This is a genomic window from Lysobacter sp. TAB13 (genome assembly GCF_052113885.1).
Classification (GTDB): Bacteria; Pseudomonadota; Gammaproteobacteria; order Xanthomonadales; family Xanthomonadaceae; genus Lysobacter; species Lysobacter gummosus.
The window spans coordinates 1-57,671 of record NZ_JBFRDR010000024.1 but is presented as its reverse complement, the minus strand read 5'-3'; the positions used below and the strand labels follow the sequence as shown (position 1 = coordinate 57,671).

Genomic DNA, 57,671 nt, shown 5'->3' with positions numbered 1-57,671 from the left:
CGCTTCATTGAAACAATCAGGTCCGCGCACTCCCTCCTACCGTCATTCCCGCGAACGCGGGAATCCAGGGCCTTTCGTGCGAGAACGCTTGAAGTCGCTGGATTCCCGCTTTCGCGGGAATGACGAGCAAAAGAAGCCTCAAGCAAGAGCGAGAGCTAGAGCTAGAGCTAGAGCTAGAGCAGAGCAAGATCAAACGCCTAAAGCTTCCGCCATGGAGCGGCGGGTCACTTTCTTTGTCCAAAGCGACAAAGAAAGTAACCAAAGAAAACGCTTTGGCTGTTTCGAGTCAAAAGCCACGAGTGCGTAGCTGTCGCGGGCAGGTGCCACATTGGGCATCCTGCCCAAGGTGGCACCCGGCGCACGTCCATGTGCGCCGCCCTCCGGGTGTCCCTGGTCTCGCGAGTTACTAGCCGCGCCCAGCAACAGCAAAGACAAAGCCGAGGCGAAGCAAAATCTTGGCAACGGCAACGGCAACGGCAACGGCAACGGCAACGGCAACGGCAACCGCAACGGCAACGGCAACGGCAACCGCAACCGCAACCGCAACGGCAACCGCAACCGCAATAAGAGCTCCTAGCTGCCTGTTTGGCATCTCCCGAAACGAAGAAGCCGCGCAATGCGCGGCTTCTTCTTTTGCATGAACCCTGCGACGCTTACTTGCGCAAAGCCGGCGAATCCCAGCCCTGCCGAGGCGCAAACCGATCCCCATAACGCGCCTGCAACTGCTTCAGACGGGTCAGCACATTGTCCACCCCGGTTTCGCGCACGTACTGGATCGGACCACCGCGGAACGGAGCGAAACCGGTGCCGAAGATCACGCCGGCATCGAGCAGATCGCCGTCGCTGACCACACCGTCGTGCAAGCACGCCACTGCCTCGTTGATCAACGGCAGGATCAGACGATCTTCGAGATCGTTCGGTGCCTTGTAGTCCTTCGGCAACTCCGGCTTCTGCGCGCGGCCGTTTTCCCACTTGTACAAGCCCTGACCATCCTTCTTGCCGCGCTTGTTAGGCTCGACGTTGGCCAAGGCGGCCGGGACGGTCAGGCCGAGGAAGGGCGCGAGTTCGGCGCCGACGCCGGCGGCGACGTCCAGGCCTACGGTGTCGATCAGTTCGATCGGACCCATCGGCATGCCGAACTTGACCGCGGCCTTGTCGATCGCCGGACCCGGAATGCCCTCGGCGAAGGCGGTGCCGGCTTCGAGCATGTACGGGAACAGCACGCGGTTGACCAGGAAGCCCGGCGTGCCCGCGACCGGCACCGGCAGCTTGTCGATGGCCTTGCAGAACGCCGCCAGGCGCTGCTCGGTCTCCGGCGCCATCGCGTCGTGACGGATGATTTCCACCAGCGGCATCAACGCCACCGGATTGAAATAGTGCAGGCCGCCGAACTGGGCCGGGCGCTGGATGTGTTCGCGCAATTCGTCGAGCGGAATCGACGAGGTGTTGGTGGTCAACAACGCATCGGGCTTCAGCCGCGGCTCGACCTGCGCGTACAGATCGCGCTTGGCCTCGGGCTTTTCGATGATCGCTTCGATGACCAGATCGGCGATGTCGGCGCCGTCGCCGCCCAGATCGCCTTTCAGCCGCGCCGCCACCGCCGGACGCTTGGCCTCGTCCTTGACCTTCTTGGCGAACAGTTCCTGCGCGCGCTCCAGCGCGGCGTCGATGAAGCGCTGCTCGCGATCGCTCAGGGTGACTTCGAAGCCCTTGTAGGCCGACCACGCGGCGATGTCGCCGCCCATCACGCCGGCGCCGACCACGTGCACGTTCTTGATCCGGTGGTCCTTGCCGCCCTGGCCCTTGAGGCGCTCTTGCAGGAAGAACACGCGAATGAGATTGCGCGCGGTCGGCGTGCCCGACAGCTTCACCACCGACTTGCGCTCGGCCGCGAGCTTGGCCTGGATGCCGCCGCCGGTGCGCTCCCAGGTCGAGATCAGCACGTACGGCGCGGGGTAGTGGTCCTTCTTGGCCTTGCGCGCGACCTGCTTGACCAGCATCGGCGCGAGGATCTTGCGCGCGATCCAGGTGTTGGTCGCCCAACCCATGAAGCGCTGCTTGAACGGACGCTCGTCGCCGCGCAAAGCCAACGCGGCGGCGGTATCGACCAGCACGGCCGCCTCGGCGGTCTTATCGACCAAGCCGATCGCGCGCGCGGCCGAGGCCGACAGGGCGCGGCCGGTCAGCATCATGTCGAACGCGGCCGGCGCGCCGACCAGGCGCGGCAGGCGCACGCTGCCGCCCCAGCCGGGGTAGATGCCCAGCTTCACTTCCGGCAGGCCGATGCGGGTGGACGGATCGGTGCTGGCGACGCGGTAGCGGCAGGCCAGCGAGATCTCGGTGCCGCCGCCCATGCAGAAGCCGTGGATGGCCGCGACCGTGGGGCAGGGCAGCTCGGCCAGGCGCTGGAACACCTGCTGGCCGCGACGGATCGCGTCGCCGACCGTGCCTTTCTCGTCGAAGGCCTGGAATTCCTTGATGTCGGCGCCGGCGATGAAGCCGCTGGCCTTGGCCGAGCGCAGCACCAGGCCCTTGGGCGGGTCCAGCGCCAGGCGCTCGAGCAGGCCGTCGAGTTCGATCAGCACTTCCTGTGCGAAGGTGTTGACCGGCGATCCTTCGCGGTCGAAGGACAGCACCAATACGCCGTCCTCGCGCAATTCGGTGTGCCAGTGCCGGGCGCGTAAGCCGTCAAACGCGGGGAGGCCGTCGAGGGCTGCAGTCATGCCGCACCATCCGTTCAGGTATGGAATAGACCGCTATCATCCCGATCTTGTTTCGCTGCCGTCAAATCGGCCGCCGCCGGAGCCGGTTTGGGGCCCGTCCGGCCGGTCCGTCGCGGCATGTGTGACACTTGGCGGTTGCGAGCAGTCGCCGGTGGCCCCATTAATCCTGCGATTGAACTTTTTCCCCGACAGGGTTGTCCCATTGTTCGGCCATGGCCGAGCTGACAGGAGTGCCGGCGCGGTATGGCCGATAACGAGTTGTTGGACCAGGAGCTGGTCAGGCGTGTCCAGCGCGGCGACAGCACGGCCTTCGATGCCTTGGTACGCAAGTACCAGCATCGGATCACCGCGCTGATCGGGCGCTACATCCCCGACTGGAGCGAATGCCAGGACGTGGCCCAGGAAACCTTCATCCGCGCTTACCGCGCGATGGCGAATTTCCGCGGCGACGCCCAGTTCTATACGTGGTTGCACCGGATCGCCGTGAATACCGCCAAAAACTATCTGGTAGCGCAGAACCGCCGCCCGCCGACCGACGATATCGACGCCGGCGACGCCGAGCAGTTCGAGACCGGCATGCGCCTGCGCGATACCGATACGCCCGAACATGAGCTGCTGCGGCAGGAAATCGAACGCACCGTGATGCGCGTGGTCGAATCCCTGCCGGAGGAGTTGAGGTCCGCGATCACCCTGCGCGAGGTGGACGGCCTGAGCTACGAAGAAATCGCGCAGAAGATGGCCTGCCCGATCGGCACCGTGCGTTCGCGGATCTTCCGCGCCCGCGAGGCGATCGATACGGAACTTCGGCCCCTCTTGGACAATCAAGATCCAGGTACCCAACGCAGCCGGGAGCGCGCTCACTGATGGCATCGACCTCTTTCCATAGCGATGATCGCGAAAACTTGAGCGCGCTGTTCGACGGCGAGCTCGACGACGATGCCGCGCGCTTCGCGCACAAGCGGCTCGGTCACGATGCGCAGTGGCGCGAGACCTGCGGCCGCTGGCAGCTGTGCGGCGACGTGCTGCGCGGCCACGCCCGCGGCAGCGCCGCGCCGGGCTTCGCCGGCACCGGCTTCGCCGACCGCGTGGCCGCGGCCATCGCCGCCGACGCGGCGCTGCAGGCCTCGCGCGATGCGCTGCCGCAAGCCGACGCCGGCCTGAAGCCGCGCCGCGCGGCGGGTTCGCGTCGTGGCTGGATCGGCGGCGCGGCCCTGGCCGCATCGGTCGCGGTCGCGGCCTTGTTCGTGGCGCGGCCGTTCTCCGACGATGCCGCCGGCGGTGCGAGCGATCCGGCGCAGGTGGCGGCGCAGTCCGCGACTGTCGCGCAGACGCCGCAGCCCAATCCCATTCCCGCGCCGGTTCCGGCTCCGGCCGAAGCGCTGGCCGCCGCGCCTGCGCAAGGCGAGCCTTCGCTGACCTCGGCCGATGCCTCGGGCATCGCCGCCGGCGCGATCGCGGTCGCAGAAATCCCGCGCCGCCTCAACGAACGCCGTTCGCGCGGCCAGAGCCAGCGCGCCGCGGTGCGCGCCTCCGAGCGCCAGAGCCTGCAACCGCCGCTGCAGATCGCGGCCGCCGCCGGCGCCGCGACGCCGGTCGTGGTGGCCGATGCCGCGGCGCACGCCAATCCGTTCCGTCCGCAGCAGAGCGAAGCGCCGGCCTCGCGCCCGTGGCCGCGCGCAGCGCTGCCTAATTACCAGTCCGCCGGCAGCGGTTACGCCGCCAGCTACGGCAACGGCGGGTTGAGTTCGCCTTCGTTCTACCCGTTCGAGCCGGCCGTTTCGGCCGAAGACGCGCGAACCCGGCCATCGGTCCAGGAACGGCCGCAGCCGCAGCCCTAAGCTGCCTGTGCCGCGCCGGCCTTAGCCGCTTGCGCAACGCCCGCGCCGTCCACGACGGCCGGGCGCTTCCGAAACAATCAACGTCAAACCCCGCTCGATGCGCGCCATACCCGCGCAATGGACCCGTGTTGCCTTCTGCTTGTCCCTTTCCCCGGAAAAACTACGTCGTAATCGAGGTCGCAGCCTAATGAATCGCCTGACGATGAACCGCCTTTCCACGAGTCTTTCCGCCGACCGCCGCCTGCGCAGTCGCCCTCTGCATTCGCTGATGCTGGTCGGCGCGATCGTCGCCGCCCTGCCGGTCGCGTGCACCGCGCAGCCGCCGGCTACGCCGATCGCGCCGCCGCCCGCGGCCACGCCGGCGGCGCCGCTGGTCGCCGGTCTTCCGGACTTCACCAACCTGGTGCAACGGGTCGGGCCGGCGGTGGTCAACATCAGCGCCGAGGTCACGCCCAAGCGCGAGCGCACCGCGCGCGGCCAGCAGCAGATCCCCGATGAGGACCAGATTCCGGAGTTCTTCCGCCGCTTCTTCGGCCCGGACGGCATCCCCGGCGGTCCCGGCGGCGGTGGGCAGAACCCGCGCCAGCCGCGCGGCGGCGCGCGTTCGATCGGCAGCGGCTTCCTGATTTCGCAGGACGGTTACGTGCTGACCAATCACCACGTCGTCGATGGCGCCGACACGGTCACCGTCAAGCTCACCGACCGCCGCGAGTTCAAGGCCAAGGTGATCGGCAGCGATGAGCAGTCCGACGTGGCTCTGCTCAAGATCGACGCCAAGGACCTGCCGTTCCTGCGCACCGCCAACGCCAGCCTGACCAAGGCCGGGCAGTGGGTGGTCGCGATCGGCTCGCCCTTCGGCCTGGATCACTCGGTCACCGCCGGCATCGTCAGCGCGGTCGGCCGCAGCAACCCGTATGCGCCCGATCAGCGCTACGTGCCCTTCATCCAGACCGACGTGGCGATCAACCAGGGCAACTCCGGCGGCCCGCTGCTCAACACCAGCGGCGAGGTGGTCGGCATCAACTCGCAGATCTTCTCCAACTCCGGCGGCTACATGGGCGTGAGCTTCGCCATTCCGATCGACGTGGCGATGAACTCGGCCGAGCAGTTGCGGGCCAAGGGCAAGGTCAGCCGCGGCCAGCTCGGCGTGGTGGTCGAACCGCTGACCGCCGAGAAGGTGGCCGGCTTCAAGCTGCCCGACAGCGCCGGCGCGCTGATCAACCAGGTTCTGCCGGGCGGCCCGGCGGACAAGGCCGGGCTGGTGCCGGGCGATGTCATCCGCTCGGTCAACGGCACGAAGATTTACGAATCCAGCGATCTGCCGCCGCTGATCGGCAACATCGCGCCCGGGTCCAAGGCCAGGCTGACGGTGCTGCGCGACGGCAAGAGCGTCGAGCTGACCGTGGCCGTCAACGAACTCGACGGCGCCTCCGCTGCCGGGCTGACCGGGGGCGATGCTCCGAACCGTTCCGGCGACTCCGCCGCGCCCGAGTCCAAGAGCAACGCCCTGGGCATCGTCGCCCAGGACGTCGATCCGGCCGCGCGCCAGCGCCTGGGCCTGAAGCCGGGCGAGGGCGTGGTGGTGCGCGATCCGGGCGACTCGGCCGGCGAGGCCGGGGTGCGCCAGGGCGACGTGATCCTGTCGGTCGGCCGCACCCAGGTCGGCAGCGCCGCGGCGTTGAACCGGGCCCTGGCCGGGACCCAGTCCGGGCAGACGGTGATGCTGCTGGTCCGGCGCGGCACCCAGACCCAGTTCATCGCCGTCCAGGCCGGCGGCGCGCAGAAGTGATTCCGGCTCGCCCGCCGCGACGGCCGGGGTCCGCCAGGACCTGCGGGCTCGCGGCGGCGGGTCCGGGCGTGCCATCGGGCGCCCGCCGGGCTTCGGCGGGCGCTTTCGCATCCGCCGCCGGGTTCTGCCGAGCCCGGCCGGTGTCGCGGTGTGTGAACCCGGCCCGGCGGATTTCCGACCGGCGCCGCCTCGCCGGCGCGAAGAACCGCCGGCTGCGGCGGGGGCTGTGCGATAATCTCCCGTTAATTTTCCTGTCCGTTCACTCTTTGGAGTCGGCGAGTCTTACGTCGCCCTGCATGCAACTGATCAGAAACTTCTCCATCATCGCCCACGTCGATCACGGCAAATCGACGCTCGCCGATCGCATCATCCAGCTGTGCGGAGGTCTCGAAGCGCGCGAGATGGAAGCGCAGGTGCTCGACTCGAACCCGATCGAGCGCGAACGCGGCATCACCATCAAGGCCCAGTCCGTCTCGCTGCCGTACAAGGCGAAGGACGGCAAGACCTATCAACTCAACTTCATCGACACCCCCGGCCACGTCGATTTCAGCTACGAGGTCAGCCGCTCGCTGGCCGCCTGCGAAGGCGCGCTGCTGGTGGTGGACGCGGCCCAGGGCGTGGAAGCGCAGTCGGTCGCCAACTGCTACACCGCGGTCGAGCAGGGCCTGGAAGTGGTGCCGGTGCTCAACAAGATCGACCTGCCCACCGCCGACATCGAGCGCGCCAAGGCCGAGATCGAAGCGGTCATCGGCATCGACGCCGAGGACGCGGTCGCGATCAGCGCCAAGACCGGCCTCAACGTCGATCTGGTGCTCGAAGCCATCGTCCAGCGCATTCCGCCGCCCAAGCCGCGCGACACCGACAAGCTGCAGGCGCTGATCATCGACTCGTGGTTCGATAACTACCTGGGCGTGGTCTCGCTGGTGCGGGTCATGCAGGGCGAAATCACCCCGGGCACGAAGATCCTGGTCATGTCCACCGGCCGCACCCATCTGGTGGACAAGGTCGGCGTGTTCACGCCCAAGCGCAAGGACCTGGCCAAGCTCGGCGCGGGCGAGGTGGGCTGGATCAACGCCTCGATCAAGGACGTGCACGGCGCGCCGGTCGGCGACACCCTGACCCTGGCCAGCGATCCGGCCGCCAAGCCGCTGCCGGGCTTCCAGGAAATGCAGCCGCGCGTGTTCGCCGGCCTGTTCCCGGTGGACGCCGAGGACTATCCGGCGCTGCGCGAGGCTCTGGAAAAACTGCGCCTCAACGACGCCGCGCTGCGCTTCGAGCCGGAAAGCTCCGAGGCCATGGGCTTCGGTTTCCGCTGCGGCTTCCTGGGCATGCTGCACATGGAGATCGTGCAGGAACGCCTGGAGCGCGAGTACGACCTCAACCTGATTTCCACCGCGCCGACGGTGATCTACGAAGTCCTCAAGACCGACGGCACGATCATCCCCATGGACAACCCGGCCAAGCTGCCGCCGGTCAACATGGTGCAGGAAATCCGCGAGCCGGTGATCCGCGCCAACATCCTCACGCCGCCCGACTACATCGGCAGCGTGATCAAGTTGTGCGAGGAAAAGCGCGGCGTGCAGATCGGCATCACCTACATGGCCAGCCAGGTGCAGATCAGCTATGAGCTGCCGATGGCCGAGGTGGTGCTGGACTTCTTCGACAAGCTCAAGTCGGTCTCGCGCGGCTACGCCTCGCTGGACTATCACTTCCTGCGTTTCCAGGAAGGTCCGTTCGTGCGCGTGGACACGCTGATCAACGGCGACAAGGTCGATGCGCTGTCGATCATCGTCCACCGCAGCCACGCCGACCGGCGCGGCCGCGACCTGTGCGAGAAGATGAAGGACCTGATCCCGCGGCAGATGTTCGACGTCGCCATCCAGGCCGCGGTCGGCTCGCAGATCATCGCCCGCAGCACGGTCAAGGCGATGCGCAAGAACGTTTTGGCCAAATGTTATGGTGGCGACATCAGCCGCAAGAAGAAGCTCCTCGAGAAGCAGAAAGAGGGCAAGAAGCGGATGAAGCAGGTCGGCCGGGTCGAGATTCCGCAGGAAGCCTTCCTCGCGGTGCTGTCCACCGACAATAAGTAAAGCGGACGGGAATAGGGAAAGGGGAATCGGGAATCGTCGACAAGTCGGCCGGCATCCGGTTTTTCTGAAGTTTTCGTCTCCATCAACTAGCGCGGGAGGCGGGTAAGACAGGTTCGAGGATGGGGGTGACGGCTTTGGCCGATTCCCGATTCCCGATTCCCGATTCCCGGCCATTCCCGCCCAAAGGATTAAGCATGCGTTGGTTCGAAATCGCTCTGGTGTCGCTGACTTTGTTCACCGGCCTGGTCTGGTTGCTCGACAAGGCGGTGCTGGCCAAGCGCCGCGCCGCGCGCGAAGGCCTGCTCGACGACGGCAAGGAGCCGGTCGTCGTCGACTACTCCAAAGCCTTTTTCCCGGTGCTGTTCGTGGTGCTGATCCTGCGCAGCTTCATCGCCGAGCCGTTCCGCATTCCGTCGAACTCGATGATGCCGACCCTGCTGACCGGCGACTTCATCCTGGTCAACAAGTTCACCTACGGCCTGCGCCTGCCGATCACCAATCAGAAGATTCTCGCGATGGGCGAGCCCGAGCGCGGCGACGTGGTCGTGTTCCGTCCGCCGCACCATCCCGAGCAGGACTGGATCAAGCGCATCATCGGCCTGCCGGGCGACAAGGTCAGCTATCGCGACGGCCGCCTGACGGTTAACGGCGAGCCGATCATTTATGCGCCTATCGGCACTTATCAGGGTCGCGGCAACGGTACGGAAATGACCGGTGCGCAAGAATTGCGCGAACAGATCGGCAAACATGTGCACCGGATCCTGCTGCGCACCGAATCGCCGTTGCTCGACCAGGGCGAGGGCGACTGGGTCGTCCCGGAAGGCGAGTATTTTGTGATGGGCGACAATCGCGACAACAGCGAGGACAGCCGATACTGGGGCTACCTGCCGGAGCAGAATCTGCGCGGCCGGGCTTTCCTGATCTGGATGAATTTCGACGGGGGCGTGGATTTTTCCCGGATCGGTAATAGCATTCCGTAACCGCGCCCGCCGTCGCGCGGTCGTCAGGAGCGGGGCCGCCCTGGATCGGCGAACGTGATCGGCAATGGGATCAAATGGGGATTGAAGGTATGAAGCGTAATCAGAGCGGCATCACCCTGATCGGGTTCATCATCGTGCTGGGCCTGGCCGGGGTGTTCGTCTATGTCGGTATGAAGCTGGTGCCGATGTACACCGAGTTCTATTCGGTCAAGCGTTCGCTGGCCGACCTGGCCAAGGAGCCGGGCGCGGGTCACATGGACGCCGCCAAGGCGCGCGACCTGTTTTTCCGCCGCATGGACATGAGCTATGTCGATAGCGTGAAGCAGGAAAACTTTAAGATCCTGCGCAACGACCGAGGCATGCAGATCACCGTCGACTACGAAGTGCGCCGTCCGTTGATCGCCAACCTCGACGTGGTCGGACATTTCAACGCGGTCCAGCAACTGACTTCGAAAGAAGGTGATTGATCGCCTCGGCCACGGCTTCGCCAACCCGGCATTGCTGCAGCAGGCGTTGACTCACCGCAGCGCCGGGGCGCCGCATAACGAACGCCTGGAATTTCTGGGCGATGCGCTGGTGAATCTGTTCATGGCCGAGGCGCTGTACCAGCGTTGGCCGCAGGCCGATGAGGGCGCGCTGACCCGCGCCCGCGCCGAACTGGTGCGCGAGTCGGCGCTGGCGCCGATCGCCCGCGCGCTGGAACTCGGCGGCCGGCTTACGCTCGGCCCCGGCGAAATGAAGTCCGGTGGCCATCGCCGCGATTCGATCCTGGCCGACGCTCTGGAAGCGGTGGTCGCGGCGATCTACCTCGATGCCGGCTTCGAAACCTGCCGCGAACGGGTACTGCCCTGGTTCGTGCAGGCGATGGACGCGTTGCCGCCGGCGCACAAGGTCGGCAAGGACGCCAAGACCCGCCTGCAGGAATGGCTGCAGGGGCGGCAGAAACCGCTGCCGGTCTACGCCCTGTTGTCGGAAAGCGGCGAAGACCACGCCAAGAGCTTCCGCGTCAGCTGCACCCTGAGCCAGCCGCCGCTCACCTCCGAGGGCGAGGCCGGCTCGCGCCGCGCCGCCGAACAACTGGCGGCGGAAGAGGCCTTGCGCCTGCTCAAGGCCGACGACTGAGCCGCACGGGCCTGCCCGGTATCAGCGCAGCCGGCGGGCATGCGGAGCCTGTCGGCTGAAGCCGGCGAACGTCGCGCGCCGCGCATTACGTCCCATCCCCGACCGTCCAGCCTCACCCCACCGGCCTCGCCGGCAGCCCCCGCGGCCGCCGCCAGCGCCGATTTCCTCCTTTCCAGCCGCCATTCGTGAACGCGCCCGCTGCCCGCGTTTGCCCTGGCCGCGCCGCACGCGGACAATTCGCCAATGAACCCCACTCCTTATCGCGCCGGCCACGTCGCCGTCATCGGCCGTCCCAACGTCGGCAAATCCACCCTGGTCAACGCTCTGGTCGGGGCCAAGATCAGCATCGTCTCGCCGCGTCCGCAGACCACCCGCCACCGCCTGCTCGGCATCGCCACCTTTCCCGAGGGCCAGTTGCTGCTGGTGGACACGCCCGGCATCCACCGCGAACAGAAGCGCGCGATGAACCGGATGATGAATCGCGCCGCGCGCGGTTCGCTGGAAGGCGTCGATGCGGCTTTGCTGGTCGTGCGCGCGGGCAAGTGGGAAGACGAAGACAGCCTGGCGTTCGACGCGCTGCGCGGCGCCGGCCTGCCGGTGGTGCTGGTGGTCAATCAGGTCGATCGCATTGCGGACAAGACCGCGCTGTTGCCGTATCTGGCCCAGGTCAGCGAAGGCCGCGAATTCGCCGGCGTGCACCCGATCTCCGCGCTCAAGCGCAGCGGCCTGGAAGCGCTGGTCAAGACCGTGATGGCGCTGCTGCCCGAGCAGGAAGCGCTGTACGGCGAGGACGAGATCACCGACAAGAGCCAGCGTTTCCTCGCCGGCGAGATGGTGCGCGAGCAAGTCATGCGCCAGCTCGGCGAAGAACTGCCGTATGCGACCACGGTCGAGATCGAGCGTTTCGAAGTCGATGGCGCGCTGCTGCGCATCGGCGCGGTGATCTGGGTCGAGCGCGACGGCCAGAAGGCGATCGTGATCGGCAAGGGCGGCACGCGCCTGCGCGAGATCGGCGCCAAGGCCCGCGTGCAGATGGAGCATCTGTTCGGCGCGAAAGTGTTCCTGGAAACCTGGGTGCGCGTGCGCGAGGGCTGGTCGGACGACGAGGCGGCGTTGCGGCAGTTGGGGTACGAATAAGGCTGGGAACGAGGGAGTAGGGAATGGGGAACGGAGGGAGCGGTCGTGTTGGGTTACGGCCGCTTGAGCCGGATGTCGCTTCGCCATCGCCATCGCTCATCGTTGCATCCATTCCCCAATCCCTGTCCCCCATTCCCCGCTCCTGACCCATGCGCCTGTCCGCCGAACCCGCCTATGTCCTGCACACGCGCCCTTGGCGCGAGACCAGCCTGCTGGTCGAGGCGCTCAGCGAACAGCACGGCCGCATCGGCCTGATCGCGCGCGGCGTGCAAGGGCCCAAGCGGCAGGTGCTGCGCGCGGCGCTGCAACCGTTCCAGTACATCCGCGTGGACGCGTTGCTGCGCGGCGAACTTGCGCGCCTGATCGCGGCCGAGGCCGTGGACGCGGCGCCGCGCCTGCACGGCGAAGCCGCGCTGGCCGGGTTCTACATCAACGAACTGCTGCTGCGGCTGGTGCCGCGCGGCGATCCGTTCCCGGAGCTGTTCGACCTCTACGGCCGCACCCGCGCCGAGCTGGACGGCGACAATCTGGCCTGGACCTTGCGCCGGTTCGAGCGCGATCTGCTCGAAGCCTTGGGTTCGGGTTTCGATTGGCGCGTGGACGCCGACGGCGTCGCCATCGATCCGGCCGCGCGTTACCGCCTCGACGCCGAGCAGGGGCCGCGGCGCCTGCTCAGCGATCGCGGACACGGCGAACGCAACGCCGCCGCGACCGGCCGCGCCTTGCTCGCGCTGGCCGACGACGTGGTGCCGCAGGCCTCGGATCTGCCCGGCCTGCGCCACGTCATGCGCAGCGTGCTGGTGCACCACCTGGGGCCGCGCGGATTGAAGTCGTGGGAGATGCTGGCCGAGTTGTCGCGGGTATCGGTCAAGCGCGAACCGGGCCCGATCGCCGAGTGATGCGGCTGAGACTGTAGGAGGGAGCTTCAGCCCCGATGCTTTTCGATCTGATCGCCATGCCCTGACCGAAAAGCATCGGGGCTAAAGCTCCCTCCCACAAAGCGCTGACGCGCGCTGCTCAGGTCGCTTGCTTGATCGTGTCTTGCGCAGAGTGCTTGTGCACCACCTGGGGCCGCGCGGATTGAAGTCGTGGGAGATGCTGGCCGAGTTGTCGCGGGTATCGGTCAAGCGCGAACCGGGCCCGATCGCCGAGTGATGCGGCTGAGACTGTAGGAGGGAGCTTTAGCCCCGATTGCTTTTCGATCCGATCACAGTGACCTGACCGAAAAGCATCGGGGCTGAAGCTCCCTCCTACAAAGCAAAGCAATTGGCGCGCCGCTCAGCCCGCTTGCTCGATCGTGTCCTGCGCAGCCAGGTCGAACTGATTCAGCAGCGCCCGCGAATCGGGCTGGGCCTGCAGCGCCTGCACCGCCTCGCCCAGGCGCGCGGCGCCGACGAAACCGCAGCTGGCGCGCAGCTTGTGCAATTCCCCGCGCATGGCTTCGAGATTGCCCAACTGCGAGGCCGCCAGAATCGAGCGGCGCGCGTTCGGCAGTTCCTGCGTGAACAAGCCGCGCAAGGTGGCGATGTGGGCGCGGTTGCCGTTGAGCGCGCGCGCGGCGCCGTCGTCGTCCCAGACCGCGGACTGGCCGGCGGCGAAGGCGGGCGCGGCGGGTTGATCGTGTTCCGGCAAGCCGAGCAGGCGCCGGATCGCGCAGCGGATCGCCGCCGCCGGCAGCGGCTTGACCAGGACTTCGGAGAAGCCCGAGGCGATCAGGCGATCGCGCACTTCGCTCTCGCCGGTGGCGGTATGCGCCAACGCCGGCGTGCGCGGATGGTGGCGGCGCAGACGTTCGAGCAGATCGATGCCGCTGCCGTCGGGCAGGTGCGCATCGAACAGCCACAGCTGGTAATCCTGGGATGCGCTCAGCGCCATCGCCGAGGCGAGGCTGTCGGCGCCGTCGACGTAGGCGGGCACCGCTTCCACGGCGGCGGTCAGAAAAGCGCGGCTGGTCGGATCGTCCTCGACCAGCAATACGCGTGGGACTTGGGGATTCTTCATTGCCGGTTCGCTTCCGCCCGCTATCCTGCATCCATGCTGCGGACCATGTTACGCCTCCTGATGGGTTTGTCGCTGCCCGCTTTATGGGCGGCGACGACCGATGCTGAGGCGCGCACGCTGAACGCCAGGATGGCGCGGGTCGCGACCGCTGTTGCAACTTTGGAACAGGTGCAAGTGCGTCTTTCCTGGCCGGCGCAGGCCACCGAGGGGGCACTGGAATTGCGCGCCGCGCGAATCCAGGCGCCGGACCTGGGCTACCGCTTCCGCGACGTGGTCTGGCGTTGCCCTCTGAAGCGCGACGGCCGCGGCGGCTGGCGCTGCGAGGGCGAGCTGCGCGGCGGCGCCGGCAAGCCGCTGCGGCTGGCGCTGGACCTGGGCGTGGCCAGCACCGATGCGCGCCTGAGCCAGGGCGGCGGCGCCTTGTCGCTGCATCGCGCCGCGGCCTCGCCGGACCTGACCCGGATCGAACTGGCGCGGGTGCCGCTGGCCTGGGCGCAGGCGCTGGTCGCGCAGGCCTGGCCGGAAGCGCGGCTCAAGGCCGGCACCCTCGACGGCCATCTCGATATCGCCGCGCCCGAACATAAACCGCTCAGCATCGCCGGCCCGCTGCGCCTGAGCGGCGGCGCCCTGGACACGCCCGACGGCCTGACCGCGGCGGAGAAACTCGGCGCGCAATTGCGGATCGACGCCTCGCTGGACCGCAGCGATCGCATCGCCATCGACGGCCGTCTGCTCGGCGGCGAAATGCTGTTCGGCAACGCCTACGTATCGCTGCAGCAACGCCCGGTCGATCTGCATATCGAAGCGAGCCAGAACCCGGGCGAGGGCTGGCGCCTGCCGCGATTGTCGTGGCGCGACGGCGGCATCCTCGCGGTCGATGGCAGCGCGGCGCTGACGCCCGATGCCTCGCTGGCGGCGCTGGAACTGAACCTCGACAGCGCCGACCTCGCGCCGCTGCGCGACGGCTATCTGTCCGGCTTCCTCGGCCTGGCTGGTCTGGCCAAGCTGGAGCTGTCCGGCGCCATGCAGGCGCGCGTGCGCATGAGCGGCGGCGAACTGCAGCAGGCCGAGGCGAATCTGCACAAGGTGGCGTTGAAAGACGACCAGGGCCGGTTCCGTTTCGAAGGCCTGGACGGCAGCGTCGCCTACTCGGCCGACGCGCCGCGCGACAGCGAACTGAGTTGGCGCGAAGGCGCCTTGTACGGGCTCGGATTCGGCGCGGTGCGGCTGCCGTTTTCCAGCGGCGCCGGCGAACTGCGCCTGCGACGCGCGGTCGATTTCCCGATGCTGGGCGGCCGCGCCGGCTTCGACGGCCTGCGCCTGCGCCCGCCCTCCGGCGGCAAGGGCCTGGATCTGCGCTTCGGCCTGAATCTGGAGCGGCTGGACGTCGGCCAACTGGCCAAGGCGCTGGACTGGCCGGCCTTCACCGGCGAGCTCAGCGGCCGCCTGCCCGAAGCCCATTACGCCGACGACCGGCTCGAACTCAACGGCGGCCTGACCATGCAGTTGTTCGGCGGCACGGTGGCGGTGTCGTCGCTGGCGATGGAGCGCCCGTTCGGGGTCGCGCCGACGCTGAGCTCGGATCTGGCGCTGGAGAACATCGATCTGGAGTCGCTGACCGGTGTGTTCGGTTTCGGCAGCATCACCGGACGGCTGTTCGGCCGGATCGAGCAACTGCGCCTGGTCGATTGGCAGCCCACCGCGTTCGACGCCGAGCTGCACACGCGCAAGACCCGCGGCGTGCGCCAGCGCATCAGCCAGCGCGCCGTGCAGGACCTGTCCAGCGTCGGCGATTCGTCCTTCGTCGGCAGCCTGCAGGACAAGCTGATCGGTTTCTTCGACGATTTCGGTTACGCCCGCCTGGGAATCTCCTGCCGTCTGGCCGATGAGGTGTGCAACATGGACGGCCTGGGCGCGGCCAAGAACAACGGTTTCACCATCGTCCAAGGCTCGGGTGTGCCGCACCTGGACGTGGTCGGCTACAACCGCCGCGTCGATTGGCCGACCCTGCTCGAACGCCTGGAAGCGGTCAGCAAGGGCGATGTGAAGCCGGTGGTTCAGTAACCGGCCGGCCCGCCGCCGACGTAGCCTTGTCGTTCAACGGCGCCGTGGTTCAATAGGCGCCATTCGCTCAACCCGCGACCGGACCCGCGGGATACCGCGCCGGACGCGCACAACCAGAAGGATTCGCTCATGCGCCGTTGGATGGGAGTACCGGTCGCCGCCGTGATGTTGACGGCTTGCGTGACGATCAACGTCTACTTCCCGGCCGCCGAGGCCAAGGAAGCGGCCAAGGAGTTCGTGGAAAAGGTGATCGGCGATCAGGCCGGCACGGCCACGCCGGAAACCAAGCCCGCCGACGGCGGCAAGCCCGGCGGCAGCGCCTCGCTGAAGGTGCCGGCGCTGGAATGGGGGCAACTGGCCAGCCGCATCGACTGGCTGTCGCTGGCCGGCATCGGCAGCGCGCAGGCGCAGTCGCCCGACATCTCGATCAAGACCCCGGCGATCCAGGCGATCCAGTCGCGCATGGCGCAGCGTTTCGACGGCCAGTTGCGCGCGCACTTCGACTCCGGCGCGCTCGGCTTCGCCAGCAACGGCACGGTCAGCGTGCGCGACGCCTCCAAGATCCCGCTGTCGGACCGGGTCGGCGTCAACCAGGCGGTGGCCGACCAGGGCCGCGATTCGGCCGCGGTCTACCGCGAGATCGCCGTCGCCAACGGCCACCCGGAATGGGAAGCGCAGATCCGCCAGGTGTTCGCCCGGCAGTGGGTCGACAGCGCCAAGGGCGGCTGGTGGTATCAGGATGCCGGTGGCGGCTGGAAGCAGAAGTAAGGCTGGGAAGCCGGGAATCGGGAATGAGGGGCCAGGGAATGGTTCCAGCGCAAAAGGCCCGCCCAGCGCGGGCCTTTTGCTTTCCCGCACTCGAACAATCCATTCCCCATTCCCCTCATTCCCTATTCCCCTGCTCCAATCTGCGACAATGCGCCCCCTTTGATTCCTGCCAGCAGCTGTGGCCCGCATCGATCAAACCCCCTTCGAGGTCGCCATCACCGGCCTCACTCACGACGGCCGCGGCGTGGCCCGGCGCGTGGACCCCAAGGCGCCCAACGAGGCCGGCAAAGCCATCTTCGTCGCCGGCGCGTTGCCGGGCGAGCGCGTCATGGCCAAGCAGACCGCGCGCTCGCGCAGCTTCGACGAAGCGGTGACGCTGGAAGTGCTGCAGGCCTCGGCCGATCGCGTGCAACCGCGCTGCGTGCATTTCGGCACCTGCGGCGGCTGCGCCTTGCAGCACATGGCTGAAGAACAGCAGATCGTTGCCAAGCAGCGCGTGCTGATGGAAAACTTCGAACGCATCGGCCACGTCATGCCCGAGCGCGTGCTGCCGGCGCTGACCGATTCGGCCTGGGGCTATCGCCGCAAGGGCCGGTTCTCGGTGCGCCGGGTCGAGAAGAAGGACAAGACCCTGGTCGGTTTCCGCGAAACCGATCCGCGTTTCGTCGCCGACATCGGCCGCTGCGAAACCGTGATTCCAGAAATCGGCGACAAGATTTCCGCGCTCGCGCAACTCATCGACGGCCTGCAGGCGCGGCGCGAGATTCCGCAGGTGGAATTCATCGGCGGCGATCGCCAGGACGCCGGCGAGAATTCGCACAGCGGCATCGCGCTGACCTTCCGTCATCTGGCGCCGCTGTCGCAGGACGATCGCGACGCCATCGTCGCCTTCGCCCGCCAGCACGAATTCGCGGTGTTCCTGCAGCCCGGCGGGATCGAGAGCGTGCATCCGCTGTGGCCGGCCGATCCGCAACTGTCGTTCACGCTGCCGCAGTGGAATCTGGAGCTGAAATTCCGTCCGCTGGACTTCATCCAGGTCAATGCCGGGCTCAACGGCCACATGATCCAGCACGCCCTGGATCTGCTCGCGCCGCAGCCGGAGGATCGCGTGCTGGATCTGTTCGCCGGCCTGGGCAATTTCACCTTGCCGCTGGCGCGCAGCGTGCGCGAAGTGGTCGGCGTGGAAGGCGAGGCCGGTCTGGTCAAGCGTGCGCGCGAAAACGCCGAGCACAACGGCCTGGCCAACGCGAAGTTCTACGCCGCCGATCTGGGCAAGGATCTGAGCGGCGAGCCGTGGATGCGCGAAGGCTTCGACCGCCTGCTGCTGGACCCGCCGCGTTCGGGCGCCGACTTCGTGCTGACGCAACTGCCGCTCAAGCAGTTCAAGCGCATCGTCTACGTCAGCTGCCATCCGGCCTCGCTGGCGCGCGACGCCGGTTACCTGGTGCGCGAAAAGGGCTGGAAGCTGCGCGCGGCCGGGGTGATGGACATGTTCCCGCATACCGCGCACGTGGAATCGATCGCGATGTTCGAGCGCTGAGGCAGCGCTTGGCGGTAACCGGTTGTTGGTTGTTTCTTCAGGAAAATTTCCGTGGGCATCGAAATCGAACGCAAATTCCTGGTGATCGGCGAATCCTGGCGCGAAGCCGCGCACAAGGTCGTGCCGATGGCGCAGGGATATCTCAACGATCTGGCGGCGATGGACACCGGCGCGATGAAAGCCTCGGTGCGCGTGCGTATCGCCGGCGATGAGGCCTTCCTCAACCTGAAGTCGCGCGAGCTGGGCCACACCCGGCAGGAATTCGATTACCCGATCCCGGTCGAGGACGCGCGCGGCCTGCTCGCGCTCAGCGTCGGCGGCATGGTCGATAAGCGCCGCCACTATGTCCGGTACGAAGGGCATCTGTGGGAAGTCGATGAATTCCTCGGCGACAACGCCGGGCTGGTCGTGGCCGAGATCGAACTGGCTAGCGCCGACACCGAATTCGCCAAGCCCGGCTGGGCCGGCGCCGAGGTCACCGACTCGGTGCGCTACTACAACCTGGCGCTGGCGACCCGGCCGTATGCGCAGTGGACCCAGGCCGAGCGCGACGGCGCGGCCTGAGCCGCGTATCAGCGACTCCGCGAGGTCTTTTGCGGGGGCTTCAGCCCCGATGCTTTTCGCTCAGATCGGGGCCATCCGGCACTTCTGAAGCAAGAGCGTCGGGGCTAAAGCTCCCTCCCACAAAGCCCTCAGCAACGACTTCACGAGGTCTGTTGTGGGAGGGGCTTCAGCCCCGATGCCTTTCGCTCAGGTCACGGCCATTCGCCACATCTGAGCCAAGAGCATCGGGGCTGAAGCCCCTGCTACAAAATGCCTCGTGGAGCCTGCCCCGGGCCCGCCACCCCGGCAGGATGCCCCGCCGCCGCATCTGCGCGACAATACGCGCAGCGCAGACCGCGCTGTTTTCTCCTTCAGGAGTTCCGCATGCTCGTGATCGGCGTCGCCGGTACCGAACTCACCGCGCAGGAGCGCGACTGGCTGCAGCACGATGCCTGCGCCGGCGTGATCCTGTTCAGCCGCAACTTCGCCTCCAAGGCCCAGGTCGCCGAGCTGTCGGCGGCGATCCGCGCCGCCGCGCCGCGGCCGCAGCTGATCTGCGTGGACCAGGAAGGCGGGCGCGTGCAGCGCTTCCGCGACGGCTACAGCGCGCTGCCGCCGCTGCAGGTGTTCGGCAAGCTCTACGCCTCCGATCCCCAGGCCGCGCTCAAGCTCGCGGTAGAACACGCCCAGCTGATGGCCGGTGAAGTCCAGGCCAGCGGCGTGGACCTGAGCTTCGCGCCGGTGGTCGATCTGGGCCGCGGCAACCTCGCCATCGGCAACCGCGCCTTCGACGCCGATCCGCAGATCGTCGCCGAGTTCACCCGCGCCTACGTCCGCGGCATGCACGCGCGCGGCATGGCCGCCACGCTCAAGCATTTCCCCGGCCACGGCTCGGTACTCGCCGATACCCATTTCGATCAGGCCGCCGATCCGCGCACGCTGGAAGAACTGCGCGCCACCGATCTGATTCCGTTCGTGGCCGGCATCGACGCCCGCGCCGACGCGGTGATGATGGCGCACGTGTCCTATCCGGCGGTGGCGCCGGAACCGGCCGGCTACTCGCGCTACTGGATCGAAGAGGTCCTGCGCGCGCAGATGGGTTTCCGCGGCGTGGTGTTCAGCGACGACATCGGCATGGCCGCGGCGTTCTCGGTCGGCGGAGTCAAGGCGCGCATCGACGCGCACCTGGACGCCGGCTGCGACGTCGTGCTGGTCTGTCATCCGCAATTGGTAGAAGAGTCTCTGGCCGCGGTCGAAGGCCGCAGCCTCAACACCGCCGCGCTGCTCGGCCTGATCGGCCGCGGCGCGATGGGCTGGGACGGCCTGATCGCCGACAGCCGTTACAGCGAAACCCGCACCCGTTTGGAAGGACTGGCTTGATGAGCGTTAACGACCTGGCTTCGGCCCTGGAAAATGCCGACCTGATCTTCGATCGCCGCACCCTGGAGCGGGAGATCGCGCGCATGGCGGTGACGATCCGCAACGACTACGCCGGCAGCCGTCCGGTCTATCTGACGATCATGCACGGCGGCATGCCGTTCGCCTCGCAACTGGCGATGGAGCTGGGCGAGCGCGGGCTGGACCTGGAATTCGATTACCTGCACGCCACCCGCTACCGCGGCGCGACCACCGGCGCCGACCTGGTCTGGAAGCACCGCCCGGCGACGCCGCTGCGCGGTCGCCGCGTGCTGCTGGCCGACGACATTCTCGATGAAGGCCATACCTTGAACGGCATCCGCGAATGGTGTCGCGAGCAGGGCGCCGCCGAGGTGCGCATCGCCGCGCTGGCGGTGAAGGCGCACGGACGTTGCGTCGATGGCCTGCACGCCGATTACGTCGGCGTGGAAGTGCCCGATCGCTACGTATTCGGTTACGGCATGGACTTCCATGAGCAGGGCCGCAACTTGCCGGCGATCTATGCTTTGAAGTGAAGCGGGAATGGCAAGCGGGACGGCAGGGAATCGGGAATGGATGGTGCGTTAGCGTTTTGCCGGCTCGCACGGTCGTCTTTTTCCGCGGATTCCCGCGTTCCTTTCATTTCCCGTATTCCCTGATTGCGTGCTTCACCTTTCAACTGGATCTTCCGCAATGACTTCCCAAATCGACCTCGCCGTGATCGGCGGCACCGGCCTGTACCGCATCGCCGAACTGCAGGACGTGCAGACCCATCAGCCGGTGACGCGTTACGGCGCTCCGTCGGGTCCGGTGCGGGTGGGCATGCTGGGCGGCCGGCGCGTCGCGTTTCTGGCGCGTCACGGCGAAGGCCATTCCTTGCCGCCGCATCAGATCAACTACCGCGCCAATCTCGCCGCGTTGCAGGCGCTCGGTGCGCAGCGCGTGCTCGCGCTCAATACGGTGGGCGGGATTGCCGAACGGTTCGGCCCGCGCGCGCTCGGTTGTCCGGATCAGCTCATCGATTACACCTGGGGCCGCATCTCCACGGTGTGCGAAGAGCCCGGCACCGAAGTGCTGCACGTGGATTTCGGCGAGCCCTACACGCGCAGCTTGCGCGCGGCGGTGATCGCGGCGGCGGCGCGCGCCGGCGTGGCGCTGGTCGATGGCGGTTGCTACGGCGCGACCCAGGGCCCGCGTCTGGAAACCCGCGCGGAAATCGCGCGCATGCGCCGCGACGGTTGCGATCTGGTCGGCATGACCGGCATGCCCGAAGCCGGTTTGGCGCGCGAAATGGGCCTGGATTACGCCTGTCTGGCGATCGTCGCCAACTGGGCCGCGGGCGCCGGTCCCGATCCGGATGAAGTCATCACCTTGCAGGATGTGCTCGATAACGTCGCGGTGGCATCGGCCGGTCTGCCCGCGTTGCTGGGCGCGTTGCTCGACGCCGCATAGGTGACAGCAGTCGCATAAATGCGAATCTGCGTAAGAAACGTGGCCGGAAATTTCTTCAAATCACGTGCCCGATGCCGTCACGCTGAACCGTTGTCATCCAACGGCACAGTTTGCATACTCGCACTGCGTCTCGCGCCACATCCGGCGACGACGCACGTCAACGCATCCAGCATGAGGTCAATAAGGATATGCAGTACGGCACCGTGAAGTGGTTCAACGACGCCAAGGGCTTCGGTTTCATTTCTCCCGAAGATGGCAGCGCGGATGTATTCGTGCACTTCTCCGCGATCAACGCAAAAGGCTTCCGCAGTCTGCAAGAAGGCCAGCGCGTCAGCTATCAGCTGACCCAGGGTCCGAAGGGCGCGCAGGCGTCCGAGGTGGCTCCGGTGGTTTGATTCGCGTTGCCCCTCGGGGCAATGTCTGGCCCGATCGTATCGGACAGTTTCCAAGGCCCCGCTTCGGCGGGGCCTTTCTTTTTTTGTGGGGGCGCGGTTGCAACGCTAGTGGCGTGATGCGTGACGCTTGGCGGCATGGCGGCATGGCGGCATGGCGGCATGGCGGCGTTGGTGAGGATTCGCGCGTTGCCGAGTGACCCGATGGTTGCCGGACTTTTCCAGTTCTCGCCGCGCACCTACATTTCGTCATTCCCGCGWACGCGGGAATCCAGTGACTTTGACGGGACTGGCACGAAAGTCGCTGGATTCCCGCGTTCGCGGGAATGACGGATGGGGCGTGCGCTGAAGCGTTGCCGCCTACGTCTCGGTCGCAATGCCGCTGCCCGTACATCCAACAACCCCAAACCCGCCCACCACACACCCACCTCATCCATTGCCACTAGAATCCAGCCATCCCAGCACGGAGAGCTGTAGATGGACACGCTGCCCCCGTTCGCCACCCATCGGGTCGAGAACCAGCCGCCGCCGTTCGCGCCGCGCGATCTTTGGAACGACGACGCCGCGCTGCGCGAAGCGGTGCGGCGCGAAGGCGGCGACGATTTCGCCGCACAGCTCGCCGCCTACGGCGTCCTGGCCGGCGGCGACATCTACGCGCTCAGCTTCGACGCCCATCGCGACAAGCCGCGCCTGCGCAGTTATGACGCCTACGGCCACCGTATCGACCTGGTCGAATTCCACCCCAACTACCACGCGATCATGCGCGCGGCGATCGAGCACGGCGTCGCCGGCCTGTCCTGGCACGACCCGCGTCCGGGCTCGCACGTTGCCCGCGCCGCGCTGAGCTATCTGCACCATCAAGTCGAGCCCGGCACCAGTTGTCCGCTGACCATGACCCACGCCGCCGTGCCGGTGCTGCGCCACGCGCCCGCGCTGGGCGAGTGGATGCGCAAGGCCGCCGCGCCGCATTACGACGGCCGCGATACCGGCAGCGGCGACAAGGCCGGCCTCACCCTCGGCATGGGCATGACCGAGAAGCAGGGCGGCTCGGACGTGCGCGCGAACGAAACCGTGGCCACGCCGATCGGCGGAGCTGGCGGCGACGAGTACGAACTGGTCGGGCACAAGTGGTTTTTCTCCGCGCCGATGTCGGACGGCTTCCTGGTGCTGGCGCAGGCGCCGGGCGGGCTGAGCTGCTTCCTGATGCCGCGCTGGCATCCGCACGGCGGCAAGAACGCGCTGCGGCTGATGCGGCTCAAGGACAAGCTGGGCGACTGGTCCAACGCGTCGTCGGAAGTGGAATTCCAGGGCGCCTGGGCGCAGCGCATCGGCGAGGAAGGACGGGGCGTGGCGACCATCATCGAGATGGTCATGCTGACCCGCCTGGACTGCATGCTCGGTTCGGCCGGCGAGATGCGCATGGCGCTGGCGCAGGCGTTGCATCACGCGCGCCATCGCCGCAGCTTCGGCAAGCCGCTGCTCGATCATGCGCTGATGCGTAACGTGATCGCCGATCTGGCGATTGAATCCGAAGCCGCCACCGCCCTGGCGATCCGCGTCGCCGGCGCGATCGACCGCGCCGGGCGCGATCCGCACGAGGCCGCGTTCGCGCGCATCGCCACGGCGATCGGCAAATTCTGGATCTGCAAGCGCGCGCCGGCCTTCGTCAACGAAGCGCAGGAATGCCTGGGCGGCGCCGGTTATGTCGAGGAATCGATATTGCCGCGGCTGTACCGGCAGGCGCCGCTCAATTCGATCTGGGAAGGCAGCGGCAATATCCAGTGCCTGGACGTGCTGCGCGCACTCGCGCGCGAACCCGAGGCCGGACGCGCGTTGTTGGCCGAACTCGAACGCGCGCGCGGCCGTCACGATGCCCTGGATGCGCGCATCGACGAACTCGCGCCAGCCCTGCGCGGGCAGGCGCCGCCGCAGGAAGCGCAGATGCGCTGGTGGGTGGAACGGCTGGCATTGGCGCTGCAGTCGGCGTTGTTGTTCGTCGCCGACAGTCCCGGCGCGGACGCGTTCTGCCGCAGCCGCCTCGGCGGCGCGCACGGGCTGGGTTTCGGCACCTTGCCGGCCGATCTGGATTTCGAGTCCATCGTGCAGCGCGGGCTGCCGGCATGAAGGCAATGCGTCTGTGTTTGTTCGCCGCCGCCCTGGCGTGCCTGCCGGCGTGGGCGCGCACGCCGCCGGTGATGGCGCCGGCAACCGCGCGCGCCGACCGTATCCTCGTGGACAAGTCCGAGCGGCGCATGCAACTGCTGCGCAACGGCGTGGTCATCCGCAGCTATCCGATCCTGCTCGGCGACGCGCCGAGCGGGCCCAAGCGCCAGCAGGGCGACGAACGCACGCCCGAAGGCGATTACCGCATCAGCGGGCGCAATCCCAACAGCCGCTTTCATCTGTCGCTGCGGGTGTCGTATCCGGACGAAGCCGATCGCAAACGCGCGCGCCTGCGCGGCGTCGATCCCGGCGGCGACATCATGATTCACGGCGGCACGCCGCCGGGTTATCGGCGCGACTGGACCGACGGCTGCATCGCGCTGACCAACGAGCAGATCGAAGAAGTGTGGAGTCTGGTGCCGAACGGGATTCCGATCCGGATCAATCCGTGAGCGATGGCCGCCCGCGCTTCGCGGACATAACCGCGCAGCGGCGTGCGGCGGCTTGGCGGCGTTAACGACCGGCAGCGTGCCGATACTCGCGCTGTTGCTCGCGGTTTCTCATCGTCGGCGTATCGGCTCAAGCCGCCGCTAACGCAGCTTCTGCGCATACGCATCGCCGACGTGCTGGCTGATGTAAGCGCTCAGCCCACGCCCGCGTTCGGCCAGTTCGAGCATGCGCGCGATCGTGTCGATACCGGCGCTGTCGCTGGTGTACAGATAAACCGAGCCGTCGAGGAACTCGATCGCGATCGCATCCGGCCCGGGCAGGTAGGCGCGCACGCCCGAGTCGCCGCTGAGATTGAGATATCGCTTCATCATCCAACCACACCATGAATCCGCACGCCCGGGCGAATCTCGCGCCGCCGCGATACCGGCCGTCGCTTGTTCCGCCGCGGGTCATGCCAGCCTGGTGCGGATGGGTGTAAGGTCGGGTGAGGCGGCCATCCGGGCCGCCGCGGGAGGTGCACCATGCGTGGTTCACGTAAATCCCAGGCGCTGGCGCTGGTGGCGTTGGCTGCGATTCCGCCCCCGGCGCACGGTTCGGACTTTTCCCTGGCGCTGTTCTGGCTGAGCCGCGGCGCGGGCCTGTTCGCGCTGTGCCTGCTGAGCGTGTGGCTGGTGAGCGAGTTCAAGCGCACGGGTTGAAGCCGTGGTGACTTGCAGCGGGGCGAGGTTCGCGCAGCCCGCGCAAGCCGCCGTCGTCCGCGCCGGTATCGACATCAGCGCGTCCTTGCCGATGCGTCGAGAGCGCATGCGCACGCACGACAGCACAAACCCGATCCAATCGATTGCAACCGCGCCGCGTTTGCGCTGAAGTGGCGCGTCCGCGGACATGGGGTCGGCGGTGAATCCGCTCGGGAACCGCGCCGATGTCCTTGCTGAAACACACAGCGGCTTGCCTGCGAATCTGGGGCGACGAGCTGATTCCGGATGAACTCAGCCACGCGCTCGGCGCGCAGCCATCGTTTTCGCATCTCAAGGGCGACACGATCGTGGTGAACACTCGGACCGGTGCCGCACGGATCGCCAAGACCGGCACTTGGCACTTGAAAGTGGAACAGCGCACCCCGGGCGATCTGGATGAGCAGATCGATGAGTTGTTCGCTCAGCTCAGTCACGATCCCGCGCTGTGGGCTTCGTTGCAGTCGCGCTTCGAACTCGATTTGTACTGCGGTTTGTTCATGGATACCCGCAACGATTCATCGGAAATTTCGCCACGCAATATGCGTCTACTCGGTGAGCGCGGCATCGAGTTGCTGCTTGAGATTTATGACCCGACCCGTGAAGCCGCCGGTGTCGGCAGGTTCCGCCGCGGTCGCTTGAAGCGACATCGTTGATCGCGACGCGATCGATTCCGCTGCATCGCAACACCCGAATAAAGCGCTACATACCACTGCGCATCGATAACGCGTCGACACCGCGTTTCGTTCATCCGCTTATGCCAATACGCGTTCTTGTGACGCGCCTCGGACTGTGGGTGTGATCGCGCCTGGGCTGCGACCTTGCGCATGAGGGGCAGTTATTTTTAGCTGGGATGGCCTCGCAAGCGTGCGCGCGCATCCGGATTGCGCGTGAGCTTGCCGACGAGAGGCCGCTGTCGCCATGACAGCGTCGAGAAGCCGCTCGGCTTCATTCCATCGATCTCATGTCAGATTCCCACTAGGAGTTCTTCGCATGTCCGTATCGAAATCCCGTTCGCGCCGTTCGTTCGCGCGCGCTTCCGTGTTCTGCGCTGTTGCGGCGGTCGCCGCGCTTGCTTCCGGTGCCGCCCTGGCCGCCGATGAAGTCAGCCCGGCGCTTAAATTCGCCATGCAACGCGATCTGGGAATTTTCCCGGGTCAAATCGCTCAGTACCTGCAAACGGAAAAACTCGCGCGCGAGCAGGCCGCGTCGATCGAACGCGAGTTCGGCGGCAACTTCGCCGGCAGCTGGATCGAGCGCAATGACGACGGCAGTTTCCGCGTCGTCGCCGCGACCGCCGGCGCACGCAAGTCCAGCACGCTGGGCGGCGTGGAAGTGCGCAATGTGCGCCACAGCCTGAAGCAGTTGCAGCAGTCGATGGATCTGCTCGACGCCGGCGCCAACGCGCGGGTCAAGGGCGTCAGCAAGCCGCTCGCCGGCGTGCAGACCTGGTACGTGGACGTGCGCAGCAACACGGTGGTGGTCAAGGTCGATGAAGGCGCGACCGACGCCGGCATCGACTTCGTCGCGCTCAGCGGCGCCGACAGCGGCGCGGTGCGCATCGAAACCGCGCCGGGCCAGCTGCAGACCACCGCCAACATCATCGGCGGCATCGAGTACTCGATCAACAACGCGACCTTGTGCTCGGTCGGCTTCTCGGTCACCCGCGGCGCCACCAAGGGCTTCGTCACCGCCGGCCATTGCGGCACGGTCAACTCGGTCGCGCGCATCGGCGGCGCCCAGGTCGGCACCTTCGCCGGCCGCGTGTTCCCGGGCAACGATCGCGCCTGGGTCAGCCTGACCAGCGCGCAGACGCTGTTGCCGCGCGTGGCCAACGGCAGCAGCTACGTCACCGTGCGCGGCAGCGCCGAAGCGGCGATCGGCGCGGCGGTCTGCCGCTCGGGCCGCACCACCGGTTACCAGTGCGGCACGATCACCGCCAAGAACGTCACCGCCAACTACGCCGAAGGCGCGGTGCGCGGCCTGACCCAGGGCAACGCCTGCATGGGCCGCGGCGATTCGGGCGGTTCGTGGATCACCAGCGCCGGTCAGGCGCAGGGCGTGATGTCGGGCGGCAACGTTCAGCCCAACGGCAACAACTGCGGCATCCCGGCTTCGCAGCGCAGCAGCTTGTTCGAGCGCGTCGGGCCGATCCTGAGCCAGTACGGCCTGACCTTGGTCACCGGCTGATTGATCGGCGAGGCAGGGTCTGAAACCGACAACGCCCCGTCTCGCGTGGGGCGTTGTTCGGTAGCGATGCTATCAACGCCCCGCTTGTGCGGGGCGTTTCGCGTTGGGTCGCGTCGCGGGGCCGCGGATCCGCGGCATATCGGGTTTGTCTGTGCTGCTGTCGCCGCGGGCGACGCTCAGTCCAGGAACTGCAGCTTCGCCAACTCCGCGTACAAGCCGCCCTGCGCCAGCAGCTGCGCATGGGTGCCTTCGGCGACGATGCGGCCGCGATCCATGACCACGATGCGGTCGGCCTTGAGCACGGTCGCCAGGCGATGGGCGATCACCAGCGTCGTGCGGCCGTGCATCAGCGCTTCCAGCGCCTGCTGCACCGCGCGTTCGCTCTGCGCGTCGAGCGCGCTGGTGGCTTCGTCGAGCAGCAGGATCGGCGCGTCCTTGAGCAGGGCGCGGGCGATCACGATGCGTTGCTGCTGGCCGCCGGACAGGCGCGCGCCGCGTTCGCCCAGTTCGGTGGACAGGCCGTCGGGCAGCGTCTCGATGAAATCGGTGGCGTAGGCGGCGCGTACGGCTTCATCGACTTCTTCGTCGCTGGCGTCCAGGCGGCCGTAACGCACGTTGTCGCGCGCGGTGGTGGCGAAGATGGTCGGCTGCTGCGGCACCAGGGCGATGCGCTCGCGCAGCGCGCCCGGATCGGCGTCGCGCACGTCCACGCCGTCCACGCGCACCGCGCCGTGCTGCGGATCGTGGAAGCGCAGCAGCACGGAGAACACCGTGCTCTTACCGGCGCCGGACGGGCCGACCAGGGCCACGGTCTCGCCGGGATTCACGCGCAGGCTGAAGTCCTGCAGTGCCGGCAGGTCGGGACGCTGCGGATAGTGGAAGCCGACGTGGTCGAACACGATCTCGCCGCGCAGCGGCTGTGGCAGCGGTTGCGGATGCTCCGGCGCCTGCACCGCGCTTTCTTCGTTGAGCAGTTCGCTGATCCGGCCCATGCCGCCGGCCGCGCGCTGCAGATCGTTCCAGACCTCGGCCAGCGCGCCGATCGAGCCGCCGCCGATCAGCGCGTACAGCACGAACTGCGCCAATGTGCCGGCGGTCAGGCGGCCGGCGATGACGTCGTGCGCGCCCGACCACAGCACCATGATGATCGCGCCGAACACCAGGGTGATGGCGATCGCGGTGACCCAGGCCTGGGCGGTGATGCGCTGGCGCGCGGCCTTCACCGCGACCCGCAGCGAATGGCTGAAACGGCCTTGTTCGTAGGGCTCGCGCGCATGCGCCTGGACCGTGCGCACCGCGCCCAGGGTTTCGCTGGCCAGGGTGTTGGCGTCGGCGACGCGGTCCTGGCTGGCGCGCGAGATGCGCTGCAGCTTGCGGCCGCCGGCCACGATCGGCAGCACCGCCAAGGGAATGCCGATCAATGAGAACGCGGCCAGGCGCGGATTGGTCACGAACATCATCGCCAGGCTGCCGATCACCGTGACCGAACTGCGCAGCGCCACCGACATGCTGGAACCCACCACGCTGCGCAGCAGCTCGGCGTCGGCGGTCAGGCGCGAGACCAGTTCGCCGCTGCGGTTGCGGTCGTGGAAGCCGGCGTCGAGCCCGACCAGATGCCGGTACAGCTGCTCGCGCAGATCGGCGACGACTTTTTCGCCGAGCACCGACACCAGATAGAAGCGCGCGGCGGTGGCGAAGGCCAGGCCGATAGCGACCAGGAACAGGATCAGGAAGGCGCGGTCGATCGCGCCGCTGCCGCCGCCGGCGGTGCTCTGGGCGAAGCCCTGGTCGATCATGGTCTTGAACGCGGCCGGAAAGCTCAGCGTGGCGGCGCTGGAGGCGGCCAGCGCGAACAGCCAGGCGACGAACAGGCCTTTGTGTTTGCGCACGAACGGCCAAAGGGTGCTCAGGCTGCCGATCGGGGCCCTGTCGCGTCGGGGGGCGGCCTTCGGGCCGGCGCTGGCATCGGTCATGGATCGCAGTCTATCGAGGGGAGGGCGGTTCGCCTGGAGAATTTAGGCGCACGCGATTACGAGTGGCGTCGCGCAGCTGTTCTTTCAAGGCGGGCAACTGCGACGCCGGCAGGCGAATCCGCACATGCGCGCCGTCGGCGTCGAAGCGTTCCCCGGCTTTTTCCGCGCCGAATGCGTTCAAGGCCGCGTGCACGGCGCCGATGTCCTCGAAGGCGTAGGCCAGGTCGAGTTCGCCGTAGACGATCAATTCCCGGCGCGCGGCGCGGCGCAGGCATTCGGCCGCGGCGCCGCCGTAGGCGCGGACCAGACCGCCGGCGCCGAGCTTGATCCCGCCGTACCAGCGCGTGACCACGGTCACCACCTGATCGCAGCCCTGGCCGTCGATGGCGGCCAGGATCGGCCGGCCGGCGGTGCCGGAGGGTTCGCCGTCGTCGTTGAAGCGATAGCTCGCGCCGATCCGGTAGGCCCAGCAGTTGTGGGTCGCGTCCGGGTCGGCGACCTCCTGGACGAAGGCCAGCGCGGCCTCGGGCGAGGCCACCGGCGCGGCCAGGGCCAGGAAGCGGCTGTGCTTGATCTCGATCTGGTGGCGGGCGCGCTCGGCCAGCGTGGTCGCGCTCATCGCGGCGGCCTCAACCCGCCGGCTGCGGGCGCGGTAGCGACAGGGCGGCTCGGCGGCGCCCGACGGCCGCGCTCATTTGAGCAGCGGCCGCAGGTCGCGCGGAACCCGGCTGCGCGGATGGCTGCGGCGGAACTGGCGCAGGCTTTCGCGGGCGCGTTCGAGCTCGCCGCCGTCGCGGTATTCGCGGATGCGGTCCAGCCATTGCGCGGCGGGCAGCTTGCTGTCGTCTTCGACATTGCCGGAGATGCGCGAGCCGGTGACCATGACGCGGTCGAGCGCGCTGTCCTCGCGGACGGGCTGCGGCGGCATAGATTTGGTTTCTTCCGCGGCGGCCTTGAAGGTCTCGGACTTGGCCCGCGACTGCGTCGGCTGCGCGCCCGCGGGGGCTTCGGCTTCGGCGGCGCTGAGCCCGCTGACCGCTGCCGGCGCGACGCGGCGCATCTTGGCCTCGCTGCCGGGCTTGGCGGCGTCGCGGGCGAGCGGCGAGGGCGCCGCAGGCGCGGGGGCGGCGGCGGGCGCGGCATCGGCGGGGAACGGTGCGGGCGCGGCGATCGGGGCCGGATCGAAATTCGGCACCGGCGCCGGCGGCGGAGGCGGCGCGGCCATGACCTTCGCCGGGTAGGCGGCGTCGTTGCGTTCCTGCGACTTCGAATAACCGCGTTCGTAAACTTGCTCGGGTCGCGGCTCGGCGGCGCGGTTCGCGCTCGCCAATGAGCCGGTGTCGGTGTCGGTGGCGGCGTTGCTGCGCTTGGCGAACTGCGGCGGCGGAGGCGGAGGCGGCGCGATCCGGCTCGGAGGGGACGAGAGTTCGGCCGGTGCCGGCGGGATCGGGACGGCGACGTTCTTGGCCATCTGCGCGCTGGCGGCGGCATCTTCGGCAGCGGCGGCCGGCGCCGCGCCGCCCTGGCCGGCGATCGAATCCTGGTTGGCGGGCGCGGGCGCCGCGGCGGCGGCATCGGCCGCGGCGGAACTGTCGCTGGCGCTGGCGCTGGCCGCGACGGCGACCTGATCCTCGCGCATGGCTTCGGCGGCCTTGTCCATCGGCCGCAATTGCCAGGCGATACCGACCGCCAACGACAGCGAAGCGGCCACGCCGATCCACGCCGGCCAGCGAGTTTTGCGCGCGCGCGCACGCGGCGTCTGCGCCACCGCGGCGTGCGCGGCGGCGAGAATCTTCGCGTCCAGCGCGGAAGAGGGGCCGTCGTTCGGGCCCAACCGCAGCAGGCGGTCGGCCAGATCGCGTTCTTCCGGAGACAGGGGATCGGGTGCGTCGGGACGGCGGTTCATTCGGTCAACCTCGCGCGAAGCTTGTCCATCGCGTATCGCAGCCTGGACTTCACCGTTTCCCGGCCCGCCCCCGTAATGGCGCCGATCTCCTCCAGACTCAGTTCCTGTTCCAGTCGCAGCAGCACCACTTCACGCTGCTCCTCGGGCAATTCCTCGATCGCGCGCTGCAGGCGGCGGCGCTGTTCGAATTCGGACAGTTCGCGCTCGGGCGTGGTCGGGTCGGGCACGCGCGCGGCGCGTTCGTCGCCGTCTTCCGGCGTCGGCGGGCGGTGCTTGAGGCCGCGCCAGTGGTCGTTGAGGCGGTTGTGGGCGATCCGGAACAGCCAGGTGCTGAACTGCGCGTCGGGTTTCCAGCCGTGGCGCGCGCCGATCACGCGCTGCCAGACATCCTGGAAGAACTCGTCGGCCAGCGCCGAATCGCGGATCTGCCGCAGCAAGAACCGGTACAGGGGGCCGCGATGGCGCGCGTACAGCAACTCGAACGCCGCCGCGTCGCCGGCCGTCCAGGCCAGCATCAGCACGTCGTCGCTCGCGTCGGCACCGGAGTTCATTCGCGGCAGGGTACGGTGAGTCGGCGCGGACGGGAAGCGCTTGCGCGTCGGCGGGGCGTCGTATAGCGATGTGGGCAGGGCCAGTAGCATGTCTGGAACAACGGATCGGGGCCGGCGGCGGGGTTGCGATCTGCCGAACATGTAAAGCTCGCGTTATCCTGCGCCCTGTATGGAAGGCGGCGATCCGGTGCGGACAGATGCGATGCAAGCGGCAGCGGTGAGCGAATCGTCCGCGGGCGAAGCCCTGGCGTGCGCCCTGCAGGAGGCCCTGCCGGCCGGCTCGCAGGTGGTGGTGTGCTGGCGTCCGGCCCACGGCCGGGTATCGGATTCGTTCACGCCCGGCACCGAGGCGCCCCTGCGCGATGCCGCGCGCCGCCTGCTGGAGCGCGACCCGCCCGCGGTCGGCGCCTCCGATGACCGCTACGCCGACCGCATCGAGGCGGCGTGGTGGCTGGAAGACCGCAGCCGCGCCAGCATCGTCGCGCAGATGCCGCAAGTGCTGACCACGCCGCTGCGCGCGGCCTGGCTGGCGATGGCGCGGCGCATCGTCGCCGCCGACCTGGCCGCCGGCCGCGCCCACGCCCGCGCCGAGGCGCTGGAGAAGTCCGAGCGCCTGCAGCAGGCGCTGTACGGCATCGCCGATCTGGCCGGCTCCGGCCTGGAGATGCCCGACCTGCTCAGCCGCATCCACGGCGTGGTCTGCGGCCTGATGTACGCGGAGAATTTCTACATCGTGCTCTACGACGACGTCGCCGACACGATGCGCTTTTTGTATTTCGCCGACCGTCACGATCCCTACGTGGCCAATCCGCTGCAGTCGATCCGCGGCGAAGACATGCCGACCAGCCTGACCCTGGCGCTGCTGCGCCACGGCGAATCGCTGCAGGGCAGTTCGGCCGATCTGCGCGAACGCCTGAACGTTCCCAACGACGAGCGCCACGGCCCCGACAGCGCCGACTGGCTCGGCGTGCCGATGCGCCGCGACGAACGCGTGTGCGGCGCGATCGTGGTGCAGAACTACGACACCGCCGGCAGTTACGGCGACGAAGACCGCGCCCTGCTGTCCTTCGTCGCCCAGCACATCCTCACCGCGCTGGACCGCTTCCGCGCGCGCGAGGAACTCGAACGTCGCGTCGCCGAGCGCACCTACGCGCTGCAGCTGAGCAATCGCGACCTGCAGGCCGAGATCATCGAACGCCAGCGCTCCGAGCGCCTGCAGCGCGCGCTGTTCCGCATCGCCGAGCTGACCATCACCTCCGACACCCTGGAACGCTTCTATTCCCAGGTCCACGACGTGGTCAGCGAACTGCTGTACGCGCGCAACTTCTATATCGCGCTGCTGTCCGACGACGGCGAGCGCCTGCAGTTTCCGTATTCGATCGACGAACGCGACGTGATCCGCGAAACCCGCCGGCTTGCCGACGGCCTGACCGAATACGTGATCCGCCAGGGCAAGCCGCTGCTGGCCGATCGCCACCGCATCGCCGAGCTCAACAGCCGCGGCGAAGTGCGCAGCCACGGCTCGGCCGCGCATTGCTGGCTCGGCGTGCCGCTGTACCGCGACGACGCGGTGGTGGGCGTGATCGCGATCCAGAGCTACTCGCGCGCGATCAGCTTCAACGCCCGCGACCAGGAACTGCTGACCTTCGTCGCCCATCACATCAGCATCGGCCTGGCGCGCAAGCAGGCGCAGGACCGGCTGGTCACCGCGCACGGCGAACTCGAACAGCGCGTGGCCACGCGCACGCGCGAGCTGGCCCACACCAACGCCGAGCTGGTCGCGCAGATCGGCGAACGCGTGCGCGCCGAACTCAAGCTCACTCATCAGGCCCTGCACGACGCGCTGACCGGCCTGCCCAATCGCGGCCAACTGGCCGATCGGCTGGATCACGCCATCGCCCGCGCCAAGCGCGAGAACCGCGCGTTCGCGGTGCTGTTCCTGGACCTGGACCGGTTCAAGCTGGTCAACGACAGCGTCGGCCATTCCGCCGGCGACGAACTGCTGATCGAAAGCAGCCGCCGCATCGTCGGCACCGTGCGCAGCGCCGACATGGTCGCGCGCCTGGGCGGCGACGAATTCGCGATCCTGATCGAAAACATCGACGGCCTGATGGTGGCCGAAGACCTGGCCCAGCGCGTGCTGCGCGCGCTCGGCGAGCCGTGCTGGGTGGCCGGACGCGAAGTGTTTCCCTCCGCCAGCGTCGGCATCGCCATGTGGCATCCGCGCTACGCCAACGGCACCGAGCTGCTGCGCGACGCCGACGCGGCGATGTACCGCGCCAAGGGCGCCGGCCGCGGCCGTTTCGCCGTGTTCGACGAAGAAATGCGCGAGCAGGCCTTGCGCATCCTGGACCTGGAAGCCGACTTGCGCCGCGCCATCAACAGCGACGCCTTCATCGCCTATTACCAGCCGATCGTGCGCCTCGACGATCAACTGGTGATCGGCCACGAAGCGCTGCTGCGCTGGCGCCACGAGAAACGCGGGCTGCTGTTGCCGCGCGAATTCATCGGCCTGGGCGAGGACAGCGGCCTGATCGAGGAAGCCGACTGGATTCTCTACGGCCGGGTGATCGCCGAACTGGCGCGCGGCGGCCAGGGCTATATCTCGGTCAACGTATCGCCGCGGCATTTCCGTTCCGGCGATTTCGCCGACCGGCTGCTGCGCATGATCGAAGAAGCCGGCGCCGACCCGCGCCGTCTGCGCATCGAGATCACCGAAGTCGCGCTGCTCGACGACGTGCCGCGCGCGCTGCGGATCTTGCGCACCTTGCGCAATCACGGCGTGCTGGCGCAGCTGGATGATTTCGGTACGGGGTTCTCCGCCTTGTCGTATTTGCATCGGTTCCCGATCGAGTGTTTGAAGATCGATCAGAGTTTCGTCGCTGGGTTGGTGGGCGAATCGCGTCCGGAGAGCATCGCGGTGGTGCGCGCGATCCAGGCGTTGGCCGGGACTTTGGGCATCCACACCATTGGCGAGGGCGTGGAGACTCAGGCGCAGCGATTGATCCTGCGCGAACTGGGTTGCACCTATGGCCAGGGCTATCTGTTCGGGCGTCCGGCCGAGGGCGTCAGCGGCGAAGCGCGGATTCCCGAGGGCGTGGCGGATGTGATCGGCGCCGATGGCGTGGCTTCGAATATCGCCGCGGCCGAGGTTGTCGGCGCGAGCGCGCAGGACATCGGCGTGCGGATCGAATCGCGCGATCCGGCGGCGCCGAAGGGCGCCGCCGGCACCGGATTCGGCGAGCCTGACTTCGTCGAACATACCGGTACCGGCGACGCTTAGAACGAGCGAGTCAATTCGCCCCCTCTGAAAAGGGGGCTGGCGCCCGGCGTTGCTACGGTTGCTGAGCAATGGTTGAAGCGCCGGGGGATTTGCTTTTCGGTGCGTCTGCGTTTGGTCAAGAGCAAAAGCGAATCCCCCCTGGCCCCCTTTTTCAAAGGGGGGAAGAGACTTCGGACTGCGCCGGTTATCCGACCGAGCGAGTCAATTCGCCCCCTTTGAAAAAGGGGGCTGGCGCCCGGCGTTGCTACGGTTGCTGAGCAATGGTTGAAGCGCCGGGGGATTTGCTTTTCGGTGCGTGTGCGTTTGGTCAGGAGCAAAAGCAAATCCCCCCTGGCCCCCCTTTTTCAAAGGGGGGAAGAGACTTCGGGCTGCGCCGTTATCCGACCGAGCGAGTCAATTCGCCCCCTTTGAAAAAGGGGGCTGGCGTCGGCGTGGATGCGGTTGCTATGCGGTGGTCGAAGCGCCGGGGGATTTGCTTTTCGGTGCGTGTGGGTTTGGTCAGGAGCAAAAGCGAATCCCCCTAACCCCCCTTTTTCAAAGGGGGGAAGAGAACTGGGGGCTGCGCTGTCAGTCACTGACAGCCACGCCGTTAGCCGGCTTCAACTCGCCGATCTGCGACTTCGCCCGCTCCACCAATCGCACGAACTCGGCGCGCTGACCCCACCGATCGTCGAGCCGCACGCTGCGTGCGCTGGCCAGAATCTGATCCCAGCCCCAGCCGTCGTACTGGCTGCCGCCGCGCAAGGCATCGGCGAAGGCGGCGACCGACGCGGCCATGCGCATCGGATCGCTGGCGACCGCGCGCTGGCCCGAGCGCAGCACCGGCGTTTCGATCAGCTGGCTGCGGTCTTCGCCCGGACGCTTGTAGCGCAGCTTGAGGTTGGCGATTTCGCCGTCCTTGCCGCCGGCGGCCGCGGTGGCTTCGGTGTAACGCAACGCCGGCAGGCGCGTGGCCTTGGAGCCGACCGGGGTGATCTCGTACAACGCAGTGACCTCATGGCCCGCGCCGATATCGCCGGCATCGACCTTGTCGTTGGCGAAATCCTCGCGCTTGAGCAAACGGTTTTCGTAACCGATCAAACGGTATTCGGCCACCTGCGCCGGATTGAATTCGATCTGGATCTTCACGTCGCGGGCGATGGTCAGCAGGGTCGAGCCCATTTCCTCGACCAGCACCTTGCGCGCTTCCTGCAAGGTGTCGATGTAGGCATGGTTGCCGTCGCCGACGTCGGCCAGTTTCTCCGACAGCTGATCGTTGTAGTTGCCGGTGCCGAAGCCCAGCGTGGTCAGGGCGATGCCGCTCTTGCGCTGATCGGCGACCATCGTCTCCAGCGCGTTGTTGTCGACAGTGCCGACGTTGAAGTCGCCGTCGGTCGCCAGGATCACGCGGTTGACGCCGTCCTTGATGAAGGCCTGCTTCGCCGTCGCATAAGCCAGGCGGATGCCGTCACCGCCGTTGGTGCTGCCGCCGGCCTGCAGGCGGCCCAGCGCGTCGAGAATCTCCTGCTGGCGATCGCCGGGCGTGGGCGGCAGCACCAGGCCGGCGGCACCGGCGTAGACCACGATCGAGATGCGGTCCTGCGCGCGCAGCTGCTTGGTCAGCATCGAGAACGCGCTCTTGAGCAACGGCAATTTGTCCGGCGATTCCATCGAGCCGGAGGTGTCGATCAGGAACACCAGGTTGACCGGCGGCAGCGTCTGCTTGGGAACGTCATAGCCCTTGATGCCGATCATCAGCAACTGGCGCTGCGCGTTCCACGGCGCCGGCGCCAGTTCGGTGGACACCTTGAACGGCGTGGCGAGCGACTTCGGCGCGGCGTGGCCGTAGTCGAAGTAGTTGATGAATTCCTCCGCGCGCACTGCGTCGGCGGGTGGACGCTGGCCGTCGTTGAGCATGCGCCGCACGTTGGCGTAGCTGCCGGTATCGACGTCGATGGAGAAGGTGGACAGCGGCTGTTCGCTGGCGCGCACCACCGGGTTGTCCTCGCGTTCGGCGTACTTTTCCGTGTTGGCCGGCTGCGAGTAATAGGGCGGCGGAGGCGGCGGCGCGATCATCGCCGGGGATGCGACGGGCATCGGCGCGGCGGCCATGCGCCTGACGAGCCGGCTGTCCTCGCGAACGCGCGAGCCGGTCACCATCACCTGGTCCACCTGCGCTTGCGCGAGGCCGGCCGGAGCGAGATTGCCGGCCGACTTGGCTTCCGATTCGGTCAAGGGCTGTGCGGGTATGGACTTGGCCGGCTCGGCGGGGGCGATGTAGCCCGCGCTGGCTGCCGCCGCCGCGTCGGCGGCCTGGAGTTTGTCGCGCGGCGCATCGGCTTGCGCGGCCTGCGCGCCGCCGACCTTGCCGACCTGTTCGTTCTTGCTCGTGGAGGAGTTCACATCGCCCGGCGCCTGGCAAGCGCTGAGGGCCAGCGCGGCCAGCAGGGCGGCGCTGAGCAGGTGCATGGAGTGGCGGGCGGACGGCGAACGGCGCGAGGTTGAGGCTTGCATGACGGCTTCCCTGGTGTGTGGACCTGGGAAGGCGAACGGGCCGGTATAGCGGGTGGGGTTGAGGCAGCAAAAAAATATTTGCTGTTTCCTTCTCCCGCTGGCGGGAGAAGGTGCCCGGAGAGCCTGCCCCCGCGAAGGCGGGGGGCGGATGAGGGTGTTTTGCCGGCTGGGCGTGCCCTCACCCCAACCCCTCTCCCGCTTTGCGGGAGAGGGGTTGATACGGCTGAGAATTGGTAGAACGCGGCTTCGGAGAAGTCCGGGGTTACTTCGCTTCGGTTGGATCTCGTATCACCAACAGCCGCTGCTCGCTCATGTCTTCGATCGCATACCGCACCCCCTCGCGGCCCTGCCCGGAATCCTTGACCCCGCCATAAGGCATGTTGTCCACGCGGAAGCTCGGCACGTCGCCGACGATCACGCCGCCGACATCGAGCCGGTCCCACGCGCGCATCGCATGATCCAATCGCCCGGTGAACACGCCGGCCTGCAAGCCGAAGTCGCTGTCGTTGACCTCGTCCAGGACGCTGTCGAAATCGTCGAACGGCTCGATCACCGCAACCGGGCCGAAGGCTTCCTTGCGGTACAGATCGGCATCGTGCGGCACCTTCTCCAGCAAGGTTGCGGGAATCATGTTGCCGACACGCGGGCCTGCATTGATGCGCTTGGCGCCGCCCTTGACCGCCGCGTCGATCCACGACTGGATGCGCTTGGCCGCGTCCTCATCGACCACCGGGCCGATGAAGGTCGTATCGAAGCGCGGATCGCCCATGCGCAGCGCGCCGATCGCGGCCTTGAGCTTCTTGCGCAGCTTGTCGTAGATAGCGGCATGAGCGTAGATGCGCTGCACGCTGATGCAGCTCTGGCCGCTTTGGTAGTAAGCACCGAACACCAGCCGTTCGACCACGTGATCCAGGCTGGCGCCCGGGTCGGCGTCGATGATGCAGGCGGCGTTGCCGCCGAGTTCCAGGGTGACCTTCTTCTTGCCGGCGCGCGCCTTCAGATCCCAGCCGATCAGGCCGCCGGTGAAGCTCAGCAGCTTGATCCGCTCGTCCTCGACCAGCAGCGAGGCGTCCTCGTTCGAACAGCACAACACCGAGAACGCGCCTTCGGGCAGATCGGTTTCGGCCAGCACCTCGCCGATGATCAACGCGCCGACCGGGGTCTTGATCGCCGGCTTGAGTACGAACGGGCAGCCGGCCGCGATCGCCGGCGCGACTTTGTGCGCGACCAGGTTCAGCGGGAAATTGAACGGGGTGATGAAGCTGCACGGCCCGATCGGCACGCGCTTGACCATGCCGCGATAGCCGCGGGTGCGCTCGGAGATCTGCAGCTCGATGATCTGGCCGTCGCCGCGGGTGGCTTCGCCGGCGGCGATGCGGAAGGTGTCGATCAGGCGGGTGACTTCGCCGCGCGCGTCCTTGATCGGCTTGCCCGCTTCGATGCACAGGGCCAGCGCGAGCTCTTCGAAACGCTCGGTGAAACGGCGCACGCAGTGTTCGAGCACGTCGCGGCGGCGGTCGGGGGTGAACCGCGCCATCGCATCGCGCGCCTTGTGCGCGGCGACGATGGCCTTGCGCACGGCGACCGCATCGGCCATCGCCACGCGGGTGGCGCGCTTGCCGCTGTATTTGTCCAGCACTTCCAGCTCGGTATTGGCCGCGACCGGGCGGTTGGCGAGGTAGTAGGGGTAGCTGGACTTCAGACCCTTGGCGGGTTTTTTCTTGTTGGGCTTGGCCATTGGCTGCTCCTTGAAGGATGAGCGAAGTCGGAGAGGTTCGTCGCTTCGGATGTCGGGGCTGAAGCTCCCTAGCTCCCTTCCACAAAGACCTCGATGCCGCGGAATCTTTTGTGGGAGGGAGCTTCAGCCCCGACCGAGGTCAGGTCGAACGCGGCAAACCGCGTTACTGCACCGCCGAAGCGAGCCTGGGAATATCTTCGTTGAGAATCCGGTCGTCGTCGTTGTAATCGATCGGCACTTCGATCACATCCACGCCCGGCGTATCCAGTGCCTGGCGCAGCAACGGCAGGAACGCATCGCTGGACTCGGGCCGGTGCCCGCGCGCGCCGTAGCTGCGCGCGTAGGCGACGAAGTCCGGATTGCCCAGGTCCATGCCGAAGCTCGGATAGCGTTCGTGCGCCTGTTTCCACTTGATCATGCCGTAGGCGTCGTCGCGCAATACCAGCACGACCAGATCCAGGCCCAGCCGCACCGCGGTTTCCAGCTCCTGCGAATTCATCATGAAGCCGCCGTCGCCGCACACCGCGACAACCTTGCGGTCCGGGCAGACGATGCGCGCGGCGATCGCCGAGGGCAGGCCGGCGCCCATCGTCGCCAGCGCGTTGTCGAGCAGCAGGGTGTTCGGCTCGCGGCAGCGGTAGTTGCGCGCGAACCACAGCTTGTACAGGCCGTTGTCGAGGCAGACCACGTCGCGCGGCGACAGCGCCGCGCGCACGTCGGCGACCAGACGCTGCGGCGCGAGCGGAAAGCGGTCGTCGTCGGCGCGGTCGCGCAGTTGCTCCAGCAGCGCGGCGCGCACGCGGTCGAAGAAGGCGAAGTCCCAGTGCGCCTGCGGTTGCAGGGCTTCCTGCAAACGCCAGACCGAATGGGCGATGTCGCCGACGACTTCGATCTGCGGGAAATACACCGCATCGACTTCGGCGCTGGCGTAGTTGACGTGGATCACCGTGCGCCGGCCTTCGCGCATGAAGAACGGCGGTTTCTCGATGACGTCGTGGCCGATGTTGACGATGCAGTCGGCCGAGTCGATGGCGCGATGGACGAAGTCGTGATCGGACAAGGCCGCGTTGCCCAGCCACAGCGGGCCTTGCTCGTCGAGCACGCCCTTGCCCATCTGCGTGGTGAAGTAGGGGATGCCGAGCTTGGCGACGAATTCGTCCAGGGTCTTGGAGGTGGTCTTGCGATTGGCGCCGGCGCCGATCATCAGCAGGGGATGGCGGGCGTTGGCGATGGCTTCGGCGGCGCGTTCGATGGCCTTGTCCTCGGCCACCGGGCGGCGCGAGAACGAGGCCGGAATCAACCGCGCCTGGGTCGGGTCGGCGGCGATGTCCTGCGGCAGTTCCAGATGCACGGCGCCGGGGCGTTCTTCCTCGGCGCGGCGGAAGGCTTCGCGCACCCGCGCCGGGATGCTGTCGGCGGCGACGATCTGGCGGGTGTACTTGGTCAGCGGCCGCATGGTGTCGACCACATCGACGATCTGGAAATGGCCTTGCTTGCTGGTCTTGATCGGCTTCTGCCCGGTGATCATCAACATCGGCATCGCGCCGAGTTGGGCATAGGCCGCGGCGGTGACCAGATTGGTCGCGCCCGGTCCCAGCGTGGACAGGCAGACGCCGGCCTTGCCGGTCAGCCGGCCGTAGGTCGCGGCCATGAAACCGGCGGCCTGTTCGTGGCGGGTGAGCACGAGTTTGATCGTGGAGGTGCGCATCGATTCGAGCAGGTCGAGGTTTTCCTCGCCGGGAATGCCGAAGACGTATTGCACGCCTTCGGCTTCGAGCGCGGCGACGAACAGGTCGGACGCCTTGGTCATGCGGAACTCCGGGAGCGGGCAGGGCCCGAGTCCGTCGATGCTCGCGCAAACGATGTTAGCGGTGGGCGATGGCGGTGGAACGGTGCGGGCTATGCATGACCGGGTCGCCAGGATCGGAAAAGCCCGATGCCTTGTGAATCAGGCATCGCACAAGCATCGAAGTCTTTTGTAGGAGGGGCTTCAGCCCCGATGCTCTTCGCTCCGATCGCTTTGAATCTCCGAAACCGGTTTGCCGAAGCGATCGGAGCCGAAAGCATCGGGGCTGAAGCCCCTCCTACAAAAGACTTCGATGCATTTTTCAGGACTCGTTGTCCTCGACCCGCACCTTCAACTGGCCGTCGTGCACCCGCGCGGTCAGGCGATCGCCGGGGGCGGCGTCGAGGACGCTGCGCACGACGCGGCCGTCGCCGCGCTGCAGGATCGAATAGCCGCGCGCGACCGTCGCCAGCGGACTGATCGCCTCCAGCGAACGCGCCAGCCCGCGCAGGCGCAGGGCGTCGCCGCGCAGGCGCCGCGCGATGGCGGCCTGCGGGCGCAGGGCGAGGGCGCCCAGGCGCTCGCGCAGGCGGGCGATGCGGCGCTGCGGATGATGCGCGCGCAACACCGCGTCGGCGTGGCGCAGGCGCGCGCCGTCGCGTTCCAGGCGCAGGCGCCAGGCTTGCTCCAGTCGGCGCAGCGCATCCTGCTGGCGCGTGCGCAACGCGGCCAGCCGCGCCTGCGGCCGCAGCGCGTTGAGGCGCAGGCCGGCGCGGTCGGTGCGCTGCATGGCCTGACGCAGGCGTTGGCTGTGCAGGTTGTGCAGGCGCGCTTCGAGCACGCGCAGGCGATGCAGCAGATCCTCGCGTTGCGGCACCAGCAATTCGGCCGCCACCGACGGCGTCGGCGCGCGCACGTCGGCGGCGAAGTCGGCCAGGGTGAAGTCGGTTTCGTGTCCGATCGCCGACACCACCGGCACGGCGGAGGCGGCGATGGCCCGCGCCAGGCGTTCGTCGTTGAACGCCCACAAGTCTTCCAGCGAACCGCCGCCGCGCGCCAGCACGATCACGTCATAACGCTGCGCGGCCTGCGCGCGCATCAGCATCGCGGTGATGCGTTCGGCGGCGCCGTCGCCCTGCACCGGCACCGGCAGCACCTCGGCCTGCGCCAGCGGGAAGCGTCGCGCCAGCACGCTCAGCACATCGCGCACCGCCGCGCCGCTGGGCGAGGTGATGATGGCGATGCGCGCGGGGAACCGCGGCAGCTCGCGCTTGCGCTCGCTGTCGAACAGGCCTTCGGCCGTGAGCCGCGCCTTGAGTTCCTCGAACGCGCGCCGCAGCGCGCCTTCGCCGGCCTCTTCCATGTGGTCCAGCACCAGCTGATAGTCGCCGCGCGCTTCGTACAGGGTCAGGCGGCCGCGCGCGAGCACGCGCAGGCCTTCGCGCGGGACGAATTTCAGCCAGCTGCTCTTGGGCTTGAACATCGCGCAGCGGACCTGGGCGCGGGCGTCCTTCAAGGTCATGTACAGATGCCCGGACGACGGCCGCGACAGATTGCCCAGTTCGCCCTCGACCCAGATCAGCGGGAAGGTGTCCTCCAGCAGATTGCGCGCCAGGGTGTTGAGCTGGCTGGGGGTGAGGACTTCGTCGGGCTGGCTGGGGGGCATGGGGTGCTGATCGACCTGGGGCGGGTTTGGCGAGGCGACGCGGGGCCTTTGTTCGTCATTCCCGCGAAAGCGGGAATCCAGCGACTTTCGTGCGGGTGACGTCAAAGTCGCTGGATTCCCGCTTTCGCGGGAATGACGGCTGGGAGAGGGACGGGGACTCGATGCCCAACGTCCGATATCCGGTGCCGCGGAGACGATGGTATCGCGTGCGGCAGCCCTGGGCCGTTTCGGCGGCCGCGGCGACCGCCAACAACGGCAAACCCCCGGCACCACAGCGTTTCCCCGCGCTTCACCCCCGCGACACGAAAGCCGCGCGCCCCGGCGTTACAATACCGGCATGAATTCAGATGCCGTCTTGCCCTGCGCCCATTCCGGTTTCGGCCCTCTGCCGCGACGCCTGACCCGCGCGGTCACGGTCGGCGGCGTTCAGGTCGGCGGCGGCGCGCCGGTGGTGGTGCAGTCGATGACCAACACCGACACCGCCGATGTCGCCTCCACCACCAAGCAGGTCGCCGAACTGTGGCGCGCCGGTTCGGAACTGGTGCGGATCACGGTCAACACTGTGGAAGCCGCCGCGGCGGTGCCGCGCATCGTCGATAAGCTGGCGATGATGGGCATCGAGGTGCCCATCATCGGCGACTTCCACTACAACGGCCATCAACTGCTCACCGCTGAGCCCGCCTGCGCGCAGGCCCTGGGCAAGTACCGCATCAACCCCGGCAACGTCGGCTTCGGCAAGAAGAAGGACAGCCAGTTCGCCACCCTGATCGAGTTCGCGATCAAGTACGGCAAGCCGGTGCGCATCGGCGCTAACTGGGGCTCGCTGGACCAGGCGCTGGCTACCCAGCTGATGGACGAGAACGCCGCCCGCGCCGAACCCTGGGACGCCGGCCGGGTGCTGCGCGAGGCGCTGATCCGCTCGGCTCTGGACTCGGCCGCGCGCGCGGTCGAGCTGGGCCTGCCGGCCGATCGCATCGTGCTCAGCGCCAAGGTCAGCGGCGTGCAGGAACTGATCGCGGTCTATCGCGAACTGGCCCGCCGCGGCGAGTACGCGCTGCACCTGGGCTTGACCGAGGCCGGCATCGGCAGCAAGGGCATCGTCGCCTCCAGCGCCGCGCTGGGCGTGCTGCTGCAGGAAGGCATCGGCGACACCATCCGCATTTCGCTCACGCCCGAGCCGGGGCAGTCGCGCAACAACGAAGTCATCGTCGCGCAGGAACTGCTGCAGACCATGGGCCTGCGCGCGTTCACGCCGATGGTCACCGCCTGCCCGGGTTGCGGCCGCACCACCAGCACCTTCTTCCAGGAACTGGCGCAGACCGTGCAGGAGCATGTGCGCGCGAAGATGCCGGAGTGGAAGATCACCCATCCGGGCGCGGAGAACCTCACCCTCGCGGTGATGGGCTGCATCGTCAACGGCCCGGGCGAATCGCGTCACGCCAACATCGGTATCTCGCTGCCGGGCACGGGCGAGACGCCGTCGGCGCCGGTGTTCGAGGACGGCGAGAAGACGGTGACCTTGCGCGGGGAAAACATCGCGCAGGAGTTCGTCGCGCTGATCGACACCTACGTCGAACGCAATTATGGCGCCCGCCTCGCAGGCGCCTGATTCCCGCGCGGCCGCGCAGCCTCCGGCGGCGGCCAACGAAGACCGGGCCGCGCTCCGCCGCGGTCCCGGCGACAGCGCGGTCGAGCAAGAGGCGCGCTTCGGCCTGGCGCTGCTGCGCCGCCACGGTTGGCGCCTGCTGCTGGTGTTCGCCGGCCTGCTGCTGCCGCTGTGGGGCTTCGCCGAACTGGCGGACGAAATCCACGAGCAGGAAGCCATCGTTTTCGATGAGCCGCTGCTGCAGTACGCCCACAGCCTGGCGCGCGACGGCTTCGACCGTTTGTTCGTGATCGTCTCGCAACTGGGCTATCTGTACGGCGTGGTGCCGTTCGATGTGCTGCTGGTCGCGGTGCTGACCGTGCGGCGGCGTTTTCGCGAAGCCAGCTTCGCTGCGATCGCGCTGGCCGGTTCGGGCCTGCTCAATATCGCCGCCAAGCAATTCTTCGCGCGCGAGCGGCCGTCGCTGTGGGATTCGATCGCGCCCGAACACAACTACAGTTTCCCCAGCGGTCACGCCATGGGCTCGATGACCTTGCTGGTCACCCTGGCGCTGTTGAGCTGGCCGACGCGCTGGCGCTGGCCGGTGCTGGCGGTGATGGTGCCGTTCGTGGCGCTGGTGGGGTTCTCGCGTCTGTACCTGGGGGTGCATTACCCCTCCGACATCCTGGCCGGGTGGGCGGTGGCTACGGCGTGGGTGGTGGCGACCTATCTGGTGGTCTACCGCGGCGGGCTGCTGAGCCCGTGGCGCAAGCGCTGAGCCCGGCCTAGCGCGAAGTCAAGCGGCGACGGCTGTCGATACGACCGTTCGTCCGAGAAACACTTGATCCGTTTATCAGAAGAGCGCCCCGGCAGGTGGGGGGGTGTTGGCCTGTCCGCGTTGGCATTAGAGGGGAGCGCACTCGGCACTGATCGTGTGCCGGAATCGAATCGCATCCTGATCACGGGCCATCGCGCCCGCGCCGAGGCGCGGGTGCGGCGGATTGCTTTGCACACTGAAGTGGGGGACGTTTCAGATGCACAAGGTGTTTAAGAAGACTTCGATCGCGCTCGGCGTAGCGGCCGTGGCCGCCATAGCCGGCGCGAGCGTGCTGAGCCTGTCCGGGGGGACGGCCGGCAACGCCGCTATCGGCGCGGCGCCGGCGCCGACCGGCGTCAGCAGCCTGGAGAACAAGAGCCAGCGTTACATCGTGCTGTACAAGGACGCGCCGCTGAGCACCTACAAGGGCAGCGTGCAGGGGCTGCCGGCGCCGGCGCGCCTGGAAGGACGCGGCGCGATGACGGCGATGTCCGGCCCGAGCGAAGGCCGCATCGACGTCAAGAGCGTCAACGCGCGCAACTACGTCCGCCATCTGGACCAGTTGCAGAGCGGCTACGAGCAGCGCATCGATCGCGCGCTCGGCCGTCAGCTGCGGATCGAGCGGCGCATGCGTCACGCCCTCAACGGCATCATCACCACGCTGTCGCAGAACGAAGCGGCCAAGGTCGCCTCGATGCCGGAAGTGATGTTGGTCGAGGAATACCGCGAATACGAAATGGCCACCGATACCGGCCCCGCGCTGATCGGCGCGCCGGCGTTGTGGAACGCCACGCCCACCGGTTTCCGCGGCGAAGGCATGGTGATCGGCGTGCTCGATTCGGGCATCAACTTCGGCAGCCCGTCGTTCACCGCGATCGATGAAACCGGTTATCAGCACATCAATCCGCTCGGCGCCGGCCACTACCTGGGCACCTGCGCGCCCGGCGGCATCGACGAAGGCCGTTGCAACGACAAGCTGATCGGCGGCTACGATTTCGTCTGCGCCTCGCGCGCCAACCAGTGCGGCCAGCCCGACATCCGCGAAGAGCCCGGTTTCGGCGACACCAACGGTCACGGCAGCCATGTCGCCTCCACCGTCGCCGGCAACGTGCGCACCGCGACCTTCCGCGGCCGACAAGTGCATATGTCCGGCGTGGCGCCGCGCGCCAACATCATCGCTTACGACGTGTGCTACACGAAGGTCTCGACCAGTCAGGGCCTGTGCCCGAACGTGTCGGCGGCCGACGCGGTCGATCAGGCCATCGCCGACGGCGTGGTCGATGCGATCAACTACTCGATCGGCGGCGGCGCCAATCCGTGGAGCGAAGCGGTGTCGCTGGCGTTCCTCAACGCCACCGACGCCGGCATCTACGTCGCCGCCGCGGCCGGCAACGACGGCCCCGGCCCGGCCACCAGCGGCCATCTGGAACCGTGGACGGCGACCACCGCCGCGGCCCAGCACGGCCGCGGCGATTTCGTCTATCTGTTGCAGGTTACCGGCCCCGGCGCGGTGCCGGCGCCGTTGCAGACCGTGCAGTTGTCGGAAGGCACCGGCGGCGTCGCGTTCACGGCCGCGCTGCCCGGCACCACGCCGCTGCGCGTGAGCGCCGGCATCAACGGCGCAGACGACGGTTGCGCCGCGTATCCGGCCGGCACGTTCCAGGGCGCGGTCGCGGTGATCCGCCGCGGCACCTGCAGCTTCGCCATCAAGGCCACCAACGCCGCGGCGGCCGGCGCCACCGCGCTGGTGGTCGTCAACAACACCGCAGGCGGCATCATCCCGAGCGTTCCGGGCGCGACCATTCCGGCGTTCGGCATCACCCAGGCCGACGGCAACGCGATCCGCGATTTCTCCGCCGCCAACACCAACACCTCCACCGCCGGCATCGGTTATCCGCCGACGCCCTTGCCGAACACGCCCGACGTACTCGCCGGCTTCAGCTCGCGGGGCCCGGCCGGCAACTTCGATCTGGTCAAGCCCGACATCACCGCGCCCGGCGTGGCGGTACTCGCGGTCGTCGCCGGCACCACCATCAGCGGCAGCGAGAACGAGATCGGCCTCAAGGACGGCACCTCGATGGCTTCGCCGCACCATGCCGGCGCGGCGTTGCTGGTGCGTCAGGCGCAACCGACCTGGACCGTGGCCGAGGTCAAGTCGGCGTTGATGATGACGGCCAAGCAGGAAGTGTTTAAGGAAGACTCGGTCACCCAGGCCAACGCCTTCGCCATGGGCGCCGGCCGCGTGCAGGTCGATCAGGCGATCAAGGCCGGCCTGGTGCTCAACGAGACCACCGCCAATTACCGCGCGGCCAATCCGGCCACCGGCGGCGATCCCTCGTCCTTGAACGTGCCCAGCATGGGCAAGGCCAAGTGCCCGAACAGCTGCAGCTTCACCCGCACCTTCCGCAACACGCTGAGCACGCGCCAGACCTGGAACGTGCGCGGCGAGGGACTGAGCGTGGTGGTGACGCCGTTGTCGCTGGTGCTCAATCCGGGCGAGAGCAAGGCGGTCAAGGTGACCGTGCTCAGCGGCTCGCTGCCCAAGGACGGCTCGTGGAACTTCGGCAAGCTGGTGCTGACGCCGCAGGGCGGCAACACCGCGCAGCCGACGCTGCGTCTGCCGATCGCGGTTTCGGTGCCGCCGCCGGCGATCGCGCTGGCGCCGGACCAAGTGGCGTTGAGCCTGACCGCGGGCGCGACCGGTTCGGTCAACTTCCGCATCGACAACGCCGGCGGTTCCGCGCTCGATTACCAGATCGATAACACCGGTTCGGGCACGCGCACTTACGTCAATGCGCCGGTCGGCGCGGTTAGCAGCGGCTTCCGCAGCACCCAGTACACCGATCCGGCCACCGCCGGTTCGCCCGGCCAGTACTCCTCGGACGATTTCACCGTCACCGAAGCGACCCAGATCACCCGTCTGTACACGGAAGGCTTCGTCTCCAGCGGCCAGCCACTGGCGACCACGTCCACCGGTCTGACCTGGATGATCTACCGCGACAGCGGCGGCAATCCGGAAGGCAATCCGCAGACCAGCCCGGGCACGGCCGTGTGGAGCTATTCGTCGGCGCCGACCGGCAACGGCGTGGCCATCAACGGCGCGCACATCACCTTGAACCTGGCCGCGGCCGGGCAGAACGTGAACCTGGCGCCGGGCCGCTACTGGTTGATCGTGTACTCGCGCAGCACCTTCGCCAACCGTTGGGTGTGGTTCGCCTCGAACACCGGCGACACCATCTTCCGCGCGATCACGCCGGGCACCGCCGGCACCGGCGCATGGACGGCCAGCACCGGTTTCGCCGGCCAGGCCTTCAACGTGCAGGGCGCCAACGCCTGCGGCGCGTCGTGGATCGGCGCGCCCGATCGCGCGTTCGGACGGCTCAACCCGGCCACCGGCATCAACACCCAGGTGCAGATCAGCGCCGCGGGTCTGACACCGGGCCCGCGCGTGGGCTTCGTGTGCGTGTCCAGCAACGATCCGCTGCGTCCGAAGGTCTCGGTGCGAGTGGCGTTGACGGTGACGCCGGCGCCGTAAGCGCGGCTATCGAGCCGATCGCGCAACGCAGCGCTGAGCCGCTGCGTTGCGCTCCTACATACGGGCCGGCATCCGGCCGGCCCGTTTCCGCATTCGACGGGTCGGCGCGCGCATGCGCCGCGATCCGCACGTTCCAGGGGATTACATGAAGACCATGCAGCCTTCCATTCTCGCCGTCGCCCTGTTGCTGGCCAGTTCGTCCGCATGGGCCGGTTCGGCCTGTCAGCTCGACGACGGCCTGGGCAACGTCAACACCGGCGGCGCCACCGCCAACGGCGTCGATGCCACCGCTTGCGGCAACGGCGCCAGCGCCGGCGGCTTCGGCAGCGTCGCGGTCGGTTCCGGCGCGCAGTCGGCCGGCGATCTGAGCATCGCCGTGGGCCAGGGCAGCGCCGCCAGCGGCCAGGCCAGTTCCGCGCTCGGCGCCGGCAGTACCGCATCGGGCGATCAGAGCACCGCCAGCGGCATCGGCAGCACCGCCAGTGGACTGGGCAGCGTCGCCACCGGCACCGGCAGCACCGCCAGCGGCGAGCAGAGCGTGGCCGCCGGCAGTTCGGCCAGCGCCAGCGGCGTCAACGCCACCGCGATCGGCGCTAGCAGCAGCGCCGGCGGCGCCAACGCCACCGCGCTGGGCAACACCAGCAACGCCAGCGGCGCCAACAGCGCCGCGCTCGGCAACAACGCCAGCGCGACCGCGGCCGACAGCGTCGCGATCGGCGGCAACTCGGTCGCCGACCGCGCCAACACCGTTTCCTTCGGCGCCGCCGGCAGCGAGCGGCAACTGGTCAACGTCGCCGCCGCGACCCAGGACACCGATGCGGTGAATCTCTCGCAGCTCAACACGCTGAGCGGCGCGCTCGGCGGCGGCGCCAGCTTCGGCGGCGGTGTGTTCACGCCGCCGACCTATGTGATCCAGGGTTCGAGCTTCAACGACGTGGGCTCGGCATTCGGCGCGGTGGACGGACGCTTGACCGATCTGTACGGCCGCATCGCCGCGATTCCTGCCGGCCCGCAAGGCCCGGTCGGTCCGCAAGGTCCGCAGGGCCCGCAAGGCGCGGCCGGCACTGGCGGTTCGGCGTTGTCGGCGAACTACACCGACGCATCGAAGACCCAGCTGGCGTTGGAAGGCGCCGGCGGCACGCGCGTGTCCAACGTCGCCAACGGCACCGCCGCGACCGATGCGGCGAACGTGGGCCAGGTCCAGGCCGGCGATGCGCAGACGCTGCGCAGCGCCAACACCTACACCGATTCGCGCGTCGCGCAGATGCTGGCCGCGCCGACCGAAGCGGTGAACCGTTTGCGCGACGACATGAACTGGCGCTTCGCCAAGCAGGACGAGCGCATCGACAAGATGGGCGCGATGACCGCGGCGATGGTGCAGATGTCGGCCAGCGCCTCGGGCCTGCGCACGCAGAACCGCGTCGCCGTCGGCGCCGGTTTCCAGGGCGGCGAGCAGGCGCTGTCGATCGGTTATCAGCGCGCGATCAGCGATCGCGCGACGGTGACCGTGGGCGGCGCGTTCAGCGATTCGGAAAGCTCGATCGGCGTCGGCGCGGGTTTTGGCTGGTAACTACGCGATCGCTGCACGCGGTGTCGCGAACAAAGGAGCGCTTCGGCGCTCCTTTGTTTTTTGCGCATGCGCAACGAGACAACAGAACTTCGTGCAATTCATAAACATGACGTTTCAATGCCGAAACATGCGCGATGGGCATCTGTAACCAAAGTTAAAATGTGCGCATGATCACGCCGTAACTTTCCCGCCTCGCGCAGTGTGCGCGCAGGGCAGGAAGGTTCGGCCCGGCGCGTGCGGATGCGCCGGGCGTTACGGGAAGGACGGACGGCCGGGGCCGCGATCGCGGTCGGGCGCACGGACGATGCTGACCGACGCCGATTCCTTCTTCCCCAAACTGGACCGCGACGTGCCTGGAAGGGGGGCAGGCGTGGGGCGGTGTCTTCGCGCAATTCGTGGAGGACCTCTCGATGCCCAACGTAGTCAATCGATTGACGATCGCCGTCAGCCTGGTAGGCCTGGCCGCGCTCGCAGGAGCCGCCGTTCGCGGCCTGAGCAACGACAGTCCGGCCGATGCCGGAACCATCGGCGGCGCGCCGCCGCCGCAACGCGCCGACAGCGCGTTGGAAACCCAGACCAGCCGTTACATCGTGTTGTTCAAGGAAGCGCCGCTCAGCACCTATCACGGCGAGGTCGCCGGATTGCCGGCGCCGCAACGCCTGGCCGGCGCGCAGAACGCCAACAGCGCCGCGGCCGCCAAGAGCGCGGGCGGCGGCACCGGCGGGCGCGTCGATGTGCGCAGCGCGCAGGCGCGCAGCTACGTGCAGCATCTGGACCAGGTGCAGCGCGATCACGAAAGCGGCATTCGCGCCTTGATCGGCCGTCCGCTCAATATCGAACGACGCATGCATCACGCGGTCAACGGCGTGATCACCCGCATGAGCCAGAACGAAGCCGCGCGCATCGCCAAACTGCCCGGCGTGGAACTGGTCGAGGAATACCGCGAGTATCCGCTCGCCACCGACGTGGGCCCGCAGCTGATCGGCGCGCCGGCGTTGTGGAATTCCACTCCGGCGAATTTCCGCGGCGAAGGCGTGATCGTCGGCGTGCTCGACACCGGCATCAACTTCGGCAGCCCGGCGTTCGCCGCCATCGACGACACCGGCTATCACCACGTCAACCCGAACGGCAGCGGCAATTACCTGGGCACCTGCGCGCCCGGCGGCGTCGATGAGGGACGTTGCAACGACAAACTGATCGGCGGCTACGACTTCGTCTGCGGCCCGCCCGGCAACACCTGCGGCATTCCTGGACTGCGCGAAGAGCCCGGTTTCGGCGACACCAACGGCCACGGCAGCCACACCGCCTCGACCGCGGCCGGCAATGCCTGGACCGCGAACTTCAAGGGCCGCGACGTGCGCATCTCCGGCGTCGCGCCGCACGCCAACGTGATCGCCTACGACATCTGCTACACCATCGCCGCGACCAACCAGGGCCAATGCCCCAACACTTCGGCGGTGGCGGCTGTGGATCAGGCGATCGCCGACGGCGTGGACGTGATCAATTACTCCATCGGCGGCGGCGCGTCGCCGTGGGGCGAGTCGGTTTCGCTCGCCTTCCTCAACGCCTCCGACGCCGGCATCTACATCGCCGCGGCGGCCGGCAACAGCGGCCCGGGCGCCAGCACCATGGGCCACCAGGAGCCGTGGACTTCGACCACCGCGGCGGCCCAGCACGGCCGCGGCACCTTCGCCTATCTGCTGCAGGTCACCGGCCCCGGCGCGGTGCCGCCGGCCTTGCAGGCGGTGCAACTCACCGAAGGCGTGTCCGGCGCGCCGTTTACCGCCTCGCTGCCGCCGACCACGCCGCTGCGCGTGAGCGCCGGCATCGACACCACCGCCGACGGTTGCGCCGCGTTCCCGGCCAATGCGTTCCAGAACGCGATCGCGGTGATCCGCCGCGGCACCTGCAACTTCACCGACAAGGTCAACAACGCCAAGAACGCCGGCGCCGTCGGCGTGGTGATCGCCAACAACCAGGCCGTGGTGGTATCGCCCAGCGTGCCCGGCACGACGATCCCGACCTTCATGGCCGCGCAGACCGACGCCGACGCCATCCGCGATTTCTCCGCGGGCAACGCCAACACTTCCACCGCCGGCATCGGCTTCCCGCCGACGCCGATTCCGAACACGCCCGACGTGCTGGCCGCCTTCAGTTCGCGCGGACCCACCGATGGCCTGGATCTGATCAAGCCCGATGTCACCGCGCCCGGCGTCAACGTGCTCGCGGTGCTGTCCGGCACCACGGTCAGCGGCTCGGAGAATCTGGTCGGCCTGCTCAGCGGCACTTCGATGGCCTCGCCGCATCAGGCCGGCGCCGCCGCGCTGCTGCGTCAGGCGCGTCCGAGCTGGACCTCGGCGGAGATCAAGTCGGCGTTGATGATGACCGCCACGCCGAAGGTCTTCAAAGAAGATGAGGTCACTCCAGCCGACGCCTTCGCGATGGGCTCGGGCCGCATCCAGGTGGATCAGGCGGTGCACGCGGGGCTGGTGCTCAATGAGACGACGGCGAACTTCCTCGCCGCCGATCCGTCCACCGGCGGCGACGTGTCCGCGTTGAATCTGGCCAGCCTGGACAAGCGCGAGTGCGTCAACAGCTGCACCTTCGAGCGCACCTTCCGTCACGCCGGCAACGGCCTGCAGTTGTATCTGGTGCAGGTCAAGGGCGTGCAGGGCATCGCGTTCCCGCCGCTGTTGCTGTCGGGACCGGGCCAGACCACCAAGCTCAAGGTGATCGTGCTGAGCAACTCGTATGCGAAGGACGGCGCGTGGCATTTCGGCCAGGTCGAACTCAAGCCGCTGATCGGCCGCGACTCGCCGCAGCTGCACCTGCCGATCGCCATCGCGGTGCCGCCGCCGCAGATCGTGCTCACGCCCGAGCAGGTGGCCCTGAGCCTGCCGGCCGGCAGCCGCGGTTTCGCCGATTTCAGCATCGGCAATCGCAGCGCGTCGGCGCTGGAGTTCCAGATCGACAACACCGGCACCGCCTCGCGCACGGTCACGCACTCCACGGCCGAAGGCGTCAACAGCGGTTTCCGCAGCACGCTCTACACCGATCCGGCCACGGTCGGCTTGCCGGCGCAGTTCTCGGCGGACGATTTCGTCCTCACCGACAGCACGCGCCTGTCCAAGCTGTTCTCGGAAGGGTTCGTGTCCAGCGGTTCGTCGCTGGCGAGCACCGCCACCAGTCTGAGCTGGAGCGTGTATAGCGACAACGCCGGCAACCCCAGCAGCAATCCGCTGGCCGGCGCGGCGGTGTGGAGCTATACCGCGGCGCCGAACGCGGCCGGGGTGAAGATCGACGGGGCCAACATCACCCTGGATCTCGCCGCCGCCGGACAGAACGTGCAATTGCCGCCGGGCCATTACTGGCTGGTGGTGCACGCGCGCACCAGCTTCGCCAACCGTTGGGTGTGGTTCGCCTCCAACGTGGGCGACAGCCAGTTCCGCACCATCGCGCCGAACGCGAGCGGGGCGGGCAGCTGGATCGCCGGCGCCGGTTTCGCCGGGCTGGCCTTCGACATCCAGGGCGAAAGCGCCTGCGGTGCGCCGTGGATCGGCGCGCCGACGCGCGCGTTCGGCCGGGTGCCGGCGCAGGGCAGTATCGCCAACCGAGTGCGCATCGACACCCGTGGCCTCGCGCAGGGCGCGCACATCGGTTATGTGTGCGTGGCCAGCGACGATCCGGTGCGGCCGAAGGTCGCGCTGCGGGTGGCGCTGACGGTGACGCCGCGCTGATCGCGGGGTCTTGATCGTTCGACGACAAGCCGGGCCCGTTCGCGGGCCCGGTTTTTTTATTGTTCGCGCATCACGGCTGCGTGCTTACCACTCGCGCCATTGCTCGGTGATGTCTTCCTCGCGCTGCACCGCGCCGGCCTGCGCGGCCGCGCCCAGGATCAGTTCGCACAATCCTTCGCGCTGGTCGGTTTCGATCAGGTTGTAGCCGCAGCGGGCGTTGAGCGCGTTGAGCGCCAGCACGGCCTGCTTGATCGCCGCCCGTCCGGCGATGCGGTCGCCCTGGGCCGCGACGATGGCGTCGAGGAAACGGTCGATGATGCGCTCGCACTCCTCGATCTCGCCGTCGCTGTAACCCGCATCGGCGCCGTCCTGGGCGAGGTCTTCCTTATAGCTGCGCATGCCGTCGAGGATCTCGCTTTTCAGCTCGACGTAATCGTTCGTTTCCACCTGCATCGGGTTCCTCGGTTCGGCCAGGGCGCGTGCTGCGCGCGCGGTGTGCGCGGGCCGCCGCCGCACGGCGGCGCGGCCTCGCGGGGTCGAGTGTATCGGCGCGACATTGCAGACGATGGAAGCCGCGCGGGCACCCGGTCGCGGTCCCGGCGTGACCGGCATCGATGCTTGGGCAGGGCGCGGCGTGGGCGCATTGACTCGGCGCGCCGGGCGTGATCCGGAGGGGGCGGCGGTGTCGTTTTCGCGGGCAAATACGCCGCGGGGCTGGGGCAGGCTTCGCGGCAGCCTCGCGCGCTGCCCCCTCCTGAAAGGGGGACTTTTCGTGACTACCGGCGGCGGTTGGTCACCGGTAGATCCGCTCGCGCTCGGCCTGCAGGCGCTGGCGCAGGTACTCGTTGCGGGTCAGGCCGCTGGGGATGACCTGCATCGCCATGACCTCGGCGACCACGATCTGTTCGCGCTGCTTATAGCTTTGAAAGCGCGGATCGTGTTGCTGCTGATCCACCCATTGCTGCTCGCGGCGCTGCGCGTCGGCGCGATAGCGTTGCGCCAGTTGCTGCACCATCGCCTTTTGCTGGGACGGATCGGCCACCGTGGCCTGGATCAGGCCGATCCGCAGCATCAGGCTTTCGCCGGCCGACAGTTCGCGCGCCTGTTCGTAGCCGTCGATCTCGTGTTGCAGCGTCTGCGCGCGGCGTTCGCGTTCGACCGGGCCCAGCGAGGAGGCGTCGCGGAAAAAATCGCGGGCCTCGTTCTGGAAGCGCTGGCGTTGTTGATAGCTGCGCGCTTGCGGCGTGGCGAGCAGACTCTGCAGCGGCGTGCCGCGGCTGGCGTTGGCGATCGCGGTGACCGCGGCCGGCGCCGGCGTTGTGTCGGCGCGGGCCGGATACATCGGCAGCCAGCCCAGACTGACCGCCGTGGCGAACGCCACGACGGTCAGGGCCAGGCCCAGCATGACTGGATTGCGTTTCATGCCGTCATCGCCCGTCAGGCCAACAGCTGATCGACCAGCCAGTACAGCAGGTTGAACGGCTTGGCCTTGTCGGCCGCATCGCTGGCTTCGCTGGCGTCTAGCACCTTGCCGTTGCCGTCCAGAACGCTGTCGATGAAGTTCTTCAGCTCCAGGTTCTGCGCCTGCACGTCGCCGTTCTTGAAATCGACGATGGTCGTGCAGTGGCTTTCGTTCAAGGCGCGGTACTGCGGGAAATAGCCGCCGAAATTGTCCAGGCCGTTCAAGCGCGCGGCCAGCCGCTGGGTGTCGGTGCCCCACTTGGCGTGGATCAGCGCTTCCTTGGCCGCTTGCGTCGGCGCCTGCTGGATGTCGTCGTGGAAACGCTCATACGAATACGACGAATAGTTCAGGTCCTGCCAGAAATGCGTCTGGCCCAGGCGATCGTTGCGGTGCTTATTGGCCAGCGCGGGATAGATCGAGCCCAGTTCGTTGAGATCGATCTGCGGCAGACCCGCGGCGAGGAAGGCCAGCGGGCCGTTCGGCGCGTCCAGGCCCCACACTTCGCGGATCTTGCTCATCAGCGGCTGCGAGGGATATTCGGCCGGATTGCCGTTGCGCGGGGTGGGGAAGATCGGGCCGGAATCGTCGATCAGGTAGGCGCTGGTGGGGGCCAGATCGCTGCGCACCGAGTCGTAGGAGATCAGGCTGCCGGCGCCGCCGGCGCTGCAGCCGGTGCTGAGCATCTGGCCCGGACGCGGCAGGTTGTCCTTCAGCCATGCGGTGATCGCGCGCGTGTTGCGCAGGCCGTTGTGGTGCCACACCAGCGGCGGCTTCTGCCCGGTGGGATCGTCGTACACCGCGACCTTGTCGCCGCTGTAGATATCGCCGGTGCAGTAGGGCACGTAGACCATGTTCCAGCCCTGGGTCTTGACCGCATCGAACGGGCTGACGCGGGTCACGAACGGGCTGACCAGGCTGGCGCCCGGATTGAGCAGCTTCATGTAGTCGTCGGGCACGCCGTTGGGATTGCGCGCGCCGCGCACGCCGGTGGCGCCGGTGCAACTGGCGTAGTCCCAGCACGCGCCGCCGCCTTCCATGTAGATGATGGTGTTGGTGGTGTTGGGGACGCGATTGACGAAGACCTTGTACGGCGAACCGTTGCCGCAGATCGCGCCGGTTTCCGCCGGCAGTTGCACGGTCTGCCATTGGTAGTACGCGGCCGGATCGAATCCGTCGGCGCGTGCGGTATCGCGGCTCAGCAGCGGGTATTGGCCGGTGCGCTGCGCGGGTTGGACCTTGTTGTTCGCCTTGGGCGGCGAAATCAGGTTGCGGATCGTTTCGAAGAAACCGTAATCGCCTTGCTCGGCCTGCGAGGGCAGGCTGGACAGGGCGACGGCGCCGCCCAGAAGGACGACGGCCACGTGACGGCTCAGTGCCATGATGTCTCTCTCCTTTGATCGTCATGAAGGGAGGAGGCAAACGCGCTCCGGCGCGTGCTAGGGCATGCGCGCGACCGGGTTCCCCTCCGTACTGCAGCGTCTGGATAGCCGTGGGGGCGTGAAGGGTCAACCGCGATACGGCGTGTTTCGTCGTGCGGGGGCAGATTGACCGCGAATGCGGCTGCCGGTGACCGCTATTGCCCCGTTGCGCGTCACGGAAACCGCTGTCGCGCGAAGCGGGTTCTTGCGCTGCAGCATGTGACTGACATCGACGAATGCGCGGACGTGTCGTGGGTCAAGCCGGTTGCGTGATGTGGCGTCGTGGTAGCGGTTGTTGCTGGCGGTGCCGTTGCTGTTGCCGTTGCTGTTCCCCCCTTTGAAAAAGGGGGGCAGGGGGGATTCGCTCTTGCTCGCCCATCACCGCAAGAGCAAATCCCCCGCGCGATGAAAGCAAGTTCAAACATCGAACCAACGCAGCGCGCCGCCCCCTTTTTCAAAGGGGGCGAATTGACGCGCTTGTTCGAAATCGCTGCTGTTGCTGTTGCCGTTGCTGTTCCCCCCCTCTGAAAAAGGGGGGGAGGGGGGATTCGCTCTTGCTCGCCCATCACCGCAAAGAGCAAATCCCCCGCGCGATGAARGCAAGTTCAAACATCGAACCAACGCAGCGCGCCGCCCCCTTTTTCAAGGGTCTTAGGAAGCAAAGCTGTCCCATAACGCAGCTATCTTCCTGAAATGCAAAAGAAAAACAGGTACTACAGCCGTTCGAAAATCAGCGAGGCCCGATTTCGGGCGCTCGTGCGCTGTTGGGCACTGGATCTC

At 67.8% G+C, this 57,671-nt stretch carries 45 protein-coding genes and 2 pseudogenes; 30 read left to right on the top strand and 17 right to left on the bottom strand.

Features of this window, described 5'->3' with window-relative positions; translation table 11 throughout:
• The first annotated feature begins 328 nt into the window (after positions 1-328).
• Entirely contained in the window at positions 329-577 is a 249-nt protein-coding gene (locus AB4Y92_RS21590) for a hypothetical protein (protein WP_441821528.1), read from the top strand.
• A gap of 76 nt (positions 578-653) precedes the next feature.
• Here AB4Y92_RS21590 and AB4Y92_RS21585 read toward each other — a convergent pair whose 3' ends face one another.
• A complete protein-coding gene (locus AB4Y92_RS21585; protein WP_441821527.1) occupies positions 654-2,723 on the bottom strand; it encodes a 3-hydroxyacyl-CoA dehydrogenase NAD-binding domain-containing protein in 2,070 nt (689 codons plus the stop codon).
• Positions 2,724-2,966: 243 nt separating this feature from the next.
• On the opposite strand from AB4Y92_RS21585, the gene rpoE reads away from it, so the two are divergent.
• The 9 genes from rpoE to recO all read left to right on the top strand — a co-directional run bounded on the left by rpoE (position 2,967) and on the right by recO (position 12,578).
• Positions 2,967-3,587, top strand: coding sequence for an RNA polymerase sigma factor RpoE (rpoE, locus tag AB4Y92_RS21580; protein ID WP_057942362.1), 621 nt, complete (start codon positions 2,967-2,969; stop codon positions 3,585-3,587).
• The gene (locus tag AB4Y92_RS21575) at positions 3,587-4,561 is read left to right on the top strand and encodes a sigma-E factor negative regulatory protein (RefSeq protein WP_441821526.1); all 975 of its coding nucleotides are present in this window, start codon (positions 3,587-3,589) and stop codon (positions 4,559-4,561) included. The genes rpoE and AB4Y92_RS21575 overlap by 1 nt, the downstream gene beginning before the upstream one ends.
• A gap of 268 nt (positions 4,562-4,829) precedes the next feature.
• Entirely contained in the window at positions 4,830-6,350 is a 1,521-nt protein-coding gene (locus tag AB4Y92_RS21570; protein WP_441821547.1) for a DegQ family serine endoprotease, read from the top strand.
• 296 nt (positions 6,351-6,646) lie between these two features.
• The gene (gene lepA, locus AB4Y92_RS21565) at positions 6,647-8,440 is read left to right on the top strand and encodes a translation elongation factor 4 (RefSeq protein WP_235110141.1); all 1,794 of its coding nucleotides are present in this window, start codon (positions 6,647-6,649) and stop codon (positions 8,438-8,440) included.
• Between the two features lie 194 nt (positions 8,441-8,634).
• Positions 8,635-9,420 (top strand): signal peptidase I, encoded by a 786-nt coding sequence (gene lepB / locus AB4Y92_RS21560; RefSeq protein WP_441821525.1) that lies wholly within the window; start codon positions 8,635-8,637, stop codon positions 9,418-9,420.
• Between the two features lie 89 nt (positions 9,421-9,509).
• A complete protein-coding gene (locus AB4Y92_RS21555; RefSeq protein WP_441821524.1) occupies positions 9,510-9,887 on the top strand; it encodes a DUF4845 domain-containing protein in 378 nt (125 codons plus the stop codon).
• A complete protein-coding gene (rnc, locus tag AB4Y92_RS21550; protein WP_057942367.1) occupies positions 9,880-10,542 on the top strand; it encodes a ribonuclease III in 663 nt (220 codons plus the stop codon). The genes AB4Y92_RS21555 and rnc overlap by 8 nt, the downstream gene beginning before the upstream one ends.
• A gap of 243 nt (positions 10,543-10,785) precedes the next feature.
• Positions 10,786-11,679 (top strand): GTPase Era, encoded by an 894-nt coding sequence (era, locus tag AB4Y92_RS21545; protein ID WP_057942368.1) that lies wholly within the window; start codon positions 10,786-10,788, stop codon positions 11,677-11,679.
• 149 nt (positions 11,680-11,828) lie between these two features.
• Positions 11,829-12,578 (top strand): DNA repair protein RecO, encoded by a 750-nt coding sequence (recO, locus tag AB4Y92_RS21540; RefSeq protein WP_441821523.1) that lies wholly within the window; start codon positions 11,829-11,831, stop codon positions 12,576-12,578.
• Here the strand turns inward: recO and AB4Y92_RS21535 are convergent.
• The 3 genes and pseudogenes from AB4Y92_RS21535 to AB4Y92_RS21525 all read right to left on the bottom strand — a co-directional run bounded on the left by AB4Y92_RS21535 (position 12,547) and on the right by AB4Y92_RS21525 (position 13,680).
• Entirely contained in the window at positions 12,547-12,678 is a 132-nt protein-coding gene (locus tag AB4Y92_RS21535; RefSeq protein WP_441821522.1) for a DUF6053 domain-containing protein, read from the bottom strand. The two genes, recO and AB4Y92_RS21535, sit on opposite strands and share 32 nt — an antisense overlap.
• A gap of 182 nt (positions 12,679-12,860) precedes the next feature.
• Positions 12,861-12,929, bottom strand: a pseudogene (locus tag AB4Y92_RS21530) (DUF6053 domain-containing protein); the annotation flags it as partial.
• Between the two features lie 28 nt (positions 12,930-12,957).
• Positions 12,958-13,680, bottom strand: coding sequence for an Hpt domain-containing response regulator (locus AB4Y92_RS21525; protein WP_441821521.1), 723 nt, complete (start codon positions 13,678-13,680; stop codon positions 12,958-12,960).
• Between the two features lie 45 nt (positions 13,681-13,725).
• Between AB4Y92_RS21525 and AB4Y92_RS21520 the strand changes: the two genes are divergently transcribed.
• The 10 genes from AB4Y92_RS21520 to AB4Y92_RS21475 all read left to right on the top strand — a co-directional run bounded on the left by AB4Y92_RS21520 (position 13,726) and on the right by AB4Y92_RS21475 (position 24,449).
• Positions 13,726-15,744 carry a hypothetical protein gene (locus tag AB4Y92_RS21520; protein ID WP_441821520.1) on the top strand — a complete coding sequence of 673 codons (2,019 nt, stop codon included), beginning with the start codon at positions 13,726-13,728 and terminating at the stop codon, positions 15,742-15,744.
• A 129-nt stretch (positions 15,745-15,873) separates the two neighbouring features.
• A complete protein-coding gene (locus AB4Y92_RS21515; protein WP_441821519.1) occupies positions 15,874-16,512 on the top strand; it encodes a DUF1318 domain-containing protein in 639 nt (212 codons plus the stop codon).
• A 166-nt stretch (positions 16,513-16,678) separates the two neighbouring features.
• Positions 16,679-18,052, top strand: a complete 1,374-nt coding sequence (gene rlmD / locus AB4Y92_RS21510) for a 23S rRNA (uracil(1939)-C(5))-methyltransferase RlmD (protein ID WP_441821546.1) — start codon at positions 16,679-16,681, stop codon at positions 18,050-18,052.
• A gap of 51 nt (positions 18,053-18,103) precedes the next feature.
• Complete coding sequence (locus AB4Y92_RS21505) at positions 18,104-18,616, top strand: CYTH domain-containing protein (protein WP_441821518.1); 513 nt, start codon at positions 18,104-18,106, stop codon at positions 18,614-18,616.
• Between the two features lie 363 nt (positions 18,617-18,979).
• A complete protein-coding gene (gene nagZ / locus AB4Y92_RS21500) occupies positions 18,980-19,975 on the top strand; it encodes a beta-N-acetylhexosaminidase (protein WP_441821517.1) in 996 nt (331 codons plus the stop codon).
• A complete protein-coding gene (locus AB4Y92_RS21495) occupies positions 19,975-20,526 on the top strand; it encodes a hypoxanthine-guanine phosphoribosyltransferase (RefSeq protein WP_441821516.1) in 552 nt (183 codons plus the stop codon). Before nagZ ends, AB4Y92_RS21495 begins: the two co-directional genes overlap by 1 nt.
• 157 nt (positions 20,527-20,683) lie before the next feature.
• Positions 20,684-21,442 carry an S-methyl-5'-thioinosine phosphorylase gene (locus AB4Y92_RS21490; RefSeq protein WP_441821515.1) on the top strand — a complete coding sequence of 253 codons (759 nt, stop codon included), beginning with the start codon at positions 20,684-20,686 and terminating at the stop codon, positions 21,440-21,442.
• A 188-nt stretch (positions 21,443-21,630) separates the two neighbouring features.
• Positions 21,631-21,837: a cold-shock protein gene (locus tag AB4Y92_RS21485; RefSeq protein ID WP_031373678.1), complete on the top strand. Its 207-nt coding sequence runs from the start codon at positions 21,631-21,633 to the stop codon at positions 21,835-21,837.
• A 474-nt stretch (positions 21,838-22,311) separates the two neighbouring features.
• The gene (locus AB4Y92_RS21480) at positions 22,312-23,958 is read left to right on the top strand and encodes an acyl-CoA dehydrogenase family protein (protein WP_441821514.1); all 1,647 of its coding nucleotides are present in this window, start codon (positions 22,312-22,314) and stop codon (positions 23,956-23,958) included.
• On the top strand, positions 23,955-24,449 hold the full coding sequence (locus AB4Y92_RS21475; protein WP_441821513.1) for a L,D-transpeptidase family protein: 495 nt from the start codon (positions 23,955-23,957) through the stop codon (positions 24,447-24,449). The genes AB4Y92_RS21480 and AB4Y92_RS21475 overlap by 4 nt, the downstream gene beginning before the upstream one ends.
• A gap of 138 nt (positions 24,450-24,587) precedes the next feature.
• Here the strand turns inward: AB4Y92_RS21475 and AB4Y92_RS21470 are convergent, their stop codons facing one another.
• The gene (locus AB4Y92_RS21470) at positions 24,588-24,818 is read right to left on the bottom strand and encodes a hypothetical protein (RefSeq protein ID WP_441821512.1); all 231 of its coding nucleotides are present in this window, start codon (positions 24,816-24,818) and stop codon (positions 24,588-24,590) included.
• 150 nt (positions 24,819-24,968) lie between these two features.
• On the opposite strand from AB4Y92_RS21470, the gene AB4Y92_RS21465 reads away from it, so the two are divergent.
• The 3 genes from AB4Y92_RS21465 (at position 24,969) to AB4Y92_RS21455 (ending at position 27,371) form a co-directional block, all read left to right on the top strand.
• On the top strand, positions 24,969-25,145 hold the full coding sequence (locus AB4Y92_RS21465) for a hypothetical protein (RefSeq protein WP_235110082.1): 177 nt from the start codon (positions 24,969-24,971) through the stop codon (positions 25,143-25,145).
• A gap of 224 nt (positions 25,146-25,369) precedes the next feature.
• Positions 25,370-25,837, top strand: coding sequence for a DUF4279 domain-containing protein (locus tag AB4Y92_RS21460; RefSeq protein WP_441821511.1), 468 nt, complete (start codon positions 25,370-25,372; stop codon positions 25,835-25,837).
• Positions 25,838-26,174: 337 nt separating this feature from the next.
• Positions 26,175-27,371, top strand: a complete 1,197-nt coding sequence (locus tag AB4Y92_RS21455) for a S1 family peptidase (protein WP_441821510.1) — start codon at positions 26,175-26,177, stop codon at positions 27,369-27,371.
• Positions 27,372-27,547: 176 nt separating this feature from the next.
• Here AB4Y92_RS21455 and AB4Y92_RS21450 read toward each other — a convergent pair whose 3' ends face one another.
• From AB4Y92_RS21450 to AB4Y92_RS21435, 4 genes are all read right to left on the bottom strand, one after another.
• Positions 27,548-29,344: an ABC transporter transmembrane domain-containing protein gene (locus AB4Y92_RS21450; protein ID WP_441821509.1), complete on the bottom strand. Its 1,797-nt coding sequence runs from the start codon at positions 29,342-29,344 to the stop codon at positions 27,548-27,550.
• A 10-nt stretch (positions 29,345-29,354) separates the two neighbouring features.
• Entirely contained in the window at positions 29,355-29,963 is a 609-nt protein-coding gene (locus tag AB4Y92_RS21445; RefSeq protein WP_441821508.1) for an IMPACT family protein, read from the bottom strand.
• A 72-nt stretch (positions 29,964-30,035) separates the two neighbouring features.
• Positions 30,036-31,250, bottom strand: a complete 1,215-nt coding sequence (locus AB4Y92_RS21440) for a hypothetical protein (RefSeq protein ID WP_441821507.1) — start codon at positions 31,248-31,250, stop codon at positions 30,036-30,038.
• A complete protein-coding gene (locus AB4Y92_RS21435; RefSeq protein ID WP_215059354.1) occupies positions 31,247-31,801 on the bottom strand; it encodes an RNA polymerase sigma factor in 555 nt (184 codons plus the stop codon). The genes AB4Y92_RS21440 and AB4Y92_RS21435 overlap by 4 nt, the downstream gene beginning before the upstream one ends.
• 202 nt (positions 31,802-32,003) lie before the next feature.
• On the opposite strand from AB4Y92_RS21435, the gene AB4Y92_RS21430 reads away from it, so the two are divergent.
• Positions 32,004-35,084 carry an EAL domain-containing protein gene (locus AB4Y92_RS21430; RefSeq protein WP_441821506.1) on the top strand — a complete coding sequence of 1,027 codons (3,081 nt, stop codon included), beginning with the start codon at positions 32,004-32,006 and terminating at the stop codon, positions 35,082-35,084.
• Positions 35,085-35,651: 567 nt separating this feature from the next.
• On the opposite strand, the gene AB4Y92_RS21425 is transcribed toward AB4Y92_RS21430, so the two are convergent.
• From AB4Y92_RS21425 to xseA, 5 genes are all read right to left on the bottom strand, one after another.
• On the bottom strand, positions 35,652-37,577 hold the full coding sequence (locus AB4Y92_RS21425) for a vWA domain-containing protein (RefSeq protein ID WP_441821505.1): 1,926 nt from the start codon (positions 37,575-37,577) through the stop codon (positions 35,652-35,654).
• Positions 37,578-37,839: 262 nt separating this feature from the next.
• The gene (locus tag AB4Y92_RS21420; protein ID WP_441821504.1) at positions 37,840-39,315 is read right to left on the bottom strand and encodes an aldehyde dehydrogenase family protein; all 1,476 of its coding nucleotides are present in this window, start codon (positions 39,313-39,315) and stop codon (positions 37,840-37,842) included.
• A 163-nt stretch (positions 39,316-39,478) separates the two neighbouring features.
• Entirely contained in the window at positions 39,479-41,125 is a 1,647-nt protein-coding gene (locus AB4Y92_RS21415) for an acetolactate synthase large subunit (protein ID WP_057942386.1), read from the bottom strand.
• A gap of 89 nt (positions 41,126-41,214) precedes the next feature.
• Positions 41,215-41,427 carry a DUF6053 domain-containing protein gene (locus AB4Y92_RS21410; RefSeq protein ID WP_441821545.1) on the bottom strand — a complete coding sequence of 71 codons (213 nt, stop codon included), beginning with the start codon at positions 41,425-41,427 and terminating at the stop codon, positions 41,215-41,217.
• Positions 41,424-42,767 (bottom strand): exodeoxyribonuclease VII large subunit, encoded by a 1,344-nt coding sequence (gene xseA, locus AB4Y92_RS21405; RefSeq protein ID WP_441821503.1) that lies wholly within the window; start codon positions 42,765-42,767, stop codon positions 41,424-41,426. The genes AB4Y92_RS21410 and xseA overlap by 4 nt, the downstream gene beginning before the upstream one ends.
• A 337-nt stretch (positions 42,768-43,104) precedes the next feature.
• On the opposite strand from xseA, the gene ispG reads away from it, so the two are divergent.
• The 5 genes from ispG to AB4Y92_RS21380 all read left to right on the top strand — a co-directional run bounded on the left by ispG (position 43,105) and on the right by AB4Y92_RS21380 (position 54,011).
• Positions 43,105-44,376: a flavodoxin-dependent (E)-4-hydroxy-3-methylbut-2-enyl-diphosphate synthase gene (gene ispG / locus AB4Y92_RS21400; RefSeq protein WP_235110030.1), complete on the top strand. Its 1,272-nt coding sequence runs from the start codon at positions 43,105-43,107 to the stop codon at positions 44,374-44,376.
• Positions 44,351-45,130 (top strand): phosphatase PAP2 family protein, encoded by a 780-nt coding sequence (locus tag AB4Y92_RS21395; protein ID WP_441821502.1) that lies wholly within the window; start codon positions 44,351-44,353, stop codon positions 45,128-45,130. The genes ispG and AB4Y92_RS21395 overlap by 26 nt, the downstream gene beginning before the upstream one ends.
• 256 nt (positions 45,131-45,386) lie before the next feature.
• Positions 45,387-48,704, top strand: a complete 3,318-nt coding sequence (locus AB4Y92_RS21390; RefSeq protein ID WP_441821501.1) for a S8 family serine peptidase — start codon at positions 45,387-45,389, stop codon at positions 48,702-48,704.
• A gap of 145 nt (positions 48,705-48,849) precedes the next feature.
• Positions 48,850-50,274, top strand: coding sequence for a YadA-like family protein (locus AB4Y92_RS21385; protein WP_441821500.1), 1,425 nt, complete (start codon positions 48,850-48,852; stop codon positions 50,272-50,274).
• Positions 50,275-50,684: 410 nt separating this feature from the next.
• Entirely contained in the window at positions 50,685-54,011 is a 3,327-nt protein-coding gene (locus tag AB4Y92_RS21380) for a S8 family serine peptidase (RefSeq protein ID WP_441821499.1), read from the top strand.
• Between the two features lie 84 nt (positions 54,012-54,095).
• Here the strand turns inward: AB4Y92_RS21380 and AB4Y92_RS21375 are convergent, their stop codons facing one another.
• From AB4Y92_RS21375 to AB4Y92_RS21365, 3 genes are all read right to left on the bottom strand, one after another.
• On the bottom strand, positions 54,096-54,464 hold the full coding sequence (locus tag AB4Y92_RS21375; protein WP_441821498.1) for a hypothetical protein: 369 nt from the start codon (positions 54,462-54,464) through the stop codon (positions 54,096-54,098).
• A gap of 340 nt (positions 54,465-54,804) precedes the next feature.
• Positions 54,805-55,434: a hypothetical protein gene (locus AB4Y92_RS21370; RefSeq protein ID WP_441821497.1), complete on the bottom strand. Its 630-nt coding sequence runs from the start codon at positions 55,432-55,434 to the stop codon at positions 54,805-54,807.
• 14 nt (positions 55,435-55,448) lie between these two features.
• Positions 55,449-56,852 carry a pectin acetylesterase-family hydrolase gene (locus AB4Y92_RS21365; protein ID WP_441821496.1) on the bottom strand — a complete coding sequence of 468 codons (1,404 nt, stop codon included), beginning with the start codon at positions 56,850-56,852 and terminating at the stop codon, positions 55,449-55,451.
• Between the two features lie 732 nt (positions 56,853-57,584).
• On the opposite strand from AB4Y92_RS21365, the pseudogene AB4Y92_RS21360 reads away from it, so the two are divergent.
• Positions 57,585-57,671, top strand: a pseudogene (locus AB4Y92_RS21360) (IS1595 family transposase); the annotation flags it as partial.

Bases quoted from the DNA above. Each gene is read 5' to 3' on its own strand.
- AB4Y92_RS21430 (WP_441821506.1), top strand. From the start codon at position 32,004: ATGCAAGCGGCAGCGGTGAGCGAATCGTCCGCGGGCGAAGCCCTGGCG.
- AB4Y92_RS21440 (WP_441821507.1), bottom strand. From the start codon at position 31,250: ATGAACCGCCGTCCCGACGCACCCGATCCCCTGTCTCCGGAAGAACGC.
- AB4Y92_RS21525 (WP_441821521.1), bottom strand. From the start codon at position 13,680: ATGAAGAATCCCCAAGTCCCACGCGTATTGCTGGTCGAGGACGATCCG.
- AB4Y92_RS21575 (WP_441821526.1), top strand. From the start codon at position 3,587: ATGGCATCGACCTCTTTCCATAGCGATGATCGCGAAAACTTGAGCGCG.
- AB4Y92_RS21380 (WP_441821499.1), top strand. From the start codon at position 50,685: ATGCCCAACGTAGTCAATCGATTGACGATCGCCGTCAGCCTGGTAGGC.
- rpoE (WP_057942362.1), top strand. From the start codon at position 2,967: ATGGCCGATAACGAGTTGTTGGACCAGGAGCTGGTCAGGCGTGTCCAG.
- AB4Y92_RS21455 (WP_441821510.1), top strand. From the start codon at position 26,175: ATGTCCGTATCGAAATCCCGTTCGCGCCGTTCGTTCGCGCGCGCTTCC.
- AB4Y92_RS21395 (WP_441821502.1), top strand. From the start codon at position 44,351: ATGGCGCCCGCCTCGCAGGCGCCTGATTCCCGCGCGGCCGCGCAGCCT.
- AB4Y92_RS21450 (WP_441821509.1), bottom strand. From the start codon at position 29,344: ATGACCGATGCCAGCGCCGGCCCGAAGGCCGCCCCCCGACGCGACAGG.
- AB4Y92_RS21570 (WP_441821547.1), top strand. From the start codon at position 4,830: ATGCTGGTCGGCGCGATCGTCGCCGCCCTGCCGGTCGCGTGCACCGCG.
- AB4Y92_RS21460 (WP_441821511.1), top strand. From the start codon at position 25,370: ATGTCCTTGCTGAAACACACAGCGGCTTGCCTGCGAATCTGGGGCGAC.
- ispG (WP_235110030.1), top strand. From the start codon at position 43,105: ATGAATTCAGATGCCGTCTTGCCCTGCGCCCATTCCGGTTTCGGCCCT.
- lepB (WP_441821525.1), top strand. From the start codon at position 8,635: ATGCGTTGGTTCGAAATCGCTCTGGTGTCGCTGACTTTGTTCACCGGC.
- AB4Y92_RS21435 (WP_215059354.1), bottom strand. From the start codon at position 31,801: ATGAACTCCGGTGCCGACGCGAGCGACGACGTGCTGATGCTGGCCTGG.
- AB4Y92_RS21385 (WP_441821500.1), top strand. From the start codon at position 48,850: ATGAAGACCATGCAGCCTTCCATTCTCGCCGTCGCCCTGTTGCTGGCC.
- AB4Y92_RS21470 (WP_441821512.1), bottom strand. From the start codon at position 24,818: ATGATGAAGCGATATCTCAATCTCAGCGGCGACTCGGGCGTGCGCGCC.
- AB4Y92_RS21390 (WP_441821501.1), top strand. From the start codon at position 45,387: ATGCACAAGGTGTTTAAGAAGACTTCGATCGCGCTCGGCGTAGCGGCC.
- AB4Y92_RS21485 (WP_031373678.1), top strand. From the start codon at position 21,631: ATGCAGTACGGCACCGTGAAGTGGTTCAACGACGCCAAGGGCTTCGGT.
- AB4Y92_RS21480 (WP_441821514.1), top strand. From the start codon at position 22,312: ATGGACACGCTGCCCCCGTTCGCCACCCATCGGGTCGAGAACCAGCCG.
- AB4Y92_RS21415 (WP_057942386.1), bottom strand. From the start codon at position 41,125: ATGACCAAGGCGTCCGACCTGTTCGTCGCCGCGCTCGAAGCCGAAGGC.
- AB4Y92_RS21425 (WP_441821505.1), bottom strand. From the start codon at position 37,577: ATGCAAGCCTCAACCTCGCGCCGTTCGCCGTCCGCCCGCCACTCCATG.
- AB4Y92_RS21475 (WP_441821513.1), top strand. From the start codon at position 23,955: ATGAAGGCAATGCGTCTGTGTTTGTTCGCCGCCGCCCTGGCGTGCCTG.
- AB4Y92_RS21420 (WP_441821504.1), bottom strand. From the start codon at position 39,315: ATGGCCAAGCCCAACAAGAAAAAACCCGCCAAGGGTCTGAAGTCCAGC.
- AB4Y92_RS21490 (WP_441821515.1), top strand. From the start codon at position 20,684: ATGACTTCCCAAATCGACCTCGCCGTGATCGGCGGCACCGGCCTGTAC.
- AB4Y92_RS21495 (WP_441821516.1), top strand. From the start codon at position 19,975: ATGAGCGTTAACGACCTGGCTTCGGCCCTGGAAAATGCCGACCTGATC.
- AB4Y92_RS21555 (WP_441821524.1), top strand. From the start codon at position 9,510: ATGAAGCGTAATCAGAGCGGCATCACCCTGATCGGGTTCATCATCGTG.
- era (WP_057942368.1), top strand. From the start codon at position 10,786: ATGAACCCCACTCCTTATCGCGCCGGCCACGTCGCCGTCATCGGCCGT.
- AB4Y92_RS21375 (WP_441821498.1), bottom strand. From the start codon at position 54,464: ATGCAGGTGGAAACGAACGATTACGTCGAGCTGAAAAGCGAGATCCTC.
- AB4Y92_RS21445 (WP_441821508.1), bottom strand. From the start codon at position 29,963: ATGAGCGCGACCACGCTGGCCGAGCGCGCCCGCCACCAGATCGAGATC.
- AB4Y92_RS21520 (WP_441821520.1), top strand. From the start codon at position 13,726: ATGTTACGCCTCCTGATGGGTTTGTCGCTGCCCGCTTTATGGGCGGCG.
- AB4Y92_RS21465 (WP_235110082.1), top strand. From the start codon at position 24,969: ATGCGTGGTTCACGTAAATCCCAGGCGCTGGCGCTGGTGGCGTTGGCT.
- AB4Y92_RS21365 (WP_441821496.1), bottom strand. From the start codon at position 56,852: ATGGCACTGAGCCGTCACGTGGCCGTCGTCCTTCTGGGCGGCGCCGTC.
- AB4Y92_RS21585 (WP_441821527.1), bottom strand. From the start codon at position 2,723: ATGACTGCAGCCCTCGACGGCCTCCCCGCGTTTGACGGCTTACGCGCC.
- lepA (WP_235110141.1), top strand. From the start codon at position 6,647: ATGCAACTGATCAGAAACTTCTCCATCATCGCCCACGTCGATCACGGC.
- AB4Y92_RS21515 (WP_441821519.1), top strand. From the start codon at position 15,874: ATGCGCCGTTGGATGGGAGTACCGGTCGCCGCCGTGATGTTGACGGCT.
- nagZ (WP_441821517.1), top strand. From the start codon at position 18,980: ATGCTCGTGATCGGCGTCGCCGGTACCGAACTCACCGCGCAGGAGCGC.
- xseA (WP_441821503.1), bottom strand. From the start codon at position 42,767: ATGCCCCCCAGCCAGCCCGACGAAGTCCTCACCCCCAGCCAGCTCAAC.
- AB4Y92_RS21370 (WP_441821497.1), bottom strand. From the start codon at position 55,434: ATGAAACGCAATCCAGTCATGCTGGGCCTGGCCCTGACCGTCGTGGCG.
- recO (WP_441821523.1), top strand. From the start codon at position 11,829: ATGCGCCTGTCCGCCGAACCCGCCTATGTCCTGCACACGCGCCCTTGG.